The 57,671-nt window shown below is 59.8% G+C and carries 45 protein-coding genes and 1 pseudogene (1 of these 46 running past the window's edge); 10 read left to right on the top strand and 36 right to left on the bottom strand.

Going from position 1 to position 57,671, the window contains the following annotated elements:
* Nucleotides 1-512 carry the beginning of an Hsp70 family protein gene (locus EJA70_RS08185; RefSeq protein WP_158830431.1) on the bottom strand. Its footprint begins 763 nt before the window's first position, so only the first 512 of its 1,275 coding nucleotides appear in the window; it begins with the start codon at nt 510-512; the stop codon falls past the left edge of the window.
* Between the two features lie 293 nt (nt 513-805).
* On the opposite strand from EJA70_RS08185, the gene EJA70_RS08180 reads away from it, so the two are divergent.
* Complete coding sequence (locus EJA70_RS08180; RefSeq protein ID WP_158830430.1) at nt 806-1,756, top strand: DnaJ C-terminal domain-containing protein; 951 nt, start codon at nt 806-808, stop codon at nt 1,754-1,756.
* Between the two features lie 23 nt (nt 1,757-1,779).
* Nucleotides 1,780-2,085: a chaperone modulator CbpM gene (locus EJA70_RS08175; RefSeq protein WP_158830429.1), complete on the top strand. Its 306-nt coding sequence runs from the start codon at nt 1,780-1,782 to the stop codon at nt 2,083-2,085.
* Between the two features lie 81 nt (nt 2,086-2,166).
* Here the strand turns inward: EJA70_RS08175 and EJA70_RS08170 are convergent, their stop codons facing one another.
* Nucleotides 2,167-3,294, bottom strand: coding sequence for a sensor histidine kinase KdpD (locus EJA70_RS08170; protein WP_158830428.1), 1,128 nt, complete (start codon nt 3,292-3,294; stop codon nt 2,167-2,169).
* Nucleotides 3,295-3,709: 415 nt separating this feature from the next.
* On the opposite strand from EJA70_RS08170, the gene EJA70_RS08165 reads away from it, so the two are divergent.
* On the top strand, nt 3,710-8,611 hold the full coding sequence (locus tag EJA70_RS08165; RefSeq protein WP_256677642.1) for an NEL-type E3 ubiquitin ligase domain-containing protein: 4,902 nt from the start codon (nt 3,710-3,712) through the stop codon (nt 8,609-8,611).
* Nucleotides 8,612-8,658: 47 nt separating this feature from the next.
* On the opposite strand, the gene ureC is transcribed toward EJA70_RS08165, so the two are convergent.
* From ureC to cbiE, 21 genes and pseudogenes are all read right to left on the bottom strand, one after another.
* The gene (ureC, locus tag EJA70_RS08160; RefSeq protein ID WP_158830426.1) at nt 8,659-10,359 is read right to left on the bottom strand and encodes an urease subunit alpha; all 1,701 of its coding nucleotides are present in this window, start codon (nt 10,357-10,359) and stop codon (nt 8,659-8,661) included.
* Nucleotides 10,360-10,561: 202 nt separating this feature from the next.
* Nucleotides 10,562-10,867, bottom strand: a complete 306-nt coding sequence (locus EJA70_RS08155) for an urease subunit beta (protein ID WP_158830425.1) — start codon at nt 10,865-10,867, stop codon at nt 10,562-10,564.
* A complete protein-coding gene (locus tag EJA70_RS08150; protein WP_158830424.1) occupies nt 10,864-11,400 on the bottom strand; it encodes a GNAT family N-acetyltransferase in 537 nt (178 codons plus the stop codon). Before EJA70_RS08150 ends, EJA70_RS08155 begins: the two co-directional genes overlap by 4 nt.
* Before the next feature lie 5 nt (nt 11,401-11,405).
* Nucleotides 11,406-11,939, bottom strand: coding sequence for a GNAT family N-acetyltransferase (locus EJA70_RS08145; RefSeq protein WP_158830423.1), 534 nt, complete (start codon nt 11,937-11,939; stop codon nt 11,406-11,408).
* A gap of 9 nt (nt 11,940-11,948) precedes the next feature.
* A complete protein-coding gene (gene ureA, locus EJA70_RS08140) occupies nt 11,949-12,251 on the bottom strand; it encodes an urease subunit gamma (protein ID WP_008085431.1) in 303 nt (100 codons plus the stop codon).
* Between the two features lie 143 nt (nt 12,252-12,394).
* Nucleotides 12,395-13,234 (bottom strand): urease accessory protein UreD, encoded by an 840-nt coding sequence (locus EJA70_RS08135; protein WP_008078122.1) that lies wholly within the window; start codon nt 13,232-13,234, stop codon nt 12,395-12,397.
* A gap of 43 nt (nt 13,235-13,277) precedes the next feature.
* Nucleotides 13,278-13,976, bottom strand: a complete 699-nt coding sequence (gene urtE / locus EJA70_RS08130) for an urea ABC transporter ATP-binding subunit UrtE (RefSeq protein ID WP_158830422.1) — start codon at nt 13,974-13,976, stop codon at nt 13,278-13,280.
* 139 nt (nt 13,977-14,115) lie between these two features.
* Nucleotides 14,116-14,985 (bottom strand): urea ABC transporter ATP-binding protein UrtD, encoded by an 870-nt coding sequence (gene urtD, locus EJA70_RS08125; RefSeq protein WP_158830421.1) that lies wholly within the window; start codon nt 14,983-14,985, stop codon nt 14,116-14,118.
* Nucleotides 14,982-16,061 (bottom strand): urea ABC transporter permease subunit UrtC, encoded by a 1,080-nt coding sequence (gene urtC / locus EJA70_RS08120; RefSeq protein WP_158830420.1) that lies wholly within the window; start codon nt 16,059-16,061, stop codon nt 14,982-14,984. Before urtC ends, urtD begins: the two co-directional genes overlap by 4 nt.
* Entirely contained in the window at nt 16,061-17,572 is a 1,512-nt protein-coding gene (gene urtB / locus EJA70_RS08115; protein ID WP_158830419.1) for an urea ABC transporter permease subunit UrtB, read from the bottom strand. The genes urtC and urtB overlap by 1 nt, the downstream gene beginning before the upstream one ends.
* 238 nt (nt 17,573-17,810) lie before the next feature.
* Entirely contained in the window at nt 17,811-19,076 is a 1,266-nt protein-coding gene (urtA, locus tag EJA70_RS08110) for an urea ABC transporter substrate-binding protein (protein WP_158830418.1), read from the bottom strand.
* A gap of 298 nt (nt 19,077-19,374) precedes the next feature.
* Nucleotides 19,375-20,754: a PepSY domain-containing protein gene (locus EJA70_RS08105; protein WP_158830417.1), complete on the bottom strand. Its 1,380-nt coding sequence runs from the start codon at nt 20,752-20,754 to the stop codon at nt 19,375-19,377.
* A gap of 101 nt (nt 20,755-20,855) precedes the next feature.
* On the bottom strand, nt 20,856-22,976 hold the full coding sequence (locus tag EJA70_RS08100) for a TonB-dependent copper receptor (RefSeq protein ID WP_158830416.1): 2,121 nt from the start codon (nt 22,974-22,976) through the stop codon (nt 20,856-20,858).
* An 84-nt stretch (nt 22,977-23,060) separates the two neighbouring features.
* Nucleotides 23,061-23,507 carry a DUF2946 domain-containing protein gene (locus EJA70_RS08095; protein ID WP_158830415.1) on the bottom strand — a complete coding sequence of 149 codons (447 nt, stop codon included), beginning with the start codon at nt 23,505-23,507 and terminating at the stop codon, nt 23,061-23,063.
* Nucleotides 23,508-23,528: 21 nt separating this feature from the next.
* Nucleotides 23,529-24,008 carry a copper chaperone PCu(A)C gene (locus tag EJA70_RS08090; RefSeq protein ID WP_158830414.1) on the bottom strand — a complete coding sequence of 160 codons (480 nt, stop codon included), beginning with the start codon at nt 24,006-24,008 and terminating at the stop codon, nt 23,529-23,531.
* Between the two features lie 48 nt (nt 24,009-24,056).
* Complete coding sequence (locus EJA70_RS08085; protein ID WP_158830413.1) at nt 24,057-24,455, bottom strand: DUF2946 domain-containing protein; 399 nt, start codon at nt 24,453-24,455, stop codon at nt 24,057-24,059.
* A 110-nt stretch (nt 24,456-24,565) separates the two neighbouring features.
* On the bottom strand, nt 24,566-24,889 hold the full coding sequence (locus EJA70_RS08080) for a DNA-binding protein (RefSeq protein WP_008078139.1): 324 nt from the start codon (nt 24,887-24,889) through the stop codon (nt 24,566-24,568).
* A 3-nt stretch (nt 24,890-24,892) separates the two neighbouring features.
* Nucleotides 24,893-25,249, bottom strand: a pseudogene (locus EJA70_RS08075) (type II toxin-antitoxin system RelE/ParE family toxin).
* Between the two features lie 56 nt (nt 25,250-25,305).
* Nucleotides 25,306-26,031, bottom strand: a complete 726-nt coding sequence (locus EJA70_RS08070) for a cobalt-precorrin-6A reductase (protein ID WP_158830412.1) — start codon at nt 26,029-26,031, stop codon at nt 25,306-25,308.
* The gene (locus EJA70_RS08065) at nt 26,028-27,125 is read right to left on the bottom strand and encodes a cobalt-precorrin-5B (C(1))-methyltransferase (RefSeq protein WP_158830411.1); all 1,098 of its coding nucleotides are present in this window, start codon (nt 27,123-27,125) and stop codon (nt 26,028-26,030) included. The genes EJA70_RS08070 and EJA70_RS08065 overlap by 4 nt, the downstream gene beginning before the upstream one ends.
* The gene (cbiE, locus tag EJA70_RS08060) at nt 27,118-28,329 is read right to left on the bottom strand and encodes a precorrin-6y C5,15-methyltransferase (decarboxylating) subunit CbiE (RefSeq protein ID WP_158830410.1); all 1,212 of its coding nucleotides are present in this window, start codon (nt 28,327-28,329) and stop codon (nt 27,118-27,120) included. The genes EJA70_RS08065 and cbiE overlap by 8 nt, the downstream gene beginning before the upstream one ends.
* A 132-nt stretch (nt 28,330-28,461) precedes the next feature.
* Here cbiE and cobG point away from each other — a divergent pair, with 132 nt between their 5' ends.
* From cobG to EJA70_RS08035, 5 genes are all read left to right on the top strand, one after another.
* Nucleotides 28,462-29,760 (top strand): precorrin-3B synthase, encoded by a 1,299-nt coding sequence (gene cobG, locus EJA70_RS08055; protein ID WP_306109897.1) that lies wholly within the window; start codon nt 28,462-28,464, stop codon nt 29,758-29,760.
* Nucleotides 29,753-30,379, top strand: coding sequence for a precorrin-8X methylmutase (locus EJA70_RS08050; RefSeq protein ID WP_008078150.1), 627 nt, complete (start codon nt 29,753-29,755; stop codon nt 30,377-30,379). The genes cobG and EJA70_RS08050 overlap by 8 nt, the downstream gene beginning before the upstream one ends.
* Complete coding sequence (locus EJA70_RS08045; protein WP_008078151.1) at nt 30,376-31,110, top strand: precorrin-2 C(20)-methyltransferase; 735 nt, start codon at nt 30,376-30,378, stop codon at nt 31,108-31,110. The genes EJA70_RS08050 and EJA70_RS08045 overlap by 4 nt, the downstream gene beginning before the upstream one ends.
* Nucleotides 31,110-32,810: a precorrin-3B C(17)-methyltransferase gene (cobJ, locus tag EJA70_RS08040; RefSeq protein WP_158830408.1), complete on the top strand. Its 1,701-nt coding sequence runs from the start codon at nt 31,110-31,112 to the stop codon at nt 32,808-32,810. Before EJA70_RS08045 ends, cobJ begins: the two co-directional genes overlap by 1 nt.
* A 730-nt stretch (nt 32,811-33,540) precedes the next feature.
* The gene (locus EJA70_RS08035; RefSeq protein ID WP_256677639.1) at nt 33,541-40,371 is read left to right on the top strand and encodes a TcdA/TcdB pore-forming domain-containing protein; all 6,831 of its coding nucleotides are present in this window, start codon (nt 33,541-33,543) and stop codon (nt 40,369-40,371) included.
* 64 nt (nt 40,372-40,435) lie between these two features.
* Here EJA70_RS08035 and EJA70_RS08030 read toward each other — a convergent pair whose 3' ends face one another.
* Nucleotides 40,436-41,086 (bottom strand): hypothetical protein, encoded by a 651-nt coding sequence (locus tag EJA70_RS08030; protein WP_158830407.1) that lies wholly within the window; start codon nt 41,084-41,086, stop codon nt 40,436-40,438.
* 217 nt (nt 41,087-41,303) lie between these two features.
* Here EJA70_RS08030 and EJA70_RS08025 point away from each other — a divergent pair, with 217 nt between their 5' ends.
* Nucleotides 41,304-42,122, top strand: coding sequence for a hypothetical protein (locus EJA70_RS08025; protein ID WP_158830406.1), 819 nt, complete (start codon nt 41,304-41,306; stop codon nt 42,120-42,122).
* Nucleotides 42,123-42,174: 52 nt separating this feature from the next.
* Nucleotides 42,175-42,858 carry a hypothetical protein gene (locus tag EJA70_RS08020; protein WP_158830405.1) on the top strand — a complete coding sequence of 228 codons (684 nt, stop codon included), beginning with the start codon at nt 42,175-42,177 and terminating at the stop codon, nt 42,856-42,858.
* A 35-nt stretch (nt 42,859-42,893) separates the two neighbouring features.
* Here EJA70_RS08020 and EJA70_RS08015 read toward each other — a convergent pair whose 3' ends face one another.
* The 12 genes from EJA70_RS08015 to aroQ form a co-directional block, all read right to left on the bottom strand.
* On the bottom strand, nt 42,894-43,490 hold the full coding sequence (locus EJA70_RS08015) for a MarC family protein (protein WP_008078162.1): 597 nt from the start codon (nt 43,488-43,490) through the stop codon (nt 42,894-42,896).
* 47 nt (nt 43,491-43,537) lie between these two features.
* Nucleotides 43,538-46,315: a hybrid sensor histidine kinase/response regulator gene (locus EJA70_RS08010; protein ID WP_158830404.1), complete on the bottom strand. Its 2,778-nt coding sequence runs from the start codon at nt 46,313-46,315 to the stop codon at nt 43,538-43,540.
* A 99-nt stretch (nt 46,316-46,414) separates the two neighbouring features.
* A complete protein-coding gene (gene purD, locus EJA70_RS08005; RefSeq protein WP_158830403.1) occupies nt 46,415-47,710 on the bottom strand; it encodes a phosphoribosylamine--glycine ligase in 1,296 nt (431 codons plus the stop codon).
* Between the two features lie 174 nt (nt 47,711-47,884).
* A complete protein-coding gene (gene purH, locus EJA70_RS08000) occupies nt 47,885-49,492 on the bottom strand; it encodes a bifunctional phosphoribosylaminoimidazolecarboxamide formyltransferase/IMP cyclohydrolase (RefSeq protein WP_158830402.1) in 1,608 nt (535 codons plus the stop codon).
* Between the two features lie 83 nt (nt 49,493-49,575).
* Nucleotides 49,576-49,896, bottom strand: coding sequence for a DNA-binding transcriptional regulator Fis (fis, locus tag EJA70_RS07995; RefSeq protein ID WP_003221275.1), 321 nt, complete (start codon nt 49,894-49,896; stop codon nt 49,576-49,578).
* Nucleotides 49,893-50,903 (bottom strand): tRNA dihydrouridine synthase DusB, encoded by a 1,011-nt coding sequence (gene dusB / locus EJA70_RS07990; RefSeq protein ID WP_158830401.1) that lies wholly within the window; start codon nt 50,901-50,903, stop codon nt 49,893-49,895. The genes fis and dusB overlap by 4 nt, the downstream gene beginning before the upstream one ends.
* A 185-nt stretch (nt 50,904-51,088) precedes the next feature.
* Nucleotides 51,089-52,375 carry a DUF3426 domain-containing protein gene (locus EJA70_RS07985; RefSeq protein WP_158830400.1) on the bottom strand — a complete coding sequence of 429 codons (1,287 nt, stop codon included), beginning with the start codon at nt 52,373-52,375 and terminating at the stop codon, nt 51,089-51,091.
* A 30-nt stretch (nt 52,376-52,405) separates the two neighbouring features.
* Entirely contained in the window at nt 52,406-53,284 is an 879-nt protein-coding gene (prmA, locus tag EJA70_RS07980; RefSeq protein WP_158830399.1) for a 50S ribosomal protein L11 methyltransferase, read from the bottom strand.
* A gap of 125 nt (nt 53,285-53,409) precedes the next feature.
* On the bottom strand, nt 53,410-54,963 hold the full coding sequence (locus EJA70_RS07975; protein ID WP_158830398.1) for a Fic family protein: 1,554 nt from the start codon (nt 54,961-54,963) through the stop codon (nt 53,410-53,412).
* Nucleotides 54,964-55,122: 159 nt separating this feature from the next.
* Nucleotides 55,123-56,481 carry an acetyl-CoA carboxylase biotin carboxylase subunit gene (accC, locus tag EJA70_RS07970; protein ID WP_102899385.1) on the bottom strand — a complete coding sequence of 453 codons (1,359 nt, stop codon included), beginning with the start codon at nt 56,479-56,481 and terminating at the stop codon, nt 55,123-55,125.
* Nucleotides 56,482-56,498: 17 nt separating this feature from the next.
* On the bottom strand, nt 56,499-56,957 hold the full coding sequence (gene accB, locus EJA70_RS07965) for an acetyl-CoA carboxylase biotin carboxyl carrier protein (RefSeq protein WP_008078186.1): 459 nt from the start codon (nt 56,955-56,957) through the stop codon (nt 56,499-56,501).
* Nucleotides 56,958-57,005: 48 nt separating this feature from the next.
* Entirely contained in the window at nt 57,006-57,458 is a 453-nt protein-coding gene (aroQ, locus tag EJA70_RS07960) for a type II 3-dehydroquinate dehydratase (RefSeq protein ID WP_008078187.1), read from the bottom strand.
* Nucleotides 57,459-57,671: the final 213 nt, after the last annotated feature.

Raw genomic sequence — 57,671 nt, 5'->3', positions numbered from 1 at the left:
TCGAAAGCCGCAGCGATTGGTTCGTACTGGAACGAGACCTCTTTGAAGCCAATCTTCTTCGCCACGTCGACCAAAGTGTCTTCAGCTTCCTGGTCCGCCAGCGGATCGTCATCGACGAAGAACACCGGACGCCCGAGCACCACTTGCTCGAATTCCCGACCGGCGGCAGTTTCGGCACGGCTCTTCAGTTGGCCGATGAACAGACCGAGCAAGTCCTTGAACGGCATTGCGGTGCCGAGAACGCTGGTGTCGTGCTTGATCAGCTTGGAACCGAGCAGGCTTTTCAGCGAGCGCATCAGCCGGCCTTCGTAGCCTTCCAGGTACTCGTGCAGCGCCAGACGACCGTAAACCGGGCGGCGTTCCTCGATGTTGAAGAAGACCACCGACGGCAGAGTGATCTTGTCGTCTTCCAGCGCGATCATCGTTTCCATGCCGGGGCGCAGCCAGCCGACGGTGGAGTTGGACGTGCCGAAGTCGATGCCGCAGGCACGGGCTGGAGAGGCGTCTTTCATGTCTTTCGGTTCCGGTCAAAAAAACGGCCGCGCAGTGTATGTCAGTGCGCGCCAGATTCGAAGGCCGGTCATCTGCTATTTCACGACTAAACTGCCTTGAAAGCTCCGACTTTGCCCCAAACTTGCTGGCATGGGCCGGCAGAACCACCGGCGGTCACAAGAACCGCCGTCCACTGCCGATAAACTTCTGCTGCGCCACCCGGTCACAACTTTGAGATCGGTCAACCTGGCATGCGCGAATCGGCGCATGCTGGGCATCGGCGCGAAATCGATAACGGATGGTGATTCCTTCAATGGACTTCAAAGACTATTACAAGATCCTCGGCGTGGAACCGACAGCAGACGACAAGGCAATCAAGGCTGCCTATCGCAAGCTGGCGCGCAAATACCACCCCGATGTCAGCAAAGAAAAAGACGCCGAGGAGAAATTCAAGGACGCGTCGGAAGCCTATGAAGCGCTGAAAAGCGCCGACAAACGTGCCGAATACGACGAGCTGCGTCGTTATGGTCAGCACGGTCAGCCGTTCCAGGGGCCACCGGGCTGGCAGAGCCGTGGCGGCTTTGGTGGCGGCGGTCAGGACACTGGCGATTTCTCGGACTTCTTCAGTTCAATCTTTGGCAATCGCGGCCCCGGTTTCGGTGGCGGCGAAGGTCGGCAACAACGCAGTGCAGGGCGCCGAGGGCAAGACGTGGAAATGGAACTGCCGATCTTCCTCGAGGAGACGCTCGCCAACGAATCGAAGAAAGTCACCTTCCAGGTGCCGCAATACAACGCCAACGGCCAGCACGTCAGCAACACCAGCAAGAGCCTGAATGTGAAGATTCCGGCGGGCGTGACCGATGGCGAGCGCATCCGCCTCAAAGGCCAGGGCGCACCGGGCGTCGGTGGCGGGGCGAATGGCGACCTGTACCTGACCATTCGTTTTGCGCCGCATCCGAAATTCGATGTTGAAGGTGAAAACCTGATCATCACCTTGCCGTTGGCGCCGTGGGAACTGGCGTTGGGCACTGAGGTGGCCGTGCCGACCCTGACCGGCAAGATCAACCTCAAAGTCCCGGCCGGCAGCCAGAACGGCCAGCGCATGCGCGCCAAAGGCCATGGCCTGAAAAACAAGGCGGGTGAGCGCGGTTATCTGTTCGTCCAGCTCAAAGCCGTGATGCCGAAAACGTCCGACGATGAGGTCAAGGCACTGTGGCAGGAACTGGCGAAGAAAGCCGCTTTCAATCCGCGAGAGAACTTCTGAATTCGACGACGGAGTAGCCCATCATGAGCAGCCCCCTGATCGTTCAACTGGACTTGGCAGAATTCTGTGAGGCGGCCGATTTGTCGGACGTCTACGTGATCGAAATCGTCGAACACGGCATCCTCGAACCTCTGGGTGCGCAGCCCCGGGAATGGCGCTTCACCGACTACGAACTGGCCCTGGCCAAACGCGCCGCGAAGCTGCGGCGCGATCTGGAGCTGGAGTGGGAAGGTGTGGCGCTGGCGCTCGATCTGCTCGAAGAAGTCCATGAGTTGCGAGCCGAAAACCGCATGCTCAAACAACGCCTGGCACGCCTGGTCATCGAATAACCCCCTGTAGGAGCTGCCGAAGGCTGCGATCTTTTGATTTTGTTAAAGACAAGATCAAAAGATCGCAGCCTTCGGCAGCTCCTACAGGGTTCGCGGTAACACCACGCTGAACCGTGTGCCGTCAGCCTCATTCGAGCTGACTTCAATCGTCCCGCCATGGGCATTGACCACTTCCCTGACGATAAACAAGCCTAACCCCAAGCTGGTCGAAGGCTGCCCGAGTGCTTCATCGGCGCTGCGTACCAACGGATCAAAAATCGTCGCCAGCGCGTCTTCCGGAATCGGTGTGCCGAAGTTGTGCACCGACAGGCATACCGCGTCCGCCTCATCCTGCAACGTCAGCGTCACCTGTTGCGTGTTCGAGCCATGCTGCAACGCATTGCCGATCAGGTTCTGCAGCAATTGGTCGATGCGCCCCGCGTCCCACATACCTTGCGTATCACCGTGAATGTGCAGCACTGGCGAGCAATTCGGGTTGCCGGCACATGCCTCGGCAATCGCCGCTCGCGCCGCTTCGGCCAGATCCATCGGGGCGGGTTCGATCGGCAGACTTTTGCCGAGGCGACTGCGCACCCACTCCAGCAAATCACTGACCATCGCGGCCATGTGCCGAGCGCCGCGCTTGATGTTGTGGGCGCAGGTCAGCGCCTCGCCTTCCAGCGCCGCTTTGCGTAATAGCAACTCGGTGGACATGCTCACCGCTTGCAGCGGCGCGCGCAGGTCATGGCCAAGGATCGCCAGAAAGATGTCCCGCGAACGGTTGACCTGTTCTGCGTACGCCGCCGTCGACTCGGCCAGCGCTTCATCAATGGCTTCATTGAAACGAATCATGTCCTGAAAGTAAGTCATGTCCGGTGATTTGAGGCTGTCGACCCAGCGGCGGATCACACAGGCGCGCAAATGACGAAACTCTGAGGTCATCTGTACCAGATCAAAGCCCGCGATGTGGCGCAACTCACCATGGCTGGCGCCGGCCTGATCCAGGCTTGGGGTTTTCTCCGGGCCTTCGCCCTTGGCTTTGGCGGCTTGTTCGTCGGCACTCTGCGGTTTGTTCATGTCACGGGCGGCGGCCAACAGAATGGCTTTGGCGTGATCACGCAGGCCTTCTGCGTCCATGTAATCGGCAGCGGGAGTGATAGAGGCGGCGAACTGCTCCCACTCCGCGACGATGGGATCCACGTTGCATACGATGAATTCGGAAAGGCGCATAAGCGGTTACCTGCGTATGAATCGATGGACGGCGATTCGCATATTAGCCTCTCTGGCGAGAAATACACGACCGCTGGTGCCCGGCTCCCGGGGGATTTTTTTTAGTGCGGTACATATGTATTTTCGGCTCTTTAATAACTGCGCGGTTATGGCTTTTTCAGCGTGTTCTTGAGCAGGATTTTGGTTTTTTGTTTTTTCTCGTCATCCGTAATCTGAGCGCCAGTTATTGGATGACGAGGTTCTCAATATGGATATTGTGACAAACACAGTTTCGACAGATAACGGCCCGCATCACGATGTATTAATCGGGCTTATTCCAGAGGCTATCAAACAGGCTCCGGCCCATCGGCTTCAATCGCTGGAAGCGAACCTCAACGTTGCAAAACAGTATTCGTCATGGCCAGCAGCAGGCCGCGTGCGTTTGCAGCAACTGGTACACAGCCATTGGCAGCTTCAGGGGGACGTCGATGCCTCCCTGAAGCACCTTGAACAGAACATCGAAGACTTTGCCCGGCCCTTGCTGACCGAGGCCCTGAAAAGCCAATTGAAGGTCGATCTGGACGTCGACGCGACGATGCTCAGGCTTTACGTCCCGGTCAAAATCATTTTCGGCATCGACCGAGGGGCCACGCGCTCGCAGCACTCCACGTTGCTGGCCGCGGCGTTGCACAACTTCGAACAGGCGGAAACCGAGGACGGCTACTTTCGCAGCGGCTCCGGTGTGTACGTCGCCGACGCTGACGGCGCGCCTGTGCAGCACGCTATCACGGTCGGTGAGGTTGCCAGCGTCTGCCGCTCGCTGGATATTGGCGCGCAATATCAGCAACACCTCAAGGCGTTGTTGCTGCCCGACGATGTGACGAAGCAAGCGACATTGAGAACGCAATCGGTGGCGGTGGAAAAGTCCGCGCTGGAAGTCGCCGCGGCCATTGCCGGAATGAACGCCGATCTGGGCATGCACGCTCAGGCCGTCATCAGCGACGTGATCAGCGGACAACGATCGATCAGCTTTCACGGGCGTGCGTTGAAGGCGCATCGTTTGCGGATCATGGGGTTGGAGTTGTCCGGTATTGTGCTGTTCAGTGCCGTTGCAGAAAAAAACGAGATCGAGAAATTCCTGCTGGGGCTTGTATCGCCAGAACTTCAGTTCCTGTTTGACTGGTCGCGGCGTATCCCCGGTCTCAACGATAATCTGTATGAAAAATACAAAGTGCTCAGTGATGTATTCGCCAATGGACCCAGTGCTGTCACTGACGAAATGTCCCGGCGTAACGACTTCTACGATCAAAGTATTCTGAATGGGCCGTTGGTTGCCTACATCCCGGATGATCCGCTGCATCCATTGAAGGAATACCCGTCGCTGACCGTGTTCATGAAAGCCTTGGCCACGCAGTTGCTGGAAAAATCCTATCAACAGTTTTTCAGTCGGTTTGTGGCGCAGAAGGACAAACCGAAATTTTTCAGACGGGTCAATGAGCGTCTCAAGGAAATCACCTGGCATCAGCGCGAGCCTCTCGACATGGGACCGTGGTGGCGGGAGACACCGATTGAAACCCCCCATGCGGAACCGATCACCGTGCCGATCCGGGGCGGTCTCTGGGAGCACCTGTACCTGCGCAAACGCGACAAGTCGATCAGCGATGCACGACTGATCGCTGTGCCTACGGGGGATGAAGATGCTAAAAGCCGTTGGAACCGACTGATCAGCTATCTGGACTATGGCTGGAACATCTTCAACTTCGTCGTGATGCTGGTACCGGGCGTCGGCGAGGTAATGCTCGGGGTGATGGTCGCCCAGTTGCTGGCCGAATTTGCCGAGGGCATCGAGGACTGGAGTCACGGTGACAAGGAAGAGGCGTGCGCGCACATCAACAGCGTCATCCTCAACTTTGCGCAACTGGCCTTGATGAGCGCCGGGCATATTCTGCCCAAAGGCGCTGTAGCCATTAAACCTTCGTCTTTTGTCGACAACCTCAAGGCGGTGCCCCTGGCCGATGGCCGTATGAAAATGTGGAACTCCGATCTGGCCCCTTATGCGCACAATCTGGCGCTGCCTGCCGGTACTTGGGCTGACGAGTCCGGGCTGTATCCGCATCAAGGAAAAAAAGTGCTGCACCTGCAGGGCAGGCAGTACGTGGTGAAGGAGGATCCACTCAACGGCCAGTTCCGCATGCAACACCCGACGCGAGCCGACGCCTATGCGCCACGGGTCGAGCACAACCGGGCGGGCGCCTGGAAGAGCGAAGTCGAACGTCCGCTTGAGTGGGAACAGATTCAGTTGTTGCGCCGTCTCAATCCGCTGGCCGCCACCTGCAGTGAATCAACGCTGGCACAAGTGCTCAAGGTCAGCGGTATCGATGACGGTGTGCTGCGCCGCCTGCATGTCGAACATGAACTGCCGCCGCCCTTGTTGACCGATACCTTTAATCGCTTCGATCTCTATGCCACGATCAGCCAGTTCGGTGAACAGATCCGCAACGGCCACATCAGCGATCACCTGAGCGGTTATCTGCCGGGACTGCTGACTGAGTTGCCGCTCTGGCCCGAGGCAAAAGCCATCACCCTGAAAGATCCGCTGCCGACCGGTCGAGACTCGATCACCTACGGCAACTCCAACGCCGCTGCGGTCGACACGCTTATCGTCAGCCAGGAAGACATTCAGACGGGCAATCTTGAAGGCCGGGTACTGGCGTTTCTGGATGAGCCGGAAATCGAAGCGCTGCTCGGCCGCGCCATCTCCACCGACAATACCGTGCGTGTCCAGGCATTGCGTGAAGCGCTGGCGCAGCGTGCCACCAAGCGTGCTTCACGGGTGTTCGAGTCGCAGTACAAAACCTCGGATGTTTCCGCCGACATGCGTGTGCGCAGATTGCACAGCGATTACCCCGAGTTACCCTGCAGTGTGATCGAACAAGTGCTCAAGGACGCCGACCCGCAGAGTGTGCGGGTGTTCGAGGAGAGCGGGCAGGTCGTCCTCAAGCTGCGTCAGCAACTGCGCACGGCGGGTGAAAAGGTTCGTCTGAATCGCGCCTACGAAGGTTTGTACCTGGAACAACTGGAGAGTACGGACAGCCATCGCCTGGTGCTGCGTTCGATGGAGAGCCTGCCGGGCTGGTCGGCGCAAGTGCGCATCGACATTCGCGAGCTTGCTTTCGACGGCCGGTTGCAGGCCAGCGTTGGCGCGGCGGATGCGCCGATTCGCAAAGTGCTGATCGCTGATGAGGACGGCCTCTACAGTGCACGCGATGAACAAGGATTGCAGTTGCACAGTGCCGAGGATCTTTACAGCGCGGTACTGCACGCCTTGCCCGATGCCCAGCGTCAGGCGCTGGGTTTCGACATTTTTCAGGGGGGCTTGCTGAAACAGGCGATTCAGCGTTCGCCACTGAGTCACGAGCAATTCGAACAGGTGCTGCTGGAAAATCCTGTTCGCAAGCCCGCTTATGATCCCGAAAACATGCGCTTGCGTGGCGGTATGCAAGGTTATCCGCTTCGTCCTAAAGATTGGTCAGCGCTCAAGCGCCGAGTGGGGTCGCTGTATCCCGCGTTCACGGACGCACAGGTGGAAAGCCTGCTCGACGGCTTCGGCGCCAACGTGATGGAAATGCGTGTAGCGGCGCTGGAAAAAGAGTTCAGCAGGTTCAACCTGGCGTTCCAGCGCTGGTTGAACGATATGAGCCTGGCCTATCGCTTCAGCCCCGAAGGCGTGGCGGAGTGGACGTCGCGCAACCGGGTCTATCAGCTTCTGCGCCAATGCTGGCAACGCACCGGCCCTGCCGGCCCCCCGGCATCGGGAGTGATCCGCGCGCAGGCGTTGGTACTCAATGGCCTGCCGATGGATCGTCATCTGCTGACGATGCCCCGGCTCACCGCCAGTTTCGATCATGTCACTTCGTTGAGCCTGCAGAACGGCCAGATTTTCAGCGACCAGCAACATTTTCTTGGCAGCTTTCGTCAGTTGCGCGACCTCGATCTGTGGAAGAACCGCTTGAGCGATTTTCCAGAGGTGATCAGCAACATGGCGTACCTTCGCGTGCTGACGCTTTCGGACAATCAGATCTCGCTGACCGCTGAAAGCGCCGCGAGGTTGCGCGCAATGAGTCGGTTGCATGTGCTCAAGCTTGATGGCAATCCACTTGGGCAAGTGCCGGACATCAGCCAAATGCCGGCCTTGCTGATACTGTCCCTGGACAGTACCGGTATCGACACCTGGCCGATCGGGCTGTTTGCCAAGCAACGTCCGCGCAATCTGTATCTGGACTTGCGCTTCAATCAGATCAGCGAGCTTCCGGACGTTGCGCCAGGTTCGATATACGCCGAACTGATCGCGCGAACCAACGTCAGCCGTGACGCCTTCCATCTGTCTGCAGAGAATCTCGAGAAGCTCAAGCGGTACATCGAGTCTGTCGGCCTCGACCCGGACCGTCCCTATCCGTCGCGCGGCACCATCGACAGCTCCTACTGGGATGCAGGCATGAGTGAGGCTGAATGGAATGCACGCCAGCCTTTCTGGGATGAAGTGGAAGATGAGTTCGGTTCCGAGCCGTTCTTCACCGAACTACGCAAACTCACGGCGTCTGCCGACTTCCGGGCTACGGACCCAGCCTACAGAACCGATCTCACGGCCAAGGTCTGGCGAATGATTTTCGCCATGAACGAGAACACCGCGCTGCGCGAGAAAATTTTCGCCGAGGCCGTCGCGTCGACAACCTGTGCCGATGCCGGTGCGCAGTTTTTCAATGCCATGGGCGTCGAGGTGTTGATTCATGAAGCGTACGGTTTGATCAACACCGATCTGGTCGAAGCCGAGTTGGTCGCACTGGCCCGTGGCAAATCACGGCTCGATGAATTGGGTCAGATAGCCCGACAGCGCGTCGCCGATCGGTTGAAGGCCGGGGAGACGTTTCGTCGTCAGAACGTCGACGGCGTGACGGGCTCTATCGATGAGGTGGAAGTGCATCTGGCCTACATGACCGATCTGGCCGAACGTCTGGATTTACCGTGGCAATCGCGCGGCATGTTGTTCCGCAAAATCGCCGGAGTCACCGAGAAGATGATCGAGGACGCCTACCAGCGAGTGATCGCGCTGGAGGAGGGCGAGTTGCTGGCGCCGCGAATTCTTGAACAGCCATTGTGGCAGCGCTTCCTCAAGCGAACCTACCGCAAAGAGTTCGATGAGTTGCTGTTGTCTCTGCAGAATGAGGACGACATCACCCAGTTCGAAGCCTTGCAGACACTGGAGAAAAACCTGACGCAAAAAGCGATTGATCGGGCGAAGCTGCAGACGGTATATCCGCCGTTTACGGTTCAGCCGTAAACCATTGTGGAGGCGCATGAGCGCCTCCACATCGATAGGCTTATTGGCTAGAACAGAAAGTAGCGTTGCGCCATCGGCAATGTTTCCGCTGGCTCACACCACAGCAATACGCCGTCGGCCTTGACCTGATAAGTCTGCGGGTCGACGTCGATGTTCGGCAGGTAATCGTTGTGGATCAGGTCGGTTTTCTGCACGTCGCGGCAACCTTTGACCACAGCGATTTTCTTCTTCAGTCCCAATGCTTCGGGCAGTCCGGCTTCCTCTGCCGCCTGACTGATAAAGGTCAGACTGGTGGCGTGCAACGAGCCACCGTAACTGGCGAACATCGGCCGGTAGTGCACCGGTTGCGGCGTCGGGATCGAAGCGTTGGCGTCGCCCATGAGGCTGGCAGCAATCGCCCCGCCCTTGAGAATCAGCGTCGGTTTTACGCCGAAAAACGCCGGACGCCAGAGCACCAGGTCGGCCCATTTGCCGACCTCGATCGAACCGACCTCATGGCTGATGCCGTGGGTGATCGCCGGGTTGATCGTGTATTTGGCGATGTAGCGTTTGGCGCGGAAGTTGTCGTTGCCTGCGCCGTCCTGCGGCAGGGGGCCGCGCTGTTTTTTCATCTTGTCGGCGGTCTGCCAGGTGCGCGTGATGACTTCGCCGACGCGGCCCATGGCCTGGCTGTCGGAGCTGATCATCGAGAACGCGCCGAGGTCGTGAAGGATGTCTTCGGCGGCAATCGTCTCGCGACGGATGCGGCTTTCGGCGAACGCGACGTCTTCGGCGATGCTCGGGTCGAGGTGATGGCAGACCATCAGCATGTCGAGGTGTTCGTCGATGGTGTTGCGGGTGAACGGGCGGGTCGGGTTGGTCGAACTTGGCAGCACGTTAGGGAAGCCGCAAGCCTTGATGATGTCCGGTGCGTGGCCGCCACCGGCGCCTTCGGTGTGATAGGTGTGGATGGTGCGGCCCTTGAACGCGCCGAGGGTGGTTTCGACGAAGCCGGACTCATTGAGGGTGTCGGTGTGGATTGCCACCTGCACATCGTATTGGTCGGCGACGCTCAGGCAGTTGTCGATACTTGCCGGCGTGGTGCCCCAGTCTTCGTGCAGCTTGAGCCCGATGGCCCCGGCCTTGACCTGTTCGATCAGCGGCTCCGGCAGGCTGGCGTTACCCTTGCCGGTGAGACCGATGTTCATCGGGAAGGCGTCGGCGGCCTGGAGCATGCGCGCCAGATGCCACGGGCCCGAGGTGCAAGTGGTGGCGTTGGTGCCGGTGGCAGGTCCTGTGCCACCGCCGATCATGGTGGTAACGCCGCTCATCAGCGCTTCTTCGATTTGCTGTGGACAGATGAAGTGGATGTGCGTGTCGATGCCGCCAGCGGTGAGGATCATGCCCTCGCCGGCGATCACTTCGGTGCCGGCACCGATGGCGATGGTCACGTTGGGCTGCACGTCCGGGTTACCGGCCTTGCCGATCGCGGCGATGCGCCCGTCCTTGAGGCCGACGTCGGCTTTGACGATGCCCCAGTGGTCGATGATCAGTGCGTTGGTGATCAGCGTGTCGACCACTTCGGCGGCCAATAACTGGCTTTGGCCCTGACCGTCACGGATGACTTTGCCACCACCGAATTTCACTTCTTCGCCGTAGGTGGTGAAGTCTTTTTCGACTTCGATCCACAGTTCGGTGTCGGCCAGGCGCACCTTGTCGCCGACGGTGGGGCCGAACATGTCGGCGTAGGCTTGACGGGAAATCTTCATGCGGCGTCCTTCAGGAAAATAGTGGTGAGCCATAGACCCTCACCCTAGCCCTCTCCCAGAGGGAGAGGGGACTGTTCGCGGTGGGTCGGCTATCGGTGATCAGCTCCGGCGAGGGGACTGTTCGCGGTGGCTCGGCTATCGGTGATCGGCTCCCTCTCCCTCGGGAGAGGGCTGGGGTGAGGGGCAGCGGTGCACGCAGATGTCAGAGATCACCCATGACTCTTCCGGCAAACCCGAACACTCGCCGATGCCCGGCGTAATCCACCAACTCCACCTCACGACTCTGCCCCGGTTCAAAACGCACTGCCGTCCCCGCCGGAATATTCAGGCGCATGCCACGACTGGCCGCGCGATCAAACGCCAGCGCGTCGTTGGTTTCAAAAAAGTGATAGTGCGATCCGACCTGAATCGGCCGGTCGCCGCTGTTGGCGACTTTCAGGCTGATAGTGCGGCGGCCGACGTTGAGTTCGATGTCGCCGGGCTGGATCTGGTACTCGCCAGGAATCATCGCTGGGCTCCTTGCAGAATCTTGTAATAGAGGGCAGTCGGTCGATAGGTACCGTTCGGGTCGCAGGCGTAATCGGGAATCTGACCCACGCGGGTGTAACCCAGTGCCTTGTAGAAATCTTCGGCGGGAGAGCCGGCCTCGGTGTCGAGGTAAAGCATGCCGCGCTTGTGCTTGGGCGCCTCGAGTTCCAGCGCGCTCATCAATTGTTGACCGAGACCGCGACGCCGCGCGTGTTCGCGCACCAGCAGTTTTTGCACCTCGGCACGATTGAGTCCGTTGGACTTTTGGCAGAGCCCCAATTGCACGCTGGCCAGTACTTCTTCGTCCTTGACCACGACCCAGAGCAGCACGCTGCCCTTGTTGACGTTGTCCTGAACTTCATCGAAATACGCGCGCGCCTGTACCGCATCGAGATCGGCCATGAAACCGACGCTGGCGCCATAACCCACTGCGTCCAGCAGCAGATCAATCAGGCCCTGACGATAATGGGCAAAGCTTTCAGCGTTGACGCGGCGCAGTTGGGCGGCGTTCATCGGTGTCACTCCTTGATGGTTTCAGGCGGCTCCGCGCCAGGATTGAGGGTCAGTTGCATGAAGGTCAGGTCGAGCCAGCGGCCGAACTTGGTGCCGACTTGCGGCATCTGCCCGGTGGTGATGAAACCGGCTCGCTCGTGCAAGCGAATCGACGCGGCGTTGCCACTTTCGATGGCGGCGACCATCACGTGCTTGCCGCAGGTCTTCGCCCGTTCGATCAGCGCGATCATCAGTTGCGGGCCGAGACCGTTGCCGCGTTGGTCGCTACGTACGTAAACCGAGTGTTCGACGGTGTGACGGAAACCGTCGAACGGCCGCCAGTCACCGAACGAAGCGTAGCCGAGCACAGTGTTGTCGGCGTCGACGATCACCAGAATCGGATAGGCCTGGGCCTGACGCGCGCTGAACCAAGCCTGGCGGTTGCCGAGGTCGACGGCCTGTTCATTCCAGATCGCTGTGGTGTTGAGCACGGCATCGTTGTAGATATCGCGGATCGCTGGCAGATCGGCATGCAGGGCATCGCGAATGGAGTAAGTCATGGCGCGGCCTCAGACGATCGGTTGGTGGACGGTGACCAGTTTGGTGCCGTCGGGGAACGTCGCTTCAACCTGGATCTCCGGAATCATTTCCGGTATGCCTTCCATCACTTGTTCGCGGCTGAGCAGGGTAGTGCCGAAGTGCATCAGCTCGGCGACGGTTCGACCGTCACGCGCGCCTTCGAGCAGCGCAGCGGAGATGTAGGCCATGGCTTCCGGGTAATTGAGTTTCACGCCGCGCGCCAAACGCCGCTCGGCGACGAGGCCGGCGGTGAAGATCAGCAGCTTGTCTTTTTCGCGTGGGGTCAGGTCCATTGTGGGAATCCAGTATCGGCAGTTAAAAATAATGTCGTACACCCTGTAGGAGCTGCCGCAGGCTGCGATCTTTTGATCTTGCTGTTGAGGATCAAAAGATCGCAGCCTCGTTTCACTCGGCAGCTCCTACAGGGGAATGCATTTCAGGTGTTCCAGATTCGGGGTGGCTGGGCTTCGCGGTCCAGTAGCACCGGGCGTAGCAAGCGCCATAAATCGATGAGCCAGGCGCGTGCCAACAGCGCTTCGCCTGCCAGGCAACGAGCAACCAACAGGCCGGGCAACTGGGTCAAATCCCCGCGCACGTCGTGGCCCAGTGAGCGGCAGCGCTCGAGCAATTCAGCCTCAACCTCACCGGTGACCAACAACGTCGCAAACACCGGATGGCCATCCAGCCCGATCGGCGAATCAAGCAAACCATCACCGCCGACAATGCGCTGGCGCTCATGCCAGAGCAATCGGCCGTCGCGGCGAATATCCAGATGCGCCTGAAAATGTCCGCGATCAAAGCGCTCGCCACTGGCCGGGCGACCCAACGCCACCACGTCCCAGTAAAACAGCCGCGCATCACCTTCAAGATCAATTGACGTGCTCAGCTCAGCCTGGGCGGCGCTGTAGACGATGGTTTCCTGCGGCAGCCATTCCAGCGTCGCCCCGGCAGCCACTTTCAAATCGAGCTTCTGGTAGGCCGGCCCGCCTGCGCGATACCACTTGGCCGCGCCGGGGCTGGTGATCTGTGCCCAGGCGCCTGGTTCGACGCGGGCGCTGATATCGAGACGATCACCGCCGGCAATCCCGCCCGGCGGGTGGACGATGATGTGCTGGCAGACTTCGGGGCCTTCGGCGTACAGGTGTTTTTGCACCCGCAGCGGGCCGAGGTGTCGGCGCATGACCGGACGTGTGCAATCGCCGAAACGGGCGTAAGCGAGTTCCAGCTCGGCGTGCCAGCTCGGGGTAAACAGGGCAGGTGCAACAGTCGAATTCATGGTGTGTAATTATCGTTAGGAAGCTACAGATTAGTTCGTTGTACTAGATCGTTACCAGCCCGCGCACACCCTCGGCTTCCATATTTTCACCGCGACCCTGCTGCACGATTTCTCCCCGGGACATCACCAGGTACTGATCGGCCAGCTCCGCGGCGAAATCGTAGAACTGCTCGACCAGCAGAATCGCCATGTCGCCGCGTTCCGCGAGTTTCTTGATCACCGCGCCGATCTCTTTGATCACCGACGGTTGAATGCCTTCGGTGGGCTCATCGAGGATCAATAAACGCGGACGGCTGGCCAGTGCGCGGCCAATTGCCAGTTGCTGTTGCTGACCGCCGGAGAGGTCACCGCCGCGACGCTGCTTCATTTGTAGCAGCACCGGGAACAATTCATAAATGAAACTTGGCACTTCTTTGGCTTCACTGCCGGGAAAGCGCGACAGGCCCATCAACAGGTTTTCTTCCACGGTCAGGCGCCCGAAGATTTCCCGGCCCTGCGGCACGTAGGCAATTCCGGCGTGAACCCGTTGATGCGGCTTGAACGTGGTGATCGGTTTGCCTTCCCAGTTCACTGCGCCTTGTTTGGCTGGCAGCAGGCCCATCAGGCATTTGAGCAGGGTGGTCTTGCCGACGCCGTTGCGGCCGAGCAGGCAGGTGACTTCGCCGACTTTCACGTCGAAAGACAGGCCACGCAGGATGTGGCTACCGCCGTAATACTGGTGCAGCTTGTCGACTTGCAGCATGTCCAAATTCCTTCTCTTGCCACAGAACCCTGTGGGAGCTGGCTTGCCAGCGATAGCGGTGGATCAGTCGGCATCAATGTTGGATGTGCCGGCCTCATCGCTGGCAAGCCAGCTCCCACAGGTTTTGTATTCGCAAACCTTAGCGACCGAGGTAAACCTCGATCACGCGCTCGTTTTCCTGCACTTGCTCAAGCGAGCCTTCCGCCAGCACGCTGCCCTGGTGCAGCACGGTGACATGGTCGGCAATCGAGCCGACAAACCCCATGTCATGCTCCACCACCATCAGCGAATGCTTGCCCGCCAGGCTCTTGAACAACTCGGCGGTGAACTCGGTTTCTGCATCGGTCATCCCCGCCACCGGCTCATCGAGCAGCAACAGTTGCGGGTCCTGCATCAGCAACATGCCGATCTCGAGAAACTGCTTCTGCCCGTGGGACAACAACCCTGCCGGGCGATTGACCGAGGTGGTCAGGCGAATCGTCTCCAGCACCTCGCTGATGCGATCCTTTTGCTCACCACTTAACCGCGCACGCAAACTGGCCCACACCGACTTGTCGGTTTTCTGCGCCAGCTCCAGGTTTTCAAACACGCTCAAAGCCTCGAATACCGTAGGCTTCTGGAACTTGCGACCGATGCCGGCCTGAGCAATTTGCACTTCGCTCATTTGCGTCAGATCCAGCGTTTCGCCGAACCACGCCTCGCCGTGACTCGGGCGAGTCTTGCCGGTGATCACGTCCATCAGCGTGGTTTTGCCCGCGCCGTTAGGGCCGATGATGCAGCGCAGTTCGCCGACGCCGATGTACAGATTCAGATTGTTCAGCGCGCGAAAGCCATCGAAGCTGACGCTGATGTCTTCCAGTGTGAGGATCGTGCCGTGACGCGTGTCGAGGCCCGGGCCGACGCGTTGGCCGAGGCCGATCGAGTCGCGGCTGGTGCCGGCGTCCTTGTTTGGCTCCACGGGAAAGAAGGCCGGTTCCAACATGAATTCAGCGCTCGCTGTGACTCTCATTGTTCACCTCGTTTCTTCAGCAGGCCGATCACGCCTTTGGGCAGGTATAGCGTCACGACGATGAACAGCGCGCCAAGGAAGAACAGCCAGTATTCCGGGAACGCCACGGTGAACCAGCTCTTCATGCCGTTGACCACACCGGCGCCGAGCAGCGGGCCGATCAACGTGCCGCGCCCGCCAAGGGCAACCCAGACCGCAGCTTCAATCGAGTTGGTCGGCGACATTTCGCTCGGGTTGATGATGCCCACTTGCGGCACATACAAGGCGCCGGCCAGACCGCACAACACTGCGCTCAACACCCACACGAACAGCTTGAAACCGCGCGGGTCGTAGCCGCAGAACATCAAGCGGTTTTCCGCATCGCGCAACGCGGTCAGCACGCGACCGAACTTGCTCTGCGCCAAACGCCAACCGATGAACAGGCTCGCTACCAGCAACAACACCGTGGCCAGAAACAGCACCGCGCGGGTGCCCGGTTCAGTGATGCCGAAACCGAGAATCGTGCGGAAATTGGTGAAGCCGTTATTGCCGCCGAATCCCGTCTCGTTGCGGAAAAACAGGAGCATGCCGGCGAAGGTCAGGGCCTGGGTCATGATCGAGAAATACACGCCTTTGATCCGCGAGCGGAAGGCGAAGAAACCGAACACCAGCGCCAGCAAACCCGGCGCCAGCACCACCAGACACATCGCCCAGAGGAAGCTGCTGGTGCCGGTCCAGTACCACGGCAATTCGCTCCACGACAGGAAGGTCATGAACGCCGGCAAGCCATCGCCAGCAGCCTGACGCATCAGGTACATGCCCATCGCATAACCGCCGAGGGCGAAGAACAGACCATGGCCCAGCGAGAGCAAACCGGCGTAACCCCAGACCAGATCCAGCGCCAGTGCGACGATGGCGTAACAGAGGATTTTGCCGACCAGCGTCAGGGTGTATGCCGAGATGTGCAGCGCGTTCTCTGGCGACAACAACGACAGCAGCGGCAGGGCAATCAACAGGGCGAGGATTACCGCGCCAATCGCGATGGTGATTTTCGGCCCGGCCTTTTGTGTAGCGGTAACAAGCAGAGGCTGGTTCATCAGTCGATCACCCGTCCTTTCAGTGCGAAGAGGCCTTGCGGACGTTTCTGGATAAACAGAATGATCAGCGCGAGGATCAGGATCTTGCCGAGCACCGCACCGATCTGCGGTTCGAGAATCTTGTTGGCGATTCCCAGGCCGAATGCTGCGAGCACGCTACCGGCCAACTGGCCGACGCCGCCGAGTACCACCACCAGGAATGAATCGATGATGTAGCTCTGGCCGAGATCCGGGCCGACGTTGCCGATCTGGCTCAGCGCCACACCGCCGAGGCCGGCGATGCCCGAGCCGAGGCCGAAGGCGAGCATGTCGACGCGACCGGTCGGCACACCGCAGCAAGCTGCCATGTTGCGGTTCTGGGTGACGGCGCGGACGTTGAGGCCCAAGCGCGTTTTATTCAGCAGCAACCAGGTCAGTACGACGACGAACAGTGCGAACGCGATGATGACGATGCGGTTGTACGGCAACACCAGATTCGGCAGCACTTGAATGCCGCCGGACAGCCATGCCGGGTTGGCGACTTCGACGTTCTGCGCGCCGAACAACAAACGCACAAGCTGAATCAGCATCAGGCTGATGCCCCACGTGGCGAGCAGGGTTTCCAGTGGTCGGCCGTAGAGGTGACGAATCACCGTGCGCTCCAGTGCCATGCCGATCGCCGCCGTGACGAAGAACGCCACCGGCAGCGCGATCAACGGGTAGAACTCAATCGCTTGCGGTGCGTAGCGCTGGAACATCAACTGCACCACATACGTCGAGTAGGCGCCGAGCATCAGCATCTCGCCGTGGGCCATGTTGATCACGCCGAGCAGGCCGAACGTGATCGCCAGACCGAGAGCGGCGAGCAACAGAATCGAACCGAGGGACATGCCGCTGAAGGCCTGACCGAGGATCTCGCCGATCAGCAGTTTGCGTTTGACTTGAGCAAGGCTGGTTTCGGCGGCGGTGCGCACAGTGGCATCGGCTTCGACGCCGGGTTCGAGCAAACCTTCGAGGCGAGTACGCGCCAGTGGATCGCCGGTTTCGCCGAGTAATCTCACCGCCGCAAGGCGCACGGCGGGGTCGGTATCGACCAGTTGCAGATTGGCCAGCGCCAGGCTCAGGGCGGCGTGGACGCTTTCATCTCTTTCGCCCGCGAGTTGCTGGTCGAGGAATTTCAACTGCGCGGGTTTCGCGCTTTTCTGCAATTGCTGCGCGGCAGTCAGACGGATTTTTGCGTCGGCGGCGAGCAATTGATGGCTGGCCATCGCGGTGTCGATCAGACCCCGCAGGCGATTGTTCAGGCGCAGGGTTTTCACTTGGCCGTCGATGGTCAGCTCGCCTTGTTGCAGGGCGCTGATCAACTCGATACGCGCCGGGTCGGGCTGCGCGGCCCAGGTTTCCAGCAGTTTGGCCTGTTGCACGGGATTGGCCGCGACAAAGTCTTCGGCATCGCCGGCATCGCCGGCATGGGCGAGCATTGGCAGCAACAGTGCGATGGCACAGATAAAGCGGTAGAGAGCAGTGGGCATAGTCAGTCGCCTTGACGCGGACATTGTCGGATCGAGCTTTTGTGGCGAGGGGATTTATCCCCGATGGGTTGCGAAGCAGCCCCTAATCCAGCAGTCGCGGTGTATCAGATTGATCGCGTCGACTGATTTCGCGACTGCTTCGCAGCCGATCGGGGATAAATCCCCTCACCACAAAAGCTCACTCCCACAGGGGGATTGTGTCGGGCAGATAATCCTCGTCAGCCCGACATCCAGTGACTCAGTTGCTCTTCACCGCATAATCCGGCTTCTTGTCGTTGCCCTGAATGAACGGGCTCCACGGCTGCGCACGGATCGGCCCTTCGGTCTGCCACACCACGTTGAACTGACCATCAGCCTGAATCTCGCCGATCATCACCGGTTTGTGCAGGTGGTGATTGGTCTTGTCCATGGTCAGCGTGTAGCCCGATGACGCCGCAAACGTCTGCCCGGCCAGCGCTTCACGCACCTTGTCGACGTCAGTGGATTTGGCTTTCTCAGCCGCTTGCGCCCACATGTGGATGCCGACGTAAGTGGCTTCCATCGGGTCGTTGGTCACGGCTTTGTCCGCGCCCGGCAGGTTGTGTTTCTTCGCGTAGGCTTTCCAGTCAGCGACGAATTTCTTGTTCTGCGGGTTCTCGACGGATTCGAAGTAGTTCCATGCCGCGAGGTTGCCCACCAGCGGTTTGGTGTCGATGCCGCGCAGTTCTTCTTCGCCGACCGAGAACGCCACCACCGGTACGTCGGTAGCTTTCAAACCCTGGTTGGCCAGTTCTTTATAGAACGGCACGTTGGAGTCGCCGTTGACCGTCGAGATGACCGCAGTCTTGCCGCCGGCCGAGAATTTTTTGATGTTGGCGACGATGGTTTGATAGTCGCTGTGACCGAACGGCGTGTAGACCTCTTCGATGTCTTTGTCGGCGACGCCTTTGGAATGCAGGAACGAACGCAGGATTTTGTTGGTGGTGCGCGGGTAGACGTAGTCGGTGCCGAGCAGGAAGTAGCGTTTGGCGCTGCCGCCTTCTTCGCTCATCAGATATTCAACAGCAGGGATCGCTTGCTGGTTCGGCGCGGCGCCGGTGTAGAAGACGTTCGGCGACATCTCTTCGCCTTCGTATTGCACCGGGTAGAACAGCAGGCCGTTGAGCTCTTCGAACACCGGCAACACCGATTTACGCGACACGGAAGTCCAGCAGCCGAACACCACGGCAACCTTGTCCTGAGTCAGCAACTGCCGGCCCTTTTCGGCGAACAGCGGCCAGTTGGATGCCGGGTCAACCACGACCGGCTCCAGCATTTTGCCGTTGACGCCGCCCTTGGCGTTGATCTCGTCGATGGTCATCAGCGCCATGTCTTTGAGCGACGTTTCGGAGATCGCCATGGTGCCGGACAACGAATGCAGAATCCCGACCTTGATGGTCTCGGCGGCCTGGACAGTCCAGGTCATGCCCATCGCGGCAATCGATGCCGAGAGTGTGAAAGCCTTGATCAAACTGCGACGCTTCATTGTGCGATCTCCATGAACGTTAAAGTTTTTTATGGTTGGCAGATGCGGACGACTGAAGGTGTGTTTTGCAAGGGCTGTGCCCGGTCGGGATCGGGCAGGAAAATGTCGTGTTAGAGCGGTTGCGCGGTTTTGCGCTGCACCACGAAGGGACGCGCAGGGCGCGTTGGTGCATGCGGTCGCGCCACTTTGGGGCGCGAAAAATCATGTGTAGGAGCTGCCGCAGGCTGCGATCTTTTGATCTTGCTCTTAAAACAAGATCAAAAGATCGCAGCCTTCGGCAGCTCCTACATGGGGTGGATCAGGATGAGGTCGAGGCGGACTCGGTTTGCCTGCTCAGGCGCGACAGCAGCAGGCGATCCAGCAACCACACCACCACCAGCGAAGCCCCCACCAGCGGGAACATCACCGCCAGCGCGAGCATGATCAGCACGCCGGTTTTCCACTTCGGCAGGTCATGGCGCAGCGGCGGCACGCCGAATTTGCCCTGTGGCCGGCGCTTCCACCAGATCACCACGCCGCTGACGGCACTGAGCAGAATCATCAGGCAGATCAGCAGCACAACGATCTGATTGAAGGTGCCGAACATTTTGCCTTCGTGGAGCATCACGCCAATTTCGGTGGCGCGGGCGACGGTGCCGTACTGCTCGAAACGCACATCGGCGAGCACTTTACCGGTGTACTGATCGACGTGCAGGGTGGCGTCGTTGCGTGGGTCATCGGCGAACACGGCGATGGTGAACACGCCGGTGGCGGTGGTCGGCAACGTGATGCTGTAGCCAGGTTCGACGTTGCGTCCGGTGGCGATGTTCTGCACGTTTTGCAGGCTGATGGTCGGTGCTGCCGGGCCTGCGTTGGCGCCACCGTGGGCCATGTGTTCGGCGTGGTCGCCGGACATCGGCATCGGCGTATTTTCCATCGCCCATGGCACGGTCTGGCGCGTGGCGCTGTTGAGGCTGCGGGCTTCGACGTCGGAGGTCGGCACGTTGTCCCACATCGCTGCCGGGAAGACGTTCCACACCTGCGCGTATTGCTTGCCCCAGAAACCGGTCCAGGTCATGCCGCTGAGCAACATCACCAGCAGCAATGTCGCGCCCCAGAAACCGGTGACCGCGTGCAGATCCCGCCACAACACACGACCGCGACTGTTCAGCCGTGGCCACAAAATGCCTGCGGCCTGACCGCGCGGCCACCACAGGAACAACCCGGACACCACCAGCACCACGCCCCAACCGGCGGCCATTTCGATGAGCCGATCACCGACGGTGCCGATCATCAATTCTCCGTGGATGGCGCGGGCGATGGCTTGCAGGTTCTGCTTGGCATCCTGTTCGCCAAGGATGTCGCCGTGGTATGGATCGACGAATACGTTGAGTTCGTGGCCGGCGTTGGTCACGACGAATTGCGCGCTGCGTTCGGCGTTGACCGGTGGCAGGTATTGGGTGACCTGGCCTTGTGGATAAGCGCTCTTCACCCGTTGCAGCAGGTCATCGGGCGAGACGGTGTGATGGCCGGCCGGGACGTTGAGCAGGCTGCTGTACATCAGTGAATCGAGCTGCGGTTTGAACAGGTAGATGATGCCGGTCAAGGCCAGCATCACCATGAAGGGGGCGACGAAGAGACCGGCGTAAAAATGCCAACGCCAGGCCAGGTTGTAGAAATTCGGTTTGGGCTGTTTCATCACGTGTGCTCCGCTGGGCGAATTTTTTTAGATCAAGCGATCGCAGCCTTCGGCAGCTCCTACAGGGGTGCATGCGGGCTGCGATCTTTTGACTTTTTTTGTTAGAAACTCATGTCGACCTTGGTCCAGAGCGTGCGCCCCGGTTCATTGATCGCTTGCGGGTCGTTGGCCGGGTAGCCGAATCCGGCGTTGCCCGCCAGGTTCAGGTGTTCGGCGTATGCCTTGCCGAACAGGTTGTCGACGCCGCTGCTGACCTTCCAGTTCTTGTTGATCCGATAGGCACCGTTGAGGGAGAACACGCCGAAGCCCGAACTCTTGTCGTAATCCTTGCCGACCACGTTGCCCTTGTTCTGGTCGATACGGTTTTGTGCGGCAACCACCCTCCACAGTGCGCCGGCGCTCCAGTTGTCTTCGGTATAGGTCAGACCGAAGCGTGCATCCAGCGGCGGCATCTGCGGCAGCGCTTTGCCATCGCTGCTGTTCTTGCCCCAGGCGTAGGCCAGGGTCGCATCGGCTTTCCAGTGATCGGTGAGTTTGTACGCGGCACCGAGTTCACCGCCCATGATTCGCGCGTCGATGTTCTCGGCGCGCGAGGTGCTCATGCCCATCATCCCGGGCGTGTAGTCGAAGAGGATGTAGTCACGAACCACACCGACGTAGCCCGAAGCCCAGGCTTCGAGTTCGGCGCTCTTGTAGTTCACGCCGAAATCCAGCTGCGTGGTTTTTTCCGGTTTGATCGAATCGAACGCGTTGACCGATCCCGCCGGGCCGGACTTGGGCGAAAACAGCTCCCAGTAATCGGGGAAGCGCTGAGCGTGACCCAAACCTGCATAGAGCGTGGTCGGGCTGTCGGCGAGGTCATGCTCGTAGCGGATGAAGCCGCTCGGCAGAGTGTCGGCGCGGGTATCGTCGGCGGTCGGGTTGGGGCGGCTCATCATTCCCGAGCCAGAGGTCTGCCGATAATCCTTGGCCGAAGCGCGGTCGACGCGGGCACCAGTGATCAGGCGATCACGGTCGGCGGCGTACCAGGTCATCTCGCTGAATACGCCGTAGTTATGGAAGTCGGCGTCCTTGGTGTACGGCTGATTCTTGTAGGTATCGATGCCCATGCCGCTGCGTTGACGGTGTTCGTTGGTCTGCGCATCGAGGCCGGTGATCAGTTGAATATCAGCCCAGCGCCAGGTCGCCTTGATCCGCGCGCCGAGGGTGCGGCGGTCGACGTTGGAGGCCATGGGACCTGCCATCATGCCGGTGCCGGACGGTGTGCGCAGGGTGTAGTTGTCCATCACGTGGTCGGCGTAGTTGTAGTAGACCTGCGCTTCGAGTTTCTCCAGCACGTCAGTGATGTTGGATTTCTCGAAACGCAGGCCGAGGCTTTCGCGCAGGAACTGCGAACCGTCCATGCCGCGTCCGGCGTAGCGTGCTTCACCGTCGCCCTTGCCGGCGGTGAGTTCGATCAGGGTGTCGGCGTCCGGGGTCCAGCCTACCGCGATGTCACCGTTCCACTTGTCGTAGCGCGAGGCGACGATGTCGTTATCGCCGTCGCGGTAATCGTCGGAATGCGCGGTGTTGCCGATCACGCGAACATAGCCCAACGGGCCGCCGGCAGCGGCGTCGACGACCTTGTCGAAGCGTCCGTGGGAGCCAGCCAGCACGCTGGCGTTCACCCGCGTGCCGAGTTCGCCGAAGCTCTCCGGTTCACGATCAAACAACACGGTGCCAGCCGAGGCGCCCGGGCCCCAAAGCACGGTTTGCGGGCCTTTGATCACGGTGAGTTGGTCGTAGGTCTCCGGCGAGATGTACGAGGTCGGTGCGTCCATTCGACCCGGGCAGGCACCGAGCATCATGCTGCCGTTGGTAAGGATGTTCAGACGTGAGCCGAACATGCCGCGCAGTACCGGATCGCCGTTGGTGCCGCCATTGCGCACCAGCGCGAAGCCCGGAATGGTCTTCAGATAATCACCGCCGTCGCTGGCCGGCACCGGTTGGCGCGGGTCCTTGGGATTGGTGACGATGGTCAGCGGCGAGCTCGGCGCGATCGCGGTGACCACCGTCGGACTGAGTTCTTCGTTGTGGCCGGCGTGATCATCGGCCAGCACCAGCGGGGACAGCAGGACGCCGCAAAGGACGGCGGTAGCGTGCCTGAAACGAATCCGCGATTCGTTCAAAGCGAAGGACGCCGGGGCAGAACCCGAGCGTGGAACAGCAGCAAACCTGGACATGACAATTTCCATCAAACAGTCGTAAACGACACGGCCGGCAGCCTCGAGCTGTCTTCTCAACCGTGTGCAATCAAAGGTGCGTGTTTACGCGGCGATGGGCGGGGCGCGGGTGCGGGCGCCGGGGAAGAAGGTCTGCCGGGCGTGGCCCAGGCGTGGCGAGGGCGGGGTGAAGGTGTTCAGCGGCGGGATATTGAAGGCGACGAAGTCACCACCGCCGGTCAGTGCCGGGCAATTGAACAGCAGGCTGCAATAGCCGCATTTTTCCCATAACACATGGTGCGTGGATTGTGGCGGGCAGTGTTCGGCTGAGGGCTTGGCGTCGTGGCCGCTGTGATCCATGCCCGGCATGTCCATCGACATGTCCATGCTCATCGGCATCGATGTCGAGGCGTGTTGATCCATCGGCATCGACTGAGAAATCAGTGGGCCGATGAAGATCATCAACATGGCGAACAGGGCGATCCAGCTGCCGCGAGTCAGCGTTTCAGTCTGACGGCGTTGCAGTGGCGGCCTGGCGCTCAGCGGGCGCATGGGCGGAGTCTGCCGGAGGGCTTACTGAGCGTGCGCGTGAGCCTGCTTGGTTTCCGGCGGTTTCTTCTGCACCGAGACTTCGACGGTGACGTCACCGGCCTTCTCGAAGTGCAGGGTCAGCGGGAAGCGTTTGCCGTCGCTGAGCAGGCTGCGATCGGTCGGGTTGAGCAGCATCACGTGATAGGCCATCGGCGCAAACGTCACGTTGCCGCCGGCCGGGATTTCCACGCTAGGCACTTGCTGCATCTTCATCAGATCGCCCTGCATGACGTGTTCGTGCAGTTGCGCCTCTGGAGCAATCGGCGAGTCGACGCTGAGCAGGCGGTCGTTCGTCTTGCCGGCGTTGTGAATGATGAAATAGGCAGCAACGGTTGGCGCGTTCGGCGGCAACTCTTGCGACCACGGGTAGGCGATCTCAAGTTCGCCGGCCTTGTATTCGTGAGCATGGGCAAAGCACGCCGGCAGCAGCAGCGCAGCGATTACGATGAATTTGTTCAACATGGCAGTTCTCCAGAACGATTTGAAACGCAGGTCAATTGCGCGAACAAATCAAACCAGAGGGGAGGCGCGGGGATTGAGGCTCGGCCATTGCTGGCGCGGCGTGGGTGTTTGCAACGAGGCGGGCGCGACGCTGCGATTGCTTTCGTAGCGGGCGAAATACAGCTGCGGCGAATGCCCCGGCAGCGCCACCAATGGCGCCGAGCCCGAGCAGCACCAGCAATGCTGCATGTTCGAATGGGTGTCGTTGCTCGGGGCTTTTTGCTCGGTGGTGCCGATGTTGATCGCCACCATCTTGGTCCCGCTGCCGGTGCAGAAACTGCTCCAGAGCAATTGCTCGGCCGGTGAATTGGCCGCCTGCGCCATCGCCCCGGTCATCGGCATGGCGAGCATGTTGAACAGCACTGCAAAGCAGGCGATCCAGGCAATTGCCAGCCGGTGTCGGTTCATGGGACAGATCCATTGGGTGGGCGATCAGGCGCGGCTATTTAGCCTGATCAGGGCCGATAAGTAAAAAAGCGTCGTGCGGTTTGGTGTCGCAGCGAACTCGTCATACTCACTCAATTCGCGGGTACGGCATGAACTTGCATATCTACACCAAGCGTAGCGCGGATTACCGAAAATATTTTGGCCAGGTTATCCATGCTCGGATTGCCTTTGGCTGAAAGCATTCGATGCAAGCTTTTACTCGGTTTTTCGGTCTCCCTTGCGAGCTCCTCGAAGCCGACAGTCGCATTGACGAGATCGCGCAGAATTATTCTGGCCATTTCTGGCTCGCCATTCAGGAACAGAGTCGCGGCCTCATCCAGTAATGCTTGAGCAAACTCCGGATCACGTTGGGCGCGTTCTGCGATTGAATGTTTGTAGCTACGAGTGAGAACCATCAATTACCTCCGGTTCTGTTCAGCTTTTTTTCGAATTCGGAATTCGGAATTCGGAATTCGGAATTCGGCTATCAAGGCTTTCGCCTGTTTGATGTCTTTCTTTTGAGTCGATTTGTCGCCGCCACCAAACAAAATGATCAGACGTTTTCCTTCTTGTATGAGGTAGATCCGGTACCCTGGCCCCCAATTGATTTTGTATTCACCCAAGCCATCGAACCATTTGATATTGGAAGTATTGCCCAATTCCAACCTGACCATGGCATTTGAGACCTACAGTGCAGCCTGCACGCTCAAAGTGGAGATCCACCGACCAAATGGGCTTGATTCGTCTTCTTGTAGATATTCTTCGAGTGTGATCACGGCCAGCCCTGAAGGTAACAAATAGGTTACCTATCATGCAAGCTGTGGATCTTGCCCTATGAGATGAACTCCGCCAACGCAGCAAGTGTTTCTTGAAGCGACAGAAACTCCCGGTCAACCCCCGGCAACCCCGGTCGCTTCAACACAATCACCGGCACTCCACGCTCGCGCGCCACTTCCAGCTTCGGCTCAGTGGCGGTGCTGCCGCTGTTCTTGCTGATCAACACATCGATCTGCCGCCGCTCGAACAGTGCGCGCTCTTCCTCCAGCAGAAACGGCCCACGTGCGCCGATCACTTCGCAGCGTTCGTTGCCGGGGTAGACGTCGAGGGCGCGCAGGGTCCAGAACTGCTCCGCTGGAATTTCATCGAGGTGTTGCAGCGGTTCGCGGCCAAGGGTGAATAGCGGCCGGCGGAAAGGCTTGAGCGCAGTGATCAGCTCGGCCCAGTCGCTGACTTCGCGCCAGTCATCACCGGGCTGCGGCTGCCACGCCGGGCGGCGCAAAGCCCAGCAGGGGATGTCGGTCAGTCGCGCGGCGGTCGCGGCATTCTGGCTGATCTGTGCGGCATAGGGATGCGTGGCGTCGAGCAGCAGGTCGATGCCTTCGTCGCGAATGAATTGCGCCAGACCTTCAGCGCCCCCGTAGCCACCGACGCGCACCTGACAGGTCAGATCCGTCGGTACCCGGCCAACGCCCGCCAAGCTATAGATATGTTCCGGCCCGAGCGTGCGGGCAATCGCCAGCGCTTCCGTGACGCCGCCCAGCAGCAGAATCCGCTTCATGCAAAACCTCCGGCATGCCCGACAATGCCGCCCTGACGATCAATCGCAAACACCTCGACCTGCACCTGCGCCGGCACCACGCTGCGGGCGAAATTCAACGCATGTCGACAGACCTCATCGCCGAGCGCGATCCCCACCGCACTGGCCATCGCCAACGCCTGCTGACTGGTATTGGCTTCACGAATGCCTAGCTGCAACGCCTCATCGGCGCCAATCGCGGCGGCCCACTCCGCCAGTTGTGGCAAATCGATACTCGAATGCCGCGAATGCAGATCCATGTGCCCGGCGGCCAGTTTGCTGATCTTGCCGAAGCCGCCGCACAGACTGAGTTTATCCACAGGTACTTTGCGTAAATGCTTGAGCACCGCGCCGACGAAGTCGCCCATTTCGATCAGGGCGATTTCCGGCATATCGTAGACCCGGCGCATGGTGTCTTCACTGGCGTTGCCGGTGCAGGCGGCGATGTGCAGATAGCCGTTGGTTTTCGCCACATCGATGCCCTGATGAATCGAGGCGATGTACGCCGCGCAGGAGAACGGCCGGACGATGCCGCTGGTGCCGAGGATCGACAGCCCGCCAAGAATGCCCAGGCGCGGGTTCATGGTTTTCAGTGCCAGCGCTTCGCCGCCCTCGACGTTGACCGTGACGTCGAAACCGCCGGCATAACCGGTCTCGGCGGCGAGCAGTGTCAGGTGATCGCTGATCATTTTGCGTGGCACCGGATTGATCGCAGGCTCACCGACGCCGAGCACCAGTCCCGGCCGGGTCACGGTGCCCACGCCGGCACCGGCATTGAAGCGAATGCCCGGCTCGGCCATCAGCCGCACCCGCGTGTACAACAGGGCGCCGTGGGTCACATCGGGATCGTCGCCGGCATCCTTGATCGTGCCGGCCTCGGCACCGTCCTCGGTCAATCGGCAGAACTCCAGGCGCATCTGCACCTGCTTGCCTTTGGGCAAGACAATTTGCACGGCATCGGCCGACAGCCCACCGAGCAACAGGCGTGCGGCGGCGAGGCTGGTGGCGGTGGCGCAACTGCCGGTGGTCAGGCCGCTGCGCAGGGGTGCGGGTTGTTCGGCGGTTTCGTCACGCATCGAGGGGTTTGACCAGATCGAGCAGGGTGATCGGCAACGCTTGTCGCCAGGTATCGAACTCGCCGAGCGGCTGCGCCTGGGCAACATGGATGCGCGTCAGCTCGCCACCGTAACGTTCACGCCAGCTCATCAGGGTGACTTCGCTTTGCAGGGTCACCGCGTTGGCGACCAGTCGGCCACCGGGTTTGAGGTGTTCCCAGCAAGTTTCGAAGACGCCTTCACGGGTCACGCCGCCGCCAATGAAAATCGCGTCCGGGCGCTCCAGTCCGGCCAATGCTTGCGGAGCCTTGCCGCGAATCAGCTGCAGGCCGGGCACGCCCAGCGCATCGCGGTTATGCTCGATCAACTCCTGGCGACCGGCATCGGCTTCGATGGCCAAGGCGCGGCAACTGGGGTGCGCGCGCATCCACTCGATGCCGATCGAACCGCTGCCGGCGCCGACATCCCAGAGCAGTTCGCCGGGTGTCGGGGCGAGGCGGGCGAGGGTGATGGCGCGCACGTCGCGCTTGGTCAGTTGGCCGTCATGCTGGAATGCCGAGTCGGGCAGCCCGGCGAGGCGCGACAGGCCGCCAATGCCGGAATCGGCGAGGCATTCGATGGCAATCACATTGAGATCGGCAATCAACGGGTCATCCCACTCGGATGCGCTAGCGTCGACGCGACGCTCGGCGCTGCCCCCCAAATGTTCCAGCACGCTCAGGCGACTCGAACCGAAACCGCGCTCGCGGAGCAATTGCGCAACCGCCGCCGGGCTCTGGCCGTCGTTGCTCAGCAACAACAGCCGCACGCCACTGAACAATTGGGCATTGAGCGCGGCCAGTGGTCGGGCCACCAGCGACAGCGTCACCACGTCCTGCAAAGGCCAGCCGAGACGTGCGGCGGCCAGTGAGCAGGACGACGGTGCCGGCAGAATCAGCATCTCCTCGCTCGGCACCTGGCGGGCAAGGCTGGCACCGACGCCGTAGAACATCGGATCACCGCTGGCCAGCACACAGACTGCTTCGCCACGTTGCTCCAGCACCGGCGCGAGAGAAAACGGGCTCGGCCACAACTGCCGCTCGCCGCGAATACACACCGGCAGCAAATCCAGTTGACGCTGGCCACCGACGATCCGCGAGGCGCCCATCAGGGCACGCCGGGCGTTTTTGCCCAGGCCCTTGAAGCCGTCTTCACCGATTCCCACTACCGTCAGCCAGGGTGACATCTATATTCCTCTAAACACGCCGTTCCGACGGGCAGACTTTTCATGCCACCGGACAAAGCAGGCATAATACCGCGCCTTCGCCCGCGAAGCGCCTTTCCCACGCAGCCGGTCCGCCCCTTGAACGAACGCCCGATGTCCACCGCCTTACGCCCCTCGGCCTGCCCGGGGTTGCTGCGTATCGTCCAGGCGCTGGATGGCGGCATCTGCCGGATCAAGCTCAATGGCGGCTCGATCAGCGCCGATCAGGCTGACGCGGTGGCCGAGGCCGCCGAGCAGTTTGCTGGCGGGGCCATTGAGGCAACCAACCGGGCCAATCTGCAGATTCGCGGGATCGGTGAGCAATCCGCTGCGCTGATCGAGCGTCTGCTCGCCGCCGGGCTCGGCCCTCGCACCGCCGCCGGTGATGACGTGCGTAACCTGATGCTCAGCCCGGCTGCCGGCATCGATCGGCAGATGCGCGTCGATACCCGCGCACTGGCCGAGCAGATCCTCGACACTTTGCAGAGCCATCCACGCTTTCATGAGTTGAGCGCCAAATTCGCCGTGCAACTGGACGGTGGCGAAGCGCTGGCGATGCTCGAACATCCGCATGACCTGTGGTTGTCGGCGTTCGAGCGCGACGGTGAACGATTGTGGGCGTTTGGCCTGGCCGGATGCCCGACAGATCGCGCCATCGGTGCGGTGGCGGCGGAGTATGGCCATGGGCTGGTGGTCGCTGTGCTGGAGTTGTTCCTGCAACTGGCCCGCCCCGAGCAAACACGGATGCGGCATTTGTTCGATGAACGGCCGATGCCGGCCTTTCTCGACGCACTGAAAACGCGCTTGCCGATCGAGCCGATCGGCGATTGGCAGCGCTGCGCCGTTGCGCAAGATCTGCACATTGGTGTTCATCCGCAAAATACCTCGGGACGGGTCTACATCGGCGCCGTGCCAGCGCTCGGGCGTCTTCATCCGGCGATGTTGCGCGCGGCGGCGCAACTGGCTCGCCAGTATGGTGACGGCAGCCTGCGCTTCACCCCATGGCAAAGCCTGCTGCTGCCGAATGTTGAAACGGCCGACGCGGCGACTGTGCTTGAGGCGCTTGAACAGTCGAACCTGCTGACCCGCACCAGCGAAGCGCTGACCCGTCTGATCGCCTGCACCGGTGCCAGCGGATGCGGCAAAGGCCTCGCTGACACAAAACAGGACGCGCGCCATTTGGCCACGCTGCTGCCATCGGGCGTCAGTGTGCACCTGAGCGGTTGCCCGCGTTCCTGTGCCGCCGCCCATCGTGCGCCGGTGACCCTGCTGGCGGTCAGCCCCGGTCATTACGACCTCTATTTTCGCGATGCAACGCAGCCGGGTTTCGGCGCGCTGCACGCACGCAACCTTACTATTGAAGCGGCGGCGATATTGCTCGACGTCCGCGCTCGGAGCCCCCTTGATGCTTGATTACATCCGCGACGGTCAGGAGATCTATCGCAACTCCTTCGCGATCATTCGCAGCGAGGCCAATCTCGCGCGAATCCCGGCCGATCTGGAAAAACTCGCGGTGCGGGTGATCCACGCCTGCGGCATGGTCGAGGCCATTGACGGTCTGCAATTTTCCGAAGGGGCCGGCAAGGCCGGACGCGAGGCGCTCGCCGCTGGCGCGCCGATCCTCTGCGATGCGCGGATGGTCTCCGAAGGCGTGACCCGTGCACGTCTGCCGGCCAATAACCCAGTGATCTGCACCTTGCGCGACGACAGCGTGCCGGAACTTGCGCGTGAACTGGGCAACACTCGTTCCGCCGCCGCACTGGAGCTCTGGCGTCCGCACCTGGAAGGCAGCGTTGTGGTGATCGGCAATGCGCCGACCGCGCTGTTTTACCTGCTGGAAATGCTCGATGCCGGCGCACCGAAACCGGCGCTGATCCTCGGCTTCCCGGTGGGCTTCGTTGGCGCCGCCGAATCGAAAGCGGCACTGGCCGCCGACAGCCGTGGCGTGCCGTTCGTGATCATGCAAGGTCGCCTCGGTGGCAGCGCCATGGCTGCGGCTGCCGTCAATGCCCTCGCCACGGAGATCGAATGATGCAGGCTCAAGGACGTTTGATTGGCCTGGGCGTCGGCCCCGGTGATCCGGAACTGATTACCGTCAAGGCCCTGCGTTTGCTGCGTGAGTCGCCGGTGGTCGCGTACTTCGTCGCCAAGGGCAAAAAGGGCAATGCGTTCGGCATCATCGAAGCCCATTTGCAGGAAGCGCAGAACCTGCTGCCGCTGGTCTACCCGGTGACCACCGAAGCGCTGCCGGCGCCGCTCTCCTATGAACAGGTGATCAGCGATTTCTACGATGAAGCCGCCGAAACGGTGGCTGCACACCTGGATGCCGGTCGCGACGTCGCAGTGATTTGTGAAGGCGATCCGTTCTTCTACGGTTCCTACATGTACCTGCACGATCGCCTCGCCACGCGCTATGAAGCGCAAGTGGTGCCGGGCGTCTGTTCGATGCTCGGCGGCGCTTCAGTGCTGGGCGCGCCGCTGGTGTATCGCAATCAGAGCCTGTCGGTGCTCTCCGGCGTGTTGCCCCATGAAGAACTGAAACGCCGTCTGGCCGATGCCGACGCCGCCGTGATCATGAAGCTGGGGCGCAACTTCCCGAAAGTCCGTCAGGTGCTCGAAGAACTCGGTCTGGCCGAGCGTGCGCTGTATGTCGAACGCGCGACCATGGCCAATCAGAAGATTGTGCCGATGGATCAGGTCGAGCCGATGTCCTCGCCGTATTTCTCGCTGATCATCGTGCCCGGCGAACGGTGGCAAGGCTGATGACTCAATCAACGCCAGCCATTGTCATTCTCGGTCAGGGCAGCCTGGCCACGGCCCGTCGCGTTCAACAAGTCTATCCAGCGGCGCAGATCCATGGCCTCGCCGGGCGGGTCGAGGGCGCCGATTGCAGTTATCAGGAGTTCGGCGCAACCCTGCGCGCGCTGTATCAGCAGGACACGCCGATCATTGCCTTGTGCGCCGCCGGCATTGTCATCCGCACGCTGGCGCCGCTGTTGCTGGAGAAGGGCGCCGAGCCTGCCGTGCTCGCCGTGGCTGAAGACGGCAGCGCTGTGGTGCCGCTGCTCGGTGGCCTGGGCGGGGTGAACGTCATGGCGCGGGAAATCGCGACGGCGTTGCAAGTCGCCGCCGCCATCACCACCAGCGGCGAATTGCGCTTCGGCACGTGCCTGCTCAACCCGCCCAGCGGTTATGCGTTGGCAGATCTGGAGTCGGGCAAGCGCTTTGTCTCGGATCTGTTGGCCGGGCACAGCGTCCGTATCGAAGGCGCGGCGCCATGGCTGGATCAGGCGCAATTGCCGGAAGATCCACAGGCGCAGCGTTCGATTCATGTGAGCAGTGCCGCCCGTCAAGCGAGTGCCAATGAACTGCTGATCTATCCGCGCAGTGTGGCGGTGGCGATCAGTGCCGACGTTGGGGATCTGCCGGAAGCCGTTCGCGCAGCGTTGCAGCACGCGAACATTGCGCTGCCATCGCTCGCCTGCCTGCTCGCCGCCGACACTGAAATGGCCTCGATGAACTTGCACGGCGCGGCGCTTGAGCTCGGCGTGCCGCTGCGGTTTGTCGCCGCGCAAAGTGACCTTGCCGCATTGGCAGCCGTTGCCGTATCTGACGCGAAGATCGTCACTGTCGATAACCTTGCCATCGCGATTGCCGAGCAACCGCTGGACGTTGCAACGATCGGTCGTCGACGCGGGCGTCTCGCCGTCATCGGCCTCGGCCCCGGTGCTGCCGAACTGATGGTGCCGGCGGTCAAAGCCGAACTGGCGCGCTGCACTGACGTGCTCGGTTATGAAACCTACGTACGCATGGCCGGCCCGTTCCGCGATGACCAAGTGCAACATTGCACCGATAACCGTGAAGAAATGCAGCGCGCCCGTCACGCCTTCAGGCTGGCGGCCGAGGGCCGTTCGGTGATCGTGGTGTCGTCGGGTGATCCGGGCGTATTCGCCATGGCGGCGGCGGTGCTCGAAGCGTTGCACGAGTCGGATGATCCGGCCTGGCACAGCGTCGACCTGGAAATCCTGCCGGGTGTCTCGGCGTCGCTGGCCACCGCCGCACAGGCCGGTGCGCCGCTGGGGCACGACTTCTGCGTGATGTCGCTGTCGGACAACCTCAAGCCGTGGTCGATCATCGAGAAACGTCTGGACCTGGCTGCGGAGGCGGATCTGGCCCTGGCCTTCTACAACCCGATCTCCAAGGCTCGGCCGTGGCAGTTGGGCCGCGCGCTGGAAATCGTCGGCCAACACCGCACAGCGCAAACCCCGGTGGTGCTGGGGCGCGACATTGGCCGACCAGGGCAGACACTGCGCACCACGACGCTGGGGGCGCTGACCCCGGATCAGGTGGACATGCGCACGATGGTGCTGATCGGCTCGTCCACCACCTGCACGTTCTCGCGTGCCGACGGTAGCAGCTGGGTTTACACCCCACGCTGGTACGGTGAAAAACCCGCCTCCTGAAATCATGCGGCCCGCGCTGGGCCGCCTATCCCTTCCTGCGTCAGCCTCGATCAGGTATTTATTCGCTTATCGCTGTAGGCATCTTCCTGAATGCCGACGTAAAGCCAGCTGGCGGGTGCAGGTTTTTTTACATCGGGTTGTCAGTCTATTTACTGCCTTGATTGAAGTTGTTTCCGACTGATTGCAGATGTAAGTAATGTTTTTGTTGTTTTACGCTGTGAGCGCTATTTGCGTGCTGGCTTGAAATTCATATTGTTTAACGTATTTCGATGCCGCTGTTTATTGATTCGATATGTAGCCGTGTTCCTGAAAACAATTGAATTCCTTGTGGCTTGATCGCGTTGGCGAGGGGGAATAGTTTTTCCTCGTTCAAAAGGTCAACGCGGCCTTGCGTCACTTCAAGTCAATGCTTGATAAAAGGGATTTTAGTGTATGAGTGAGTCAGAAGTCTCGCCGGCGAACGGCTATGTTGAATTTGTAGAACTTTTTAAACTGCAAACGCTGGAAGATGCATTGTTGGCCTATAAAAGCAGCAAGCAGCAAGCAGCATGACGCGATATTGCGTTATTACGCCGGCTGCGTTGCGGCAGATACGGCCTCTGAATTACTTGAGCCCTTGAGATTGTTACAGCAGGCGCTTGCCTCGTTGACTGATTCTCATGGGGGGCGCCGTCGACGTTCAACAGAGCCCGCTGCTCCTGTAGCGGAAGAAAACAAGGCTGATGCGGAGTTGACGGTTATCAGCAACAGAATCGATGAATACGCCACTCGTCTGGCCAACAGCGTCGAGCAACTGAATGCCTCGGCCAGAGAAGTGGTGAGGTTGCAGCACTTTGTCTGGCTCGGCGGCGGGATCGGCGATATCCAGCGTGATTACATCAATGTCTGGACGCAGGTGCTGGGCCCGGAAGGCTATGCCTTCAAGCTCTGGTATGACAGTGACGCACTGCTGGTTCATGAAACCAATCGGATTGTGGTGGAAGCGGCAAAGGCTGATGCCATGGCGGCCGGAGGTGCAAGCGTTTCCGCGGGATTTGGTTTGGCCGACCTTTATGAAGCGCGTCTGGGAGTTTTGAAACTACAACTGTTCGAGCATGTCCAGGCGGGAAAATCTGGCGCCGATGAAGCGCGGATAGACTTGCTGGTACGTGCTTACGGTCAGGACGAAACAAGGCTACGTGAACTGCGGCAGAAGAACCTGGTGACACTGCAGGCCATGAACCAGGATTTTTTGCGGTTAGTTGATGTGCGTGAGAAGGACTATTCATTCCCGCTTATGGATATCTATGAGCGTGAATTGAGCATGCGTGGCAATCTGGCGGCGGCGGGCGATGTTCTACGCTACCAGGTGTTATTCAAGGAAGGCGGAACTTACAGCGATGTAGATTACTTGCCGCCGTTCAAAAAGATGCTGGGCGAAGTTCACGTCGATACGATCCGGGGAGAAAAGACCGCGCTGGCAGTGCTGCAATTGATCCTTGATCGTAACCCGCATTTTATGCCCGGTCGTCAAGCTTTACGCGACCGCTACAACAGTTATGCAGAGGATGTTCCGGCGGATGTATTACCTGAAATTGAGGCGTTTGCTGCCAGCGGCCCTTTGTTGACGGACGTGTTTGCCGCCCCCGAACCTCGAGTTGCCATTCCAGACGCATTGCGCGCTGCTTACGTTGACAATGCCGCTTTGAGCAATGCTTTTTTGATCGCTCACGCAGGCGCGGCGAGTTTAGAGGCTGTTACATCGCGTGTGCGGTTCATGTACGAGTTGATGGATCAGTACAGAGAAGCATTGATTGAGCAGCGAGTACCTGCGCTCGACGGTGACACCCAATATCGGATTGCTACTGATGTGATCGTTGGCGCACCGGGGTTTAATGAGCTACCTCGTGAAATTCAGCACTACCTTCAGGCTCGAATACAAGATCTCGTCGGTTACTTTGGCGAAGGGGTGACACCCAATGCCAAAGGCACCATTCATTTGACCGGGCCGGGCGTAATGCGCACGGGGATGTCAGTCTACGAAGCAGCCCATTTCACGCCCCGCGCTGCAGCGGTGTTCAGCGAGCAGGCTAAGTTGCTGGAGGGGTTCAACTACTTCACTGAAGAAGAGCAGGATCACAGCTGGCACGAGAAGTTTTCTGACTTCGAACAGTGGCGTTTGAGTGAACAGAAAAAATCGCAGGAAGGCGTATTCAAGGCCCGCTATATCGGCGATGTCGCTGAGCTGCTCAAACGCCAGAGCATCGAATTCGATGAAGGCTGGCCCGTCATCGAAGGTCGTTATGTACTGGCGACCGATATCCTTCAGGACCTCGTCGAAGGGCTTGGCGAACCTTTCTTGCGGGCGATGCGTGAAGGCTTCACCGGCACCGTGGGTTTTGCCCGTCTGGTGCCGCTGGGTTTTGATCAGCGTCAGGCCATTGTCGCGCAGAAGGCCAACGTCTTCGCCCCTGCTTCAGGCGCTACCGCACAGACCCGCGATCTGCCACTGGACGAGCTCCTGCAGCGATACGCCAAGGGCACATTCGGGCTAGAGCAACTCAGTCCTTGCCAGCGCCTGTTGCTCGGCTCGTTACTGGGTGCGCCGAGCCTGGACAAACACAGCTTCGAAGCGCTTGCCATGGAACTCGATAACCTCGCCAACGGTGTTTCGGAGCTGGGCATCTCAAATCGTTATGCGGTCATCGAACGTGAGCTGTTCAAGCGTCAGACACCGGCGTTTCTCGCCGGGCTGAAACGCCCGCCGGTCTCGGCTCCGGCCCACGATGAAACGGCACTGGCGTTGAAGAAGTATGCGCTGGAGCAACCACTGACACTGAGTCAGTGGGGGGAACATGTCGCGCGCATCCAGCAGGTGGCGAAGCTCGAGTTTCGCGACCGTATCGTCGAGCGCATGAGTGATGTGCTCGACAGCTTCCACGGTGCCGACACCAGACTGGTGCCTCAGGATCTGTTGCTGGAAGGAGCGGGCGACACCATCGGTGGCCGCTGCTACCCGCTGGCACTGGTGATGGCGGCTGCCCTGCATCAGGGCGCTGACGCCATGAACACCCTGCGCGAGCGTTTCTACCTGGGCGTGATCGAGCCTTCTGATCGCGACTCGATGGCGTTTTTGCAAGTACTTGAAGAATTGCGCGATGAAAGCCTGGCTGATTCCGGCAGCGCCCTTGAGCGTTCCACGCTGGAGCAAGTGGTGAGCCTGCTGGAGGACGCCGATGCTACTCGCACGATCATGCTCAACTCTGACAATCACGCCATGCTGGTCGCTAAAACGCGGACTGGCGAGGGCAGCGCCTATCACTTTTACGATCCCAACTTTGGCGTCTTCGAATTTGCCCAGGCGCAACCGTTTCGCGAGGCGCTGGAACGCTTTTTCATTGAGCATGAAATGGCTCGTCACTACGCCACGTTCGGCGAATTGTCCGCACCGACATTTGATCTGATCGAACTGAATGCCGAACGCGTCGCGGCGCTCGTGGTGCCGTCGGGGTTGCAGGTGAACGAACTGCTGGCGCCGGGAGCACTGCGCGAAAGACCGCTGCTGCCCGGGCGCCAGCGCCTGACCAGTGCGCGCGGGCAGTCGCTGGTGAGCAACATCAACCTGGGCAACAGTCTGCGAGATCTGGACAGTCACTGGTGGGCACAACAAATTGAACAGGCCACCCGCCGACTGCAAATCGACAACCAGCTGACAGCAAGCTTTGCGCCGGTGTTTGATTCGCTGGAGGTGACGCCGACCGGTGACTATCACCTCAGTCTGGTCAACCTCGAGGATCCGCAGCAGTGGGTGAAAGTCACCACCCGCGATCATGGGTTCTTGCGCATCAAACAGTTCTTGAGCGAGCGTTTTGCCAGTCTCGCCCGACAGCCGGTTCCCGCTGGCAGTCCGCCGGATCCGACCGAAGCCGGCAGCGTCCACACCCTCAACGCCGGATTTACCATTCAGGCACTGATGCATGCACTGCGTTCGCGCGAGGGTGATACGCGGGAGCTGACCATGGCGGTGCGTTTGCACGCCTACATCAACTACGCGCAGTTGCTGCACGGCAACCTGGTGGATATCGCCGGTGTCATCCAATTGGTGCGTCAGGCGCTGGCGCAGGAAAAACTCATCGCCCAAACCAGCTCCTCGGTGGTCGGTGAAGCCCTCGGGCATGCCGCCGGCGAAGGCGTTGGCGCGGTGTTGGGGCTGGCCAACGTCGGGTTTGATATCTATCAGTTGAGCGAGGCGGGCAGTGATGCCGAGAAGGCGCGCTTCGGCACACAACTGGCGTTTGACTCCGCCAGTTTGCTGGTCACCGGTTCCGGACTGATCGCGGCAGCCGCCGGCGCAGGCACAGCGGCGGCGGTGCTCGGCGGCGCCGGGGTGATTCTGGGTGGACTGGCCATCGGTGTCGGCGCATTGGTTGAAGGATTCGCCGGTATTTTTGAACGGGCCAGACAAGTCGGGTGGTTCTTTTACGAGTTCGATAAAGCCGTGCGGCAGGGCGGTTATCGTCTGGATCCGCAGAGTAAGGCGTGGACGGCCCACGCCTCGCTGGTGGTCGAGTCCGTTGACCTGCTGACCGGTCAGGTACGCCTGGGCAGCCCTCAACTGTTTCCGCTGCGTGATCATTTCGGTGTTCCGGACTACGAGGTCGATTTCAGCCGTAGTGTGGATATTCGCCAAGGCCTGGAGTTGCCGCAGACGTTGGCTTTTTCGCCGCAGGCAGGCGACTTGATCGTCCTGCCCTGTACGCCGAAAACCTGGTATGGCTACGGCTACAAAGCCTTTCCGTTCGCCAATGAATTACACACCGAAGGCTTCGAGCTGGCGCGTCGCCTGGAGAAACCCGAGGCCGATGGCAAGCGCAGGTTTCTGTTTTCGTTCTACTCGTTTCCCAGTGAGTACCTGGTCGCAGACATGGCGCCGGTCTACAAACCCTCATCGATTGAAGTGCGGCTGGACACTGTCGAACGGACGCTGGTGGTGCCGGTGTTGCCGAAAAACTGGCACGGCTTGATCAGTTACGACATTGAGGGCTGTGGAGCGCCGTGTACTTTGTTGCTCAATCCCGGGGTCAGCCTGACATTCTCCGGCACTCATCTGGCCACCACACGCTGGACATTGCTGGCGAGCTGGGCGACGCAAGCTGATCTCAGCTTGTCCGGCGACCGGCTGGATATCGGTGAGATGAGCCTGTGCTTCGACGACGTCAATCTGCATGAGGTCAGCCTCAAACTGGCCGATCAGGTCCTGCGTATCGACTTCACGCAGCAGACGCTGCTGCTGGTTTCAGCAGATCTGCAGCCGGGCATGATGGACCCGCGCACGCTGCATGCGCACTTCAAGAAACTCGCCCATGAGCATCGCCTGGCGTTGCCCTATACGCCGGTGCATAGCTATCGGGTGCCCTTTGAAGACCCTGGCCAACCGCGCGACACGACGGCGTTCTACGACGCCCGAGAGGATCGCTTCATCTACATTCGCGATGAAGACCTGCCGTCAGCCGATGAGGCCCAGTTGGGTATGGTCATGGGCCAGGATGCGTTCTTTTATCAACCCGACAGTTTCCTGGTCTGGCAGGTCGATGTCGTCACCGGTCTGATCAGCTATCACTACCGTCTGCTGGCGAGCGTCACGGGCAGCCGCATCACTCGCTGCGAGCCTGTTGCCGGTGGCGCCGTACAGGTGACGCAGGAGATACCTCGCGCCGGTCAGGCTGCAGATGTGCTGAGCTACCTGATCAGCGATGGCGAGGTGTATCTGACTTCATTGGTACGCGGGCCGGACAGTGCATTGCAGGCGCTTTTCAGTGCGACACCGACGTTGTCCGACTGGTCGCTGGTGTTCGGTGAGTTCTACACATTGCGCGAGCGCGAACACACCGCAACCGCTGTCGTCGTGAATTGGCAGCCGGCGCCGATCGTCTCGGTCTGCTGGGCGATCGATTCGACCCAGCGCGATATGGCGTGGGTGCGTCATGAGGATCGTCTGATCATTCGTCCGCCGGCGCGTCGGCACCATGCTCGCGGTTGGGCCGACTCGATCAAGAATATGCAGGACCTGTCGTTGCTGGTGCCGTCAGGCGGGCAGCAGGATTTGTTCGTCGTCTACGACAAACTGCACAAACGCCTGTTGCGCTTGCAGCGCAATGAGAGCGCGCAAGCGGGGGCACACTGGTCGCAGGCAAATATCTGGGTCGACGGATTGCAAAACATTCTGGCCACAGACCACGGTTACGTGGCGCTGAGTGAGAACGGGCTGTGCTTCGACGTGACGAATGATGGTCAGCTGGCGCTCAGTGGCCTGGCCGAATCGTGGTTCAAACAGCGTCCTGAGTGGTGGGCGCAGTTGGCAGAGGTCGCGGCGCAACATCCCGTTACCCGTTTTGCGCTGCTGGGATTGAGCAACGCCGCCGGTGATGCAAAGTTGTGTGCCTGGTACGTCGACGATCGTTTGTTGCTCGCCGACCTGGGGCCGGGTGCCCATGTTCGTCTGCTCGGGGTTACCCCGGACCGGCAGGCCGCCTGGTTGTTCGAGGTTGATAGCGGCGTCATCTATCGCCAGGGTTTCATCGCGGCTGATCGACTGTCAGCAGCGTTCGGTCAGGGGACTCGGCTGTTACAGGCTGACAGACTGCCGGCACCCCAACGTTTGTGGGCGGATTGGCCTTTTGTCGACGTGACGGCCAAGGGTGCAGAGCTTAGAGGCGTTACCGCGCAAGGTCTGATTATGACTTTGCAGCAGGACCAGCCCGCGTTGCTGACCGGCGTCGAAAGCCAGTGGGTTTCGACGCATGAAAACAGGTTGCTGGCTGACCTTGCGGCACTGGCGAACTCCCATCGACACGTGGATTTCCTGTCCGTCGACACACCAGAAAAAGTCCAATGGTATGTCGTCGCCAGCGGGCAGTTGCTCGGGGTTGGTCGTGCGTTGGTACAGCCTTCCAGCGCGTTGCTTGGAACTCGACAGCAAGGCCATGCACTGATGCTCCATGACCAGGCGCAGAGCGTTGTTCAAGCCTTTCCGGGCGACACCCGAATCGGGCCACTGCCTTATGTTCGACGTGACACTGACGTGATGACGCTGGAGGGTCAGCAGTTGATCGGCGATGTTTTGCCTTTGCTACCCGACGATGTCAAAGCCCTGATATTGCGCCTGGGGCAGGGCGCCGTGACGTATCGACTGTCGCGGGGGGCCTGGCTGAAGCTGGATTCGCTGGTGATCGATTGCCGACCGGCGCTGGCCGGTGAACCAGCGATTCCCGGCAAGTTGATCTGGGAGTTGGATAATCCAGGCAAGTTGCTGCTGGGCCTCGTTGGCGAACATCTGGTGCTGATCGATCCGGACAGTGGCCACGCGGTGATCATCCGGGAAGCCTGTGCGGCTGATGTCAGCTTGCGTGGCGAAGTTGTCCTGGCGTTTGCTGGCTATCGCTCGCTGCTGGTGTCTGCGCTGGTCGCGGTGATCGCTGATTTGGGGGCCGCCGCAACAGGCGTGTCACTGCAAGCACTGGTCGAGCGTGCGACCAATTCGGTCGAACCGGCGCCTGCCGACCTTGATGCCTTGATCGATTGAAAATAACGCCCTTGTGCGTGCCCCGGTTTGGCCTGTTCCGCCAAACCGGGTTTTCCGAGCCGGTTTATGGCCGTTTCTTGCGCAGGGCAAATCGCTGCGCGGTGATCTCTCTAAGGTTTTTTTCCATCAGCGGTCTTTGGTTGTTCAGGCGTTGACGATCAAGTTTGAAAAAAGCACTGCGCTGAAAGAGCGTTGCCGATTGCTCCTGCCACGACCAGAACAGAAAACTGCTCTTGGTTACAGTGGCGACCAGTTCCAGGTTGAACAGCGCCATGTGCAGATCGCCCTTGGCGTCGTAGCGTACGGGCGCCACCTGAAAGCGCCGCCCCTTCAAACTCTCGTTATCCAGCGAAAGTATCGCGGGTTTTTCTGCGCCCAAGGCATCCAGTGTGTCAATCATGGCATTGCCTTGTCGTGAATCACTAGAGATCTCCGCACTGCGCACCAAGTGCTCGGCAATACTGCCGTTGATGTTCGTACGCTTTCGGGTGGTAATTGCGTTTTCATGAAGTTTCCAGCCAAGAAAGTCCAGGGTTACGGCATATTCCTGCATCCATAAATCTGTACTGGTAAAACGATTATGGGCGGTGTCGGCTGACTTCGTTGCGAGGCGTGTGCAGTCCGTCAAGTCATCGAAGTCCTGAAGATGCAAGTTGTCGATGCAGGAAATAAGATTATGGTTGGCAAGGGCGCCGGAAGGGTATTCATTGCTCATTGAGTATGCCTTGGTAAATAAGTTGAGGGGGTAGCCTATAAGACGGTACGAGTCGCGGTGAGCGAGGAATTGTAAGTGGTTAAGTTGCAGTCGGATTTTGAGTTAGTTGAAAATATGCTGAATCAAGTTGTGGCTGTTCCTTATAAAAGTTGTGCGTTAGTTTGGTGGGGTGTTGCCATATCGGCACATCAACATTGAACGCAAGGAAGATGAAAAGATGGAATGTAAAGTTTCTGTAGAAAACAGCGTCGCCCGGGTCAAGGCACGTATTGGCAAACACCAGTCGCTGCCTGTGGAAGTTTTCCGTAGCGCCCGTGTGCAGGCGTTCGGCGCCGTGGATCCAAACAGCCCGACCAAGGATCTGGACGCTATCGTATTGGCCAATACCCTGGTGGGTTACGGTGACAATATCTCTCTCGAAAACATGGCGATCATCGAAAACATCATCAAGTTCTCCAAACTTGAAGCTAACCTTGAAGTTCCTGGGAACGAGCCTGAAGCGTGGTACCGCGCCTTTTTACAATGCATGGAAGATGCCGGCTGCTTCGTCGGCGACTCCGGTTATTCGGTATACATGAAAAGCACCCGGCAACTGACCCTGGATAATATTGTGGTTGATATTGTCAAGGCCGGCGTCGCGGCAGCCAAAGCGGCCATTCCGGGGGCAACAGTGCTCTCGGCAATTACCGAATCGACCCTGGATGCCTTGAAGAAAGAACCGGAAGCTATCAATCTGCTGAACCGTGAAGTGACCAAGGATAAAGGTGTTCGGCTTGCGGTAATGCCGTGCGATCAACTAAAGAATGGAATTATCCTGACGTCGCTGTCGTCGATCGACAGTGTAGGCGGCGGGAATGAAACTTCGCCGTTGTTTTTCAACTGGAAAACAACCAATCGCAGCATCTTTCGTGGCAGTGCTTACATCACCTTCAATCCGTTGCGTTATGCAGACTTGAAAGACGATCTTGAAAAGCATCTGGGCGCGCACTTCAAGGCCGCACTGAGCAAACGCTTCCAGCGCCGTAAAACCAAGTAATCCGTAGAGACAGGCTGCCGGCACTATCGCCGGCAGTTATCGGAGCAAATAGATGAACTACTCGGTTTATGTCAACGCGGGCGTGCTTCTGGTGGTATCCAGCGCCTTGCCGTCGACGATCAAACAGGATGTGCTGGACACGTTGGCATTTGCCCGGCTGGCGGCTGACCAAGATGTGCCGCAGGGCGTGCAGGACTCACGGTGGTTCGACATCTACTCGGGGATCCTGTCGGCCTGTGGCTGGAGTTTTTTCGCCGAGCAGCAGACTGATCTAGCCCTTTTGGGGCCGGAGTCGCCTGTTTCAGGCCAGGAGGAAATGCTCGAGTTGGCTGAAACCCATTTGACTTCCGGGCAGGGGCTGTTGATCTCGGCGGCTTTGCGCAGGCTGGCGTCAGCCTCCAGCGATGCGGCGCTGATGCAAAGCCTCAAGCGTCATTGCTTGTCCGCAGAGGCCGGGAGCGTGCGGTTCAGAGCAATGGCCGGGGTGGTCGAGGCGGGTGGTTTTCTCGGCATGGTGTCCGTGTCATTCGACACGCAAGGCAAAATTGACCCGTGTTATTTGGATAATGATGCTGCGCGGCACACGCCGGTCGGCAACGTCATCCGCCGTGGTTATTCGGCGCGTTTCAATCAGGCTCAGTACGATGAATTCAGAACTGACACGCGGGAATGGCTGGCGGCTGAGTTACATCCAGCCTCGGTCGAGATCGGCCCGTTGTTCAGCGAAAATCACTGACCTGTCGCGTGACGACACACCTCGACGTTCGGGGCTTATGGCACCAGGTAGCCTTTGACCCCGGTGAAGATGATTTGCGCGGCCAGCGCACAGACAAACAGGCCCATCAAACGGCTGACGATCTGCAGACCCTGATCGCCGAGAATTCTCTCGATCCGGTTCGACAGGTACAGCACCACGCCGACGGTGAAACTGGCCAGCACAATACTCAGAATTGCCGTGAGCTTGTCGTCCCAGTGCGGCTGGCTCACGCCCATCACCAACAGCGCCCCGATGGTGCCGGGGCCGACCGTGATCGGAATGGTCAGCGGCACGATGGTCACGTCCTGCTGCACGTTATCGGCCTGCACCGCTGATTTGCCCTGCGCCATGCCCAGCGCCGAAATGAACAGCACGCTACCGGCGCCGATCCGGAACGCGTCAACGGTAATGCCGAAGACGTCGAAAATCACCCGCCCGAACAAGTACAGCAAGACACTGGAGATCAGCGTGGCGAGGGCCACTTTCCAGGCCAGGCGCCGTTGTTCCTTGCGTGAATAACCACGGGTGAGGGTAATGAAGCACGACAACACGAAGAACGGGCTGTAGAGCACCAGCATCTTCAGGTAAACACTGAACAACACGTGGAGCATGGTGCTGGCTCACTGGCGAGGGTAGTCGTGGGGGAGTCTATCAGGCGCTACGACGGTTGGGTTGTCGCTCGATTCTGCTGATCGCGCTCAGCCACCCAATGCTCGATCAACTCACGCAACTGCGACAACTCCACCGGTTTGGACATGTGCCCGTCCATTCCGGCCTGGCGTGCACGTTCCTTGTGTTCGGCGAGGATATGCGCGGTCAACGCGACGATTGGCGTGCGGATACGCTGATTGCTGACTTCCCAGGCGCGGAGTTGCTGGGTGGCGGAAAACCCGTCGAGGATCGGCATTTCGCAGTCCATCAGCACCAGGTCGTAACGCTGGGCTTTCATCGCTTGCAGGGCTTCTTCGCCGTTGCTGGCGGTGTCCGGCTGCAGGTTGAGCTTGCCGAGCATGCCGCGAATCACCTTGGTCGAAATCGTGTTGTCTTCGGCGACGAGGATGCGGAAGTCGCTCGGTACTTTGGCGGCCGTGGCGGCGGTGACCACTTGCGGCTGGAACACCACCTGACCTTTGTTGCGCTGGTTGAGCTCGTCCGCCAGCGTGGTCTTGAGGGTATACCCGGCCACCGGTTTGGCCAGAATGCGCTTGATCCCCGAGTTGCGCGCGATGATCTTGCTCGGCGCATTGCTGATGCCGGTGAGCATGATCAGCAGGATGTCGTGATTGAGGCTCGGGTCTTCCTTGATCTTGGCGGCCAGTTGCATGCCGGTCATGCCGGGCATGTTCTGATCGAGCAGCACCACGTCGAAGTAATCGCGCAGGTGCGCCTTGGTGCGCAGCAGGGCCAGCGCTTCCTTGCCCGACGGCACGGCGCTGACATTCAGGCCCCAGGCGCTGCACTGCTGGACCAGCACTTTGCGGCACGTGTCGTTGTCGTCGACCACCAACACGCGCGCGCCTTGCAGCGGGCTGTCGAGGTCAGAGGTCGGGTGTTCGAGACGATCCGGATCCAGCGGCAAAGTCAGCCACAACGTGCTGCCCTGCGTAGCGCCGCTCTTGATGCCGAATTCGCCCTGCATCAAACGAATCAGTTGCCGCGCGATGACCAAGCCAAGATTGCCGCCCAGACGATTCGCGGAAAGGAAGTGCTTGCTGTGCAGTTCGGCGTGCATCAGCGCATCGCGTTCTTCCTGCTCCATCGGCGCGCCGCTGTCCTGCACGGCGATGCGCAGACGCGGTTTGGTGCTGCGTTCGTCGAGGGCGACGACGATCAGCACTTCACCTTCCTCGGTTTTCTTCAGGGCATTTTCCAGCAGGCTCAACAGTGTCTGGCGCAGACGCGTCGGGTCGCCGCTGATCACGCGCGGCACTTGCGGCTGGATGAAACTGATCAGCTCGACATTCTGCTGTTCGGCCTTGGCGCGGTAGATGCTCAGGCAATCGTCAATCAGGGCGTTGAGGTCGAACTGCACGTCATCGAGCTCAATCTGCCCTGACTCGAGTTTGGAGATGTCGAGGATCTCGTTGATCAATGTCAGCAGCTCGTTGCCGGCGCTGTGGATGGTCTGCACGTAGTCGCGTTGCTTGACCGACAGCGGCGTGCCCAGCAGCAGTTCCGTCATGCCCAGTACGCCGTTCATCGGCGTGCGGATTTCGTGGCTGATCTTGGCGAGGAATTCGGCCTTGGCGTTGATCTCGGCGTTGCTCGCGGCGAGGTCGCGGCTGACGCTGAAGCGGCTTTCGGTAATGCTGCGCTGACGCTCGCCGAGGGCGATGCTCATCAGCAGGCCGCTGATGCAGATGAACGCCATCAGCGTCATGATCAGGCCCTGCGGCGACACCAGTGTCAGCCCCAGCAGCGCAGGCAGGATGATCAGCGTGCCGATGTTGAACACGACCATGGCGGCGACGAACAGGCGCGCCGGGCGGTAGCCCTTCTGCCAGTGATAAAACGCAACGAACAACATGCTCAGGCCGGCCAGTGCCACCAGCGCGTAGGTAATGATGTTCAGTGGCAGCGTGTTGACGAATAACAACAGCAGGCTGCATGTCACGATAAACAGGATGTCGCCCAACAGCAGCTTGTTCAGCGGGTGCGGGCCGAGCGGGGCGAAGAATCGGTAGGCAAACATTAATCCGGCCGGGGCCGTCAGCAACAGGGCCAGGTAGGCGCCCGGCGTCTGGATTGCATGCCAGTTCGGCAGCCAGGGGCCGGCGAGGTTAAGCAGCAGCAGCAGACTGAGCCCCAATAGGCCTTCGCAAACCGCCAGCCACAGACTGCTGCGCGAGCGCGAATAGGCGTAGCGCACCAGGTTGTGCAACAGCAGCATGCCAAGGCAGCCGAACAGCAGGCCGAAGATCAGCGTCTGGTTGTGATTGGCTGCGCTCATCACCGCCGATTGCAGGGTGATGTGCGGGCGCAACTGATGGTCGGAGACCATGCGCAAATAGATATCGAGGGGTTTGTCGCTTTGCGGCAGCGCCAGCAGGAAGTCGCTGCTCGGCAACGGCCGTTCGGCCTGGGGCTGGTCGGTGCCGGAGTTGCGTTGTTCGATCAGCTTGTCGCCGTCGAGCACGTACAGACTGAGCTGCGACAGGTCGGGGGCAAAGATACGCAGCACTTGTTCGTGCTTGCCCGGTGCCAACCGGAAGCGCAGCCACTGTGCGCCATTGGGCTCGGACGCGGTGAGGCGATCAAGCTCAATGGGGCTGAATTGATTGGTGTAGCGGGCGGAACGGATGTCGCTAAGTTGCAAATTGCCCTGATCGTCAAGCAATACCGACCAGCCACTGCCTTGCGCGGCCTGGGCCGGAAGCATGCAGAGCAAAGTCAGCAGCGTGACGGTGAAGCTTATGGCAATCCTGAGCCAGCGCACGGCGAAATCCCTTCGTAGGTTGATGCCAGAATATAACGATGCGCGGCGGCGGAACAGCCCGGCAGGGAATAGCCTCCCTTGCCGGGCCTGATCGACAGCTTATTCCTGGGTTTCGCCACGTTCACGGGCAATGGCGCGGTAGCCAATGTCCGTGCGATAGAAGCAGCCTTCCCAGTCGATGGCCGCTGCCAGCTTGTACGCTTGCAACTGAGCTTCACCGACGCTTGCGCCCATCGCGGTGGCACAGAGTACGCGACCGCCAGCGGTGACGACGTTGCCGTCTTTCAGTGCGGTACCGGCGTGGAAGACTTTACCTTCCAGCTTCGCTGCAGCATCCAGACCGTTGATCGCGGCGCCCTTGGCGTAGTCGCCCGGGTAGCCGCCAGCGGCCAGTACGATGCCGACGCTCGGGCGTGGATCCCACTGCGCTTCAACCTTGTCCAGCGCTTGCGCCAGCGCGGCTTCGACCAGCAGCACCAGGCTCGATTGCAGACGCAGCATCACCGGTTGGGTTTCCGGGTCGCCGAAGCGGCAGTTGAACTCGATGACTTTCGGGTTACCGGCCTTGTCGATCATCAGACCGGCATAAAGGAAGCCGGTGTAGACGTTACCTTCTTCAGCCATACCGCGCACGGTCGGCCAGATCACCAGATCCATCACGCGTTTGTGTACGTCGGCGGTGACCACCGGGGCAGGGGAGTAAGCACCCATGCCGCCCGTGTTCGGGCCGCTGTCGCCGTCGCCAACACGTTTGTGGTCCTGGCTGGTGGCCATCGGCAAAACGTTTTTGCCGTCGACCATGACGATGAACGACGCTTCTTCGCCGTCGAGGAATTCTTCGATGACCACGCGCGAACCGGCGTCACCGAAAGCGTTGCCGGCGAGCATGTCGCGCACGGCGTCTTCGGCTTCGGCCAGGGTCATGGCGACGATCACGCCTTTACCGGCGGCCAGGCCATCGGCCTTGATCACGATCGGTGCGCCTTTCTCACGCAGGTAAGCCAGGGCCGGCTCGATCTCGGTGAAGTTCTGGTAGTCGGCCGTCGGGATCTTGTGACGGGCGAGGAAGTCTTTGGTGAAGGCTTTCGAGCCTTCCAGCTGTGCAGCGCCGGCAGTCGGGCCGAAGCAATCCAGACCACGGGCGCGGAACAGGTCAACAACGCCAGCCACCAGCGGCACTTCCGGGCCGACGATGGTCAGGGCAACGTTTTTCTCGGCGAAGTCGGCCAGTTGCTCAAGGGCCAGCACGTCGATGGCGACGTTCTCGCACTTGGCCTCAATGGCGGTGCCAGCGTTGCCTGGCGCGACAAAAACCTTCTGCACGCGCGGATCCTGAGCCACTTTCCAGGCCAGGGCGTGTTCACGGCCACCGCTGCCAATGATCAAAACATTCATTTCAAAAACCTCAAAATTCTGTGGACGCTACCAAACCTCAGCATTCAAACCCTGTAGGAGCTGCCGAAGGCTGCGATCTTTTGATCTTGCTTTTCAAAAACAAGATCAAAAGATCGCAGCCTCGTTTTACTCGTCAGCTCATACATGGCTCCTGCGTGCAGAGGGAGCGGGGAATCAGTGACGGAAGTGGCGCATGCCGGTGAACACCATAGCGATGCCGGCCTCGTCAGCCGCAGCAATCACTTCGTTGTCACGCATCGAGCCGCCTGGCTGGATCACCGCAGTGATGCCGACCTTGGCCGCGTTGTCCAGACCGTCGCGGAACGGGAAGAACGCGTCCGAGGCCATCACCGAACCGGCCACTTGCAGACCAGCGTGCTCAGCCTTGATCGCCGCGATACGCGCCGAGTTTACGCGGCTCATCTGGCCCGCGCCGACGCCGATGGTCTGACGGTTCTTGGCGTAGACGATGGCGTTGGACTTAACGTACTTGGCAACTTTCCAGGCGAAGATCAGGTCATGGATTTCCTGTTCGGTCGGCGTGCGTTTGGTCACGACTTTCAGGTCATCAGCGCTGATCATGCCGATGTCACGGCTCTGTACCAGCAGGCCGCCGTTGACGCGTTTGTAGTCCCAAGCCGAAGCGCGGTCAGCCGACCACTCGCCGCAGGCCAGCAGGCGCACGTTGGCTTTCGCCGCAACAATCGCACGAGCCTCTTCGCTGACGCTTGGGGCGATGATCACTTCCACGAACTGACGCTCGACGATCGCCTTGGCGGTTTCGGCATCCAGTTCACGGTTGAAGGCGATGATGCCGCCGAACGCCGACTCGGTGTCGGTGGCGTAGGCCAGTTCGTAGGCCTGACGGATGCCGCCTTCAGCGTCCGGGCTGACCGCCACGCCGCACGGGTTGGCGTGCTTGACGATGACGCAGGCGGGCTTGACGAAGCTCTTCACGCATTCCAGCGCAGCGTCAGTGTCGGCCACGTTGTTGTACGACAGTTCCTTGCCTTGCAGTTGGGTCGCGGTGGCGATACCGACTTCGGCAGGCTTGGCTTCAACGTAGAACGCTGCACTCTGGTGCGGGTTCTCGCCGTAGCGCATTTCTTGGGCCTTGATGAACTGGCTGTTGAAGGTGCGCGGGAATTCGCTGCGACCTTCAGTGCTGAGGGTTTCAGCGGCCTGGTTCACGGTGCCCATGTAGTTGGCGATCATGCCGTCGTAGGCAGCAGTGTGTTCGAAGGCCTTGAGCATCAGGTCGAAACGCTGAGCGTAGGTCAGGCCACCGGCCTTGAGGCCTTCGAGAACGCTGGCGTAATCGCTGGCATTCACCACGATCGCTACGTCTTTATGGTTTTTCGCTGCCGAACGGACCATGGTCGGGCCGCCGATGTCGATGTTCTCGATCGCGGTCGGCAGGTCGCAGCCTGGCTTGTTGATGGTGGCTTCGAACGGGTAGAGGTTGACTGCCACCAGATCGATCGGCTTGATGCCGTGCTCGCTCATGATTGCGTCGTCGATACCGCGACGACCGAGGATGCCGCCGTGGATTTTCGGGTGCAGGGTTTTCACCCGACCGTCCATCATCTCGGCGAAACCGGTGTAATCCGCGACTTCCACTGCGGCAACACCGTTGTCACGCAGCAGCTTGAACGTTCCGCCGGTGGAGAGGATCTCGACGCCCAGGGCTTCAAGCTCCTTGGCGAATTCGAGGATCCCGGTCTTGTCGGAAACGCTGATCAAGGCGCGGCGGATCGGCAGGCGGGTAGTCTGGTCGGTCATCTCAATTTCCATCAAAAGCAAAGGAAGTCAGCAAAAAAGGCGACCGTTTTTTACGCGGGCGCCTTTCTGGTTTGATTGAATGCTTACAGCAGATCGTACTGCTTGAGTTTCTTGCGCAGCGTGCCGCGGTTGAGACCGAGCAGCTCACTGGCCTTGGTCTGGTTGCCCTTGACGTAGTTCATCACGCTTTCGAGCAGGGGCGCCTCGACTTCGGAGAGCACCAGGTTGTACACATCCGTGACGGATGCGCCCTCAAGGTGGGCGAAATAATTGTGCAGCGCCTTCTCGACACTCCCGCGAAGGGTCTGGCCTTCTTCGCTCGGGGTATTGAGGTGCTGTTTCAAATTCACGTTGTCGCTCACGGGTGCTGTTCCACTCACTAAAGTCTCGGTCATCATCGTCATGCGGCCACCCCTTCTTCGTCCCCTGTCAGGCTCTTGTAATGCTCGGCGAAGAACTCCCGAACATTGGCGCATTGTGTTTCCGTACCATCCAAACGATTGAAGTGGGCGCGAAACTCCTTGGCGCCCGGCAAGGTTGCGAGATACCAGCCCACATGCTTGCGCGCAATGCGCACGCCCATCACATCCCCATAGAAAGCGTGAAGTGCGGCCAGATGCTCTAGCAGTATGTGTTCCACTTCGATCAACTGCGGCGCCGGCAATTTCTCGCCCGTGCGCAGGTAATGATCGATCTCGCGAAAAATCCATGGCCGCCCTTGGGCGGCGCGGCCTACCAACAGGCCATCGGCACCGGTCGCGTCAAGCACGTAACGGGCCTTCTCCGGCGAATCGATATCGCCATTGGCAAACACCGGGATCGACACGGCCTGCTTGATCGCGGCAATCGTGTCGTACTCGGCTTCACCCTTGTACAGATCGGCGCGCGTGCGGCCATGCACGGCCAGCGCGGTGATCCCGGCCTGCTCGGCGATCTTCGCCACGGTCAGGCCGTTCTTGTTGTCGCGATCCCAGCCGGTGCGGATCTTCAGGGTGACCGGCACATCAACCGCAGCCACAACGGCCTGCAGGATCTCGGTCACCAGTGCTTCATCTTTCAACAACGCGGAACCGGCGGCCTTGTTGCAGACCTTCTTTGCCGGGCAGCCCATGTTGATATCAATAATCTGTGCGCCCAGCTCTACGTTGGCCCGGGCTGCATCCGCCAGCATCTGCGCATCGCCACCGGCAATCTGTACCGAGCGTGGCTCGGGATCGCCTTCGTGGATCATGCGCATGCGCGACTTGCGGGTGTTCCACAAGCTCATGTCGCTGGTGACCATTTCCGAGACAACAAGCCCTGCGCCCAGACGCTTGCACAGCTGACGAAAGGGCTGATCGGTGACACCCGCCATCGGGGCGAGAATCAAGCCGTTCTGCAATGTGTATGGGCCGATGCGTACCGCCGACATAGGACTTCCCTGAAGTGGGGCCGGATCATGAGAGTTCGAAAAAGGGTTGGCATGATACCCGCTCTCGATGACTGGATAAAGGCTGAATTGAACAAAATCTGAACAGTTATTCTGTTATTGCCAGCAGTTTGGTTGCCTGGCGCAAAGTCAGAAAACTGCCGTCAATTCAGAAACGATGAAGCGATTCACTCGGGCGAGTGGAAACTCAGGCTGTAATTCACCGCTTTGGGGCCTGGATCGAGAATATCCAGCGCGATGTGGATCGGCGTCTGCGGCGGCATTTCCGCCAGGCCTTCGAGATCACCGCTGAGGTATTCGCCGGGTTTGAAGCGACGACTGGCAATCAAGTGACCGTTGAGATCGGCAAAACGCAGTTCCAGCAGCGGAAACGGCTGGGAGAACGTCGCACGGTTATAGATGATTGCGTCCACCACCAGGGCGCCACTGAATTCGGGATGGCTGCGCACCACCAGGTTGCTGCTCTTGATCCTGGCGATGTCTACCTTCGACGGCACGCTGCAGCCGATCTGCGGGCAGATCTGCTGGAACCACGGACGGTATTGATCCTGTCGCGCCAGTTCGTCGAAATGATAAGACACGTATTGGGCGACGAGACCGCCCGCCGCCAGCAGTACCAATAATAGCCACAGCAGGCGTCGGCCCCAAGGCGAGCGGCGTTTCTGCCAGTCCAGTTGCAGCGGGTCGTCTGTCAGGTCTTGCAACACTTCAGCGCGGACGCCCGGCTCGGCTCGGTCGCGTTTTTTGCGCGAAGGTTCGATCAACGGCAGATCGTCGTCATCGCTTTCGTCGCTGGCAGCGAAGCGTTCGCGACGGGCCTTCGGATCAATCGGATCGTGCAGGCGCAGTTGCGGAATGGCCGGTTCGTCGTCCAGATCCACCGGTTCCAGCGACAGCGAAGGCTCGGTGCGTGCGGCTTTGACCGGCTCGATGTCGACGGTTTCTGGCTCGTCTTCTTCGTGTTCGGCAGTGTGCTCATCGGAGCGTGCGCTGAACAGGCTGTCGCGCCAAAGCGTTTCATCCGGTTCAGGGCTGTCGCGGCGTGCGCTCAGGGAATCTTCGCGTTGACGACCGAATTCGGTGGTCGGCTGGATTTCCCGTTGTTCGAGGCGAGCGAGTTCTTCGTCCAGATCGAGGCTGTCGAGATCCAGCTCCGAGGCGCTCCACTGCTTCTGGCTGATGGCGCGCGGCGCCGCTGGCTCAATAGCTGGCGGCTCGACAACAGGAAGCTTGGCCAAGCTCGGCGGCTCGGCGGCGGGCAGCTCGGCAAGCGGTGGCGCGACCGCTGTCACCGCGTCCTTGCCGGCGTGTTGTTCCAGCAGCTGTTTGGCCGCGTTGAACACTTGCAGGCAGGAGCCGCAGCGAACCACCCCGCGGGCCACGCTCAATTGAGCATGGCTGACACGGAAGCTGGTTTGGCAATGCGGGCACTGGGTGACGAAGCTGTCGGTCATGCGGCGATCCGGATTATGCAGGCGGTCATTCTAGCGCCGACGGCCGGTGATGCGCACCCAGCCATCGCGATTGGCGATCGGATCGAGATCGAAGTCCTGCGCATAAGCGGCGGCGACTTCATCGCCTTGCTCGGCAAGGATGCCCGACAGCGCGAGACGGCCACCGGACTTCACCAGGCTGGACAACTGCGGCGCCAGCGAAACCAGCGGGCCGGCGAGAATATTGGCGACCAGCACGTCGGCTTGCACTTGCGGCAAATCTTCCGGCAGGTACAGCGGGAACAGCTCTTCAGCGATGCTGTTGCGCCCGGCGTTGTCGCGCGACGCTTCCAGCGCCTGCACGTCGATGTCGGTGCCAACAGCTTCTTTCGCGCCGAGCAGCAGGGCAGCGATGGCCAGAATCCCCGAGCCGCAGCCGAAATCCAGTACGTTGCAGTCTTTCAGATCCTGACCGTCGAGCCATTCCAGGCACAGCGCGGTGGTCGGGTGAGTGCCGGTGCCGAACGCCAGACCCGGATCCAGCAGCAGGTTGACCGCGTCAGGTTCCGGCGCGGCGTGCCAGCTCGGCACGATCCACAGGCGCTGACCGAAACGCATCGGCTCAAAACCGTCCATCCAGCTGCGTTCCCAATCCTGATCTTCGATGACTTCGCTGTGATGCTCGGGCAGCGGGCTGCCGGTCAGCAGTTCCAGATGGGCCAGAACCGGTGCCGGTTCAGTGCCGCCTTCGAACAGCGCCAACAGATGCGTGTGCGCCCACAGCGGGGTGGTATTGAGTTCCGGCTCGAAGATCGGCTGATCTTCGGCGTCCATGAAGGTCACCGACACGGCGCCCACTTCAAGGAAAGCGTCTTCGTAGGTTTCGGCTTGTTCCGGGCTGATGGCGAGACGTACTTGCAGCCAAGGCATGGCGGGCACCTTTGAAAAATATTGATTGCAGCCTAGCGGCCGGCGAGAAGCGCGCAAGTTTACGCGAGCGCGCGGCAGAACACGAACATGGTTGAAGATCAAAAGATCGCAGCCTTCGGCAGCTCCTACAGGGGATTTATGTCGTTTCTGGATTGTTCATTGACGTTGAGCCATTGCTGGCCTTTGGTCGTCAGGCGATAGCGTTGTAGTCGGCTGTTTGGCTGTTCGGGAACCGTCATCTCCAAGGCATCAGCAGCGAGGGCCGGCAGAATGTATGCCTTGCGGAAGTGGTCGGCATTTTTCAAATGCATGGCGTCTTGCAGTTCTCGTCTGCTCATTTCACCGGAAACCACTTTCAGTAATGCAGCGACTTCCATGGTGACTTCCATGGTGGAGTGTCCAGCCGCGCTTTTTGCTTTGAGTGTCTGCGGGTGGGCAGGCAGTCGAACAACATAGGAAATGCGCTCGTCATCGGTTTCAAAGAGTGGAGGAGGTGAGCCGTTATTGGTCATGACCTTAAGTATTTTGGGTATTCCCGTCGACCGGCCCTCGGTCAAATCCAGCTTTTTGAGAAACTCGCCGATTCGCCTGTTACGATAACGACGACTTACCGCTCGCCCCAGCCGCAGGTCTTCCATTCGTATCGAACGGTCTGGCCCCGGAAAGCTCAGAATCACTAGCTCTGTCTGGCTGATGCGCACCTCAATAGGCTCCCGTTCCTCATATGAACGGTGGTAAACCGCATTGACCAGTGCTTCCTCAATCGCCGTGAACGGGAAATTCCATACGCGAGTGGCCTCTGCTCGGTCTGCATGCTTGATGACCGTTTCATGCAGAAAGTTGCGCTGAATATAGGCCAAGGCTTCGCGAGTGATTGAGGCGAGTGGGCCTTTGAAGACCTTTTCATCAAAGCGATCACCGTCGCTTCCTTCCGGGAACCATAGGACATCGATTTGTGTGCCGGGAAAAAAGTGATGGGGCGAGTCATTGAAAAACATCAGTCCTACGTTTTTTGGCCACGGTGATTCCGTTGGGCCGCCCACAATGTTCATTTGCCGGCCGAGTGCTTCAGTGGATAAATCATCTGCGTCCTCGGCGAGGGCGCTGCCAATTTCCTGCAGAAAGCCTTGCATCAACGGTTTGGAAAGATCAGTGACGCGAGCGCCAAGGTTGAAGCGATCATCAAACGGGACTTTGGCGGCAAGGCTCAAGAGCTCGTGTTCGATTTCACCTTTTGCTTCGACGGTGCTGCTGTAGCGACGGATGTAATAGTGCAGGCTTCGATGTTTGGCGGTTACTGCGGCGGGGGCTTTGTAAGGGCGATTTTGTCCGCCTGGGGCCCACAGTACGATGAGCTTGCGGGACTCGACTTCTTCCACACTCAGTACCGGGAAGTAGGCAGGTCGAATAGATTGGCATGCAGCTAACAGTTCGAGTTGAATCTTGTCGATGTCTTGATCGGCAATGCCTTGTGGAGGAAATAGCGGTACGCCGTGCTCATCACACTCCTGACCAATGACGATATAACCACCACCCAGGTTTTCGAAATCATTGGCGAATGCGCAGAGCGTGCGAATGATCGGGTCAGGGTTCCAGCCTTTTTTGTACTCGATGCGCTCACTTTCGACCGTGCGCTGACGCAATAAATCGTTGAGATTGATGGGGAGTTTTTGAGGCATGGGCTGACTCTGTTTTCGTCAGCACGGTGCTGGCAAGGCCGCGATTATAGGCAGCCTGCACAGGCTACTGCCCGCCAGTAATGTTTCAAAATGACAGTATGAAACCTGCAAAAACAACAAAGCCGCCCGAAGGCGGCTTTGTCTGGTGCGGGCTGAAGCTTAGTGCTTCTCGCCAGCCAGCTTGTGCTCGAGGTAGTGAATGTTCACACCACCCTTGCAGAAGCCTTCGTCACGAACCAGATCACGGTGCAGCGGGATGTTGGTCTTGATCCCGTCAACCACGATTTCGTCCAGGGCATTGCGCATGCGGGCCATGGCTTCGTCGCGGGTCGCGCCGTAGGTGATCAGCTTGCCGATCAGCGAGTCGTAGTTCGGCGGAACGGCATAGCCACTGTACAGGTGCGAATCGACGCGAACGCCGTTGCCGCCTGGAGCGTGGAAATGCTTGACCGTGCCCGGGCTCGGCATGAAGGTTTTCGGGTCTTCAGCGTTGATCCGGCATTCCAGCGAGTGACCGCGGATAACCACATCATCCTGAGTGAACGACAGCTTGTTGCCAGCGGCGATGCTGAGCATCTCCTTGACGATGTCGATACCGGTGACCATTTCCGAAACCGGGTGCTCCACCTGAACACGGGTGTTCATTTCGATGAAGTAGAAACGACCGTTCTCGTACAGGAACTCGAAAGTACCCGCGCCGCGGTAGCCGATGTCGATGCACGCCTTGACGCAGCGAGCCAGTACTTCTTCGCGCGCTTTCTCGTCGATGCCCGGTGCCGGTGCTTCTTCGAGAACCTTCTGGTGACGACGTTGCAGCGAGCAATCGCGGTCGCCCAGATGGATCGCATGACCCTGGCCGTCGGACAGAACCTGAACTTCGACGTGACGCGGGTTGGTCAGGAATTTTTCCAGATAGACCATCGGGTTGCCGAACGCCGCGCCAGCTTCGGTGCGGGTCAGTTTGGCGAAGGCGATCAGGTCTTCTTCCTTGTGCACAACGCGCATGCCGCGACCACCACCGCCGCCAGCGGCTTTGATGATCACCGGATAGCCGACTTCACGACCAATGCGCAGCGCCGTTTCTTCGTCTTCCGGCAGTGGGCCGTCGGAACCTGGAACGGTAGGAACGCCCGCTTCGATCATCGCGTGCTTGGCCGATACCTTGTCGCCCATCAGGCGAATGGTGTCGGCTTTCGGGCCGATGAACGCGAAGCCGGAGTTCTCGACCTGCTCGGCGAAATCGGCGTTTTCCGCGAGGAAACCGTAGCCTGGGTGAATGGCGGTAGCGCCAGTCACTTCGGCGGCCGCGATGATGGCCGGGATGTGCAGGTAGGACTGAGCGGCAGACGCCGGGCCGATGCAGACGGATTCGTCTGCCAGACCCAGGTGCATCAGCTCTTTGTCGGCCTTGGAGTAAACGGCGACGGTCTTGATGCCCATCTCTTTGCAGGCACGCAGAATCCGCAGGGCGATCTCACCGCGGTTCGCGATCAGAACTTTTTCCAACTTCGCAGTCATCAAAGGCTCTCCGCAGTTCAAACGATGGTGAACAGCGGTTGGTCGTACTCAACCGGCTGGCCGTCTTCGACGAGGATGGACTCGATCACACCGCTGGTTTCAGCTTCGATGTGGTTCATCATCTTCATGGCTTCGACGATGCACAGAGTGTCGCCTTTCTTCACGGTCTGGCCGACTTCAACGAAGGCTGGCGAGGCTGGCGAAGATTTACGGTAGAAGGTGCCGACCATCGGCGAACGGGCAACAGTGCCGTTCAGCGCTGGCGCAGCAGCGGCAACCGGGGCTGCAGCGGCTACCGGAGCAGCAACAGGTGCAGCAGCCGGCGCTTGCATCGGAGCCGGCGCGTAATACTGCTGAGCCGGGGTCTTGCTGTGACGGCTGATGCGTACGGACTCTTCGCCTTCCTTGATCTCGAGCTCGTCGATGCCGGACTCTTCCAGCAATTCGATCAATTTCTTAACTTTACGGATATCCATGAATCATCAACTCCCAAGGGTCGGTCAGGGGCGCTTAACGCTTGTATTTCAAGTCGTTGCCGGTGTTTCAAGCTGTTCTAGTGCAGCCTCCAGGGCCAGTCTGTAACCGCTGGCGCCAAGGCCGCAGATCACTCCCACCGCTACGTCGGAGAAGTAAGAGTGATGGCGGAAAGGTTCGCGCTTGTGCACGTTGGACAAATGCACTTCGATGAATGGGATGCTCACTCCCAGCAACGCGTCACGTAATGCGACACTTGTGTGTGTAAAAGCTGCTGGATTGATCAGAATGAAATCGACACCTTCGCCGCGCGCGGCGTGGATGCGGTCGATCAATTCGTACTCGGCGTTGCTTTGCAGATAGAGCAGATGATGGCCGGCTTCACGGGCGCGGCGCTCCAGATCCTGATTGATCTGCGCCAGGGTCGTAGAACCGTAAGTACCGGGTTCGCGGGTGCCGAGCAGGTTCAGGTTGGGGCCGTGCAGCACCAGAAGGGTTGCCATCTGCGTTGTCCTTGTTATGGGTGAGCAAAGTTCAGAACCCGGCGACTATGCCGCAAAGACTTTGTGACTGTCCAGTTCTATGCAATAGCCAGCACGATGGCCGATGTTTGCGCAAAATATGTGACCGAGTGATTAGATCCGGTCATTTGCGGTATTTCCTGTAGGAGCTGCCGAAGGCTGCGATCTTTTGATTTTTAGAAGAAAGATCAAAAG

This window comes from Pseudomonas sp. PB103, from assembly GCF_009764635.1.
Classification (GTDB): domain Bacteria; phylum Pseudomonadota; class Gammaproteobacteria; order Pseudomonadales; family Pseudomonadaceae; genus Aquipseudomonas.
This window is presented reverse-complemented; position numbering and strand designations above follow the sequence as displayed.

What these genes read in the sequence shown, in the direction of transcription:
- EJA70_RS08180 (WP_158830430.1), top strand. Translation starts at nt 806, where the DNA reads ATGGACTTCAAAGACTATTACAAGATCCTCGGCGTGGAACCGACAGCA.
- EJA70_RS08175 (WP_158830429.1), top strand. Translation starts at nt 1,780, where the DNA reads ATGAGCAGCCCCCTGATCGTTCAACTGGACTTGGCAGAATTCTGTGAG.
- EJA70_RS08170 (WP_158830428.1), bottom strand. Translation starts at nt 3,294, where the DNA reads ATGCGCCTTTCCGAATTCATCGTATGCAACGTGGATCCCATCGTCGCG.
- ureC (WP_158830426.1), bottom strand. Translation starts at nt 10,359, where the DNA reads ATGAAGATTTCCCGTCAAGCCTACGCCGACATGTTCGGCCCCACCGTC.
- EJA70_RS08155 (WP_158830425.1), bottom strand. Translation starts at nt 10,867, where the DNA reads ATGATTCCTGGCGAGTACCAGATCCAGCCCGGCGACATCGAACTCAAC.
- EJA70_RS08150 (WP_158830424.1), bottom strand. Translation starts at nt 11,400, where the DNA reads ATGAACGCCGCCCAACTGCGCCGCGTCAACGCTGAAAGCTTTGCCCAT.
- EJA70_RS08145 (WP_158830423.1), bottom strand. Translation starts at nt 11,939, where the DNA reads ATGACTTACTCCATTCGCGATGCCCTGCATGCCGATCTGCCAGCGATC.
- ureA (WP_008085431.1), bottom strand. Translation starts at nt 12,251, where the DNA reads ATGGACCTGACCCCACGCGAAAAAGACAAGCTGCTGATCTTCACCGCC.
- EJA70_RS08135 (WP_008078122.1), bottom strand. Translation starts at nt 13,234, where the DNA reads ATGAATTCGACTGTTGCACCTGCCCTGTTTACCCCGAGCTGGCACGCC.
- urtE (WP_158830422.1), bottom strand. Translation starts at nt 13,976, where the DNA reads ATGCTGCAAGTCGACAAGCTGCACCAGTATTACGGCGGTAGCCACATC.
- urtD (WP_158830421.1), bottom strand. Translation starts at nt 14,985, where the DNA reads ATGAGAGTCACAGCGAGCGCTGAATTCATGTTGGAACCGGCCTTCTTT.
- urtC (WP_158830420.1), bottom strand. Translation starts at nt 16,061, where the DNA reads ATGAACCAGCCTCTGCTTGTTACCGCTACACAAAAGGCCGGGCCGAAA.
- urtB (WP_158830419.1), bottom strand. Translation starts at nt 17,572, where the DNA reads ATGCCCACTGCTCTCTACCGCTTTATCTGTGCCATCGCACTGTTGCTG.
- urtA (WP_158830418.1), bottom strand. Translation starts at nt 19,076, where the DNA reads ATGAAGCGTCGCAGTTTGATCAAGGCTTTCACACTCTCGGCATCGATT.
- EJA70_RS08105 (WP_158830417.1), bottom strand. Translation starts at nt 20,754, where the DNA reads ATGAAACAGCCCAAACCGAATTTCTACAACCTGGCCTGGCGTTGGCAT.
- EJA70_RS08100 (WP_158830416.1), bottom strand. Translation starts at nt 22,976, where the DNA reads ATGTCCAGGTTTGCTGCTGTTCCACGCTCGGGTTCTGCCCCGGCGTCC.
- EJA70_RS08095 (WP_158830415.1), bottom strand. Translation starts at nt 23,507, where the DNA reads ATGCGCCCGCTGAGCGCCAGGCCGCCACTGCAACGCCGTCAGACTGAA.
- EJA70_RS08090 (WP_158830414.1), bottom strand. Translation starts at nt 24,008, where the DNA reads ATGTTGAACAAATTCATCGTAATCGCTGCGCTGCTGCTGCCGGCGTGC.
- EJA70_RS08085 (WP_158830413.1), bottom strand. Translation starts at nt 24,455, where the DNA reads ATGAACCGACACCGGCTGGCAATTGCCTGGATCGCCTGCTTTGCAGTG.
- EJA70_RS08080 (WP_008078139.1), bottom strand. Translation starts at nt 24,889, where the DNA reads ATGGTTCTCACTCGTAGCTACAAACATTCAATCGCAGAACGCGCCCAA.
- EJA70_RS08070 (WP_158830412.1), bottom strand. Translation starts at nt 26,031, where the DNA reads ATGAAGCGGATTCTGCTGCTGGGCGGCGTCACGGAAGCGCTGGCGATT.
- EJA70_RS08065 (WP_158830411.1), bottom strand. Translation starts at nt 27,125, where the DNA reads ATGCGTGACGAAACCGCCGAACAACCCGCACCCCTGCGCAGCGGCCTG.
- cbiE (WP_158830410.1), bottom strand. Translation starts at nt 28,329, where the DNA reads ATGTCACCCTGGCTGACGGTAGTGGGAATCGGTGAAGACGGCTTCAAG.
- cobG (WP_306109897.1), top strand. Translation starts at nt 28,462, where the DNA reads ATGTCCACCGCCTTACGCCCCTCGGCCTGCCCGGGGTTGCTGCGTATC.
- EJA70_RS08050 (WP_008078150.1), top strand. Translation starts at nt 29,753, where the DNA reads ATGCTTGATTACATCCGCGACGGTCAGGAGATCTATCGCAACTCCTTC.
- EJA70_RS08045 (WP_008078151.1), top strand. Translation starts at nt 30,376, where the DNA reads ATGATGCAGGCTCAAGGACGTTTGATTGGCCTGGGCGTCGGCCCCGGT.
- cobJ (WP_158830408.1), top strand. Translation starts at nt 31,110, where the DNA reads ATGACTCAATCAACGCCAGCCATTGTCATTCTCGGTCAGGGCAGCCTG.
- EJA70_RS08030 (WP_158830407.1), bottom strand. Translation starts at nt 41,086, where the DNA reads ATGAGCAATGAATACCCTTCCGGCGCCCTTGCCAACCATAATCTTATT.
- EJA70_RS08025 (WP_158830406.1), top strand. Translation starts at nt 41,304, where the DNA reads ATGGAATGTAAAGTTTCTGTAGAAAACAGCGTCGCCCGGGTCAAGGCA.
- EJA70_RS08020 (WP_158830405.1), top strand. Translation starts at nt 42,175, where the DNA reads ATGAACTACTCGGTTTATGTCAACGCGGGCGTGCTTCTGGTGGTATCC.
- EJA70_RS08015 (WP_008078162.1), bottom strand. Translation starts at nt 43,490, where the DNA reads ATGCTCCACGTGTTGTTCAGTGTTTACCTGAAGATGCTGGTGCTCTAC.
- purD (WP_158830403.1), bottom strand. Translation starts at nt 47,710, where the DNA reads ATGAATGTTTTGATCATTGGCAGCGGTGGCCGTGAACACGCCCTGGCC.
- purH (WP_158830402.1), bottom strand. Translation starts at nt 49,492, where the DNA reads ATGACCGACCAGACTACCCGCCTGCCGATCCGCCGCGCCTTGATCAGC.
- fis (WP_003221275.1), bottom strand. Translation starts at nt 49,896, where the DNA reads ATGACGATGATGACCGAGACTTTAGTGAGTGGAACAGCACCCGTGAGC.
- dusB (WP_158830401.1), bottom strand. Translation starts at nt 50,903, where the DNA reads ATGTCGGCGGTACGCATCGGCCCATACACATTGCAGAACGGCTTGATT.
- EJA70_RS07985 (WP_158830400.1), bottom strand. Translation starts at nt 52,375, where the DNA reads ATGACCGACAGCTTCGTCACCCAGTGCCCGCATTGCCAAACCAGCTTC.
- prmA (WP_158830399.1), bottom strand. Translation starts at nt 53,284, where the DNA reads ATGCCTTGGCTGCAAGTACGTCTCGCCATCAGCCCGGAACAAGCCGAA.
- EJA70_RS07975 (WP_158830398.1), bottom strand. Translation starts at nt 54,963, where the DNA reads ATGCCTCAAAAACTCCCCATCAATCTCAACGATTTATTGCGTCAGCGC.
- accC (WP_102899385.1), bottom strand. Translation starts at nt 56,481, where the DNA reads ATGACTGCGAAGTTGGAAAAAGTTCTGATCGCGAACCGCGGTGAGATC.
- accB (WP_008078186.1), bottom strand. Translation starts at nt 56,957, where the DNA reads ATGGATATCCGTAAAGTTAAGAAATTGATCGAATTGCTGGAAGAGTCC.
- aroQ (WP_008078187.1), bottom strand. Translation starts at nt 57,458, where the DNA reads ATGGCAACCCTTCTGGTGCTGCACGGCCCCAACCTGAACCTGCTCGGC.